Below are 40,717 nucleotides of genomic sequence, written 5' to 3'. Positions count from 1 at the left end.
TGGAGCAGCGCCGACTCCGGGACCGTGGCCTCCGGGTCGGTGATGCGTTCGTTGTTCAGGTAGGCGCCGCCCTCGGCGATCGTCCGGCGCGCCTCGCCGCCGCTCTTGACCAGCCCGGCGGTCTGGAGCAGCACCGTCACCGTCGGGAGCTCACCGCGTACCTCGGTGAGGCCGGCCTCGGACAGTGCGGCCCGCAGCGTGTCCGCCGAGAGTTCGTCCAGGGATCCTCGGCCGAAGAGCGCCTGGCTGGCCGCGACCGCCTGCCGGGCCTCCTCCTCGCCGTGCACCAGGGCGGTGATCTCCCAGGCCAGCTCGCGCTGCGCCAGGCGGGCCTGCGGCCGTTCGGCGGTGGCCTTCTCCAGCTCCTCGATCTCCTCGCGGGTCTTGAAGCTGAAGTAGCGCAGGTAGCTCGAGACGTCCCGGTCGTCCGCGTTGACCCAGAACTGGTAGAACGCGTACGGGGTGGTCATCGTCGGGTCGAGCCAGGTGGCGCCGCCCTCGCTCTTGCCGAACTTGGTGCCGTCCGCCTTCAGGACCAAGGGGGTGGTGAACGCGTGCACCGGGCCGGCGCCGCGCCGGCGGACGAAGTCGACGCCCGCCGTGATGTTGCCCCACTGGTCCGAGCCGCCGAACTGGAGCGAGCAGTCGTGGCGGCGGTGCAGCTCGTAGAAGTCGTTGGCCTGCAGGAGCTGGTAGCTGAACTCGGTGTAGCTGATGCCGGTCTCGAGGCGGTTCTTGACGACGTCGCGGGCCAGCATCTTGTTGATGGGGAAGTGCTTGCCGACGTCGCGGAGGAAGTCGATGACCGACAGCTCGCCGGTCCAGTCCAGGTTGTTGACGAGCGTGGCCGCGTTGGCGCCCTCGTAGGTGACGAACGGGGAGAGCTGGTCGCGGATGCGCAGCACCCAGCCGGCGGTCACCTCGCGGGGGTTCAGCACCCGCTCGGCGGACTTGCCGCCCGGGTCGCCGATCTGGCCGGTCGCGCCGCCGACCAGCAGCAGCGGCCGGTGCCCGGCCAGCTGGAGGCGGCGGGCGGTGACGACCTGCATCAGGTTGCCGACGTGCAGGGACGCCGCGGTCGGGTCGAACCCCACGTAGAACGTGATCGAGCCGCCGTCGAGGTGCTTGCGCAGCTCCTCGGGGTCGGTGGAGTCCTGGATCAGTCCGCGCCACTGCATGTCGTCAACGAGAGTCACCGCCGAATTGTCGCGCATCCGCAAGGCCCGGTCACACCGGGTTTCGGGATGCACCCTCCCCATGGGGCCGCCGGGCGGGGAGGATGGCGGCATGACGCGCCTCGAACAGGTCGATCTGTCGGCCCGGCTCCCGAAGAAGGACGCCCTGCTGCGGCTCGAGGCCGCGCAGCAGCGCCTCCTGCGACTCCGGCTGCTGCTGGGCGGCCAGCTCGGCGAGCACCGGATCGGGCCGCCGCTGTGCGTGCTGTTCGAGGGCTGGGACGCCTCCGGCAAGGGCGGCGCCATCAAGCGCCTGGTGGCGCCCCTGGATCCCCGGCATGTGCGGGTCTCCCAGTTCGCGGCGCCGACCTACGACGAGAAACGGCACCACTTCCTTCAGCGGTTCTGGCAGGTGCTGCCCGGCTGGGGCGGCATGACCGTCCTCGACCGCTCCTGGTACGGCCGGGTCCTGGTCGAGCGCGTCGAGGGTTTCGCCACCGAGGAGCAGTGGACCCGCGCCTACGACGAGATCGTCGAGTTCGAGCGCACCCTGAGCGCCGAGGGCATGATCCTCATCAAGTTCTGGATGCACGTCTCCCCCGAGGAGCAGCTGCGCCGCTTCCAGTCCCGGGCTACGGACCCGCTGCGCTCCTGGAAGCTCACCGACGAGGACTGGCGCAACCGCGACCGCCGCGACGACTACGCGGCCGCCATCGAGGACATGCTGACCAGGACGGACAAGAAGCGGGCGCGCTGGACGGTCGTCGCCGGTGACAGCAAGCCCTTCGCCCGGGTCGCCGTCGTCGAGCATGTCTGCCACACCCTCGAGGCCGAGCTCACCCGGCACGGGCACGACCCGCACGACGCCGACTGACGGGCCGGCGTCAGCCCTTCGGCCGGTAGGCCGGCAGTCCCAGGGTCTCCCGGATGCCGGCCTGCACCTGGTCGGACGCCGCCGTCGCGTCGATGTCGTGCACGACCTCCTTGCGGCGGAACAGCTCCAGCACCGGCCTGGTCTTTTCGTAGTAGTCGTGCAGCCGGGCCGCGAGGGCCTCCGGGGTGTCGTCCTCCCGGGTGATCAGCTCGGTTCCGCAGATGTCGCAGCGCCCCTCGACCTCCGGCCGGTCGGCGATCAGGTTGTAGTCCATGCCGCAGCCGGGGCAGAGCCGGCGGCTGAGCACCCGCCGGCGTACCTCGTCGTCCGGGAGCTCGAGGTGGATGACGCCGTCGATGTCGTAGCTCTCCATGAAGAACTCGGCCTGGCGGCCGTTGCGCGGGAAGCCGTCGATGACGAAGCCGAAGTTCCAGTCGTGCTGGTCGAGGCGGCCGCGGACGACGGACTCCACGAGGTCGTCGCTGACGAGTTCGCCCGCCTTCATCGCGCGGCGTACCTGGGCGCCGAGCTTGGTGTGGCTCTGCACGTGCCAGCGGAAGAGGTCGCCGACGCTGATGTGCACCAGGTCGAGGTCCGCGCAGAGCATCGTGCTCTGTGTGCCCTTGCCGCTGCCCTGCACTCCCATGATCACGTACTTGCGCATGGTGTCGACGTCCCTTCGTCAGGCCGCGGCGCCGACCCGCAGCCGGCCCGGCGACTCACCCTTGAGCGTTGCGGGGTCGATGCTCCACCCATCGGCGACCGTCAGCACGTCGTGTTCCGAGACGAGCACGGTGCTCTCCTCGTCCACGAAGGTCGCGGGCAGGCCCGCCGCGCGCTCGGCCGGGTCCGGATCGCCGTACCAGGACGTCACGTCGCCGGTCTGGCCGACGTAGCCGAACGTCCGCACGGGTTCGCCGTCGACGGCGCGCTGCCAGCGGTGCGTCTCGGTGACCCGGTGGGTGGCGAAGAACTGGACCTCGGTGTGCAGCCGCGCCGACAGGTCGACGACGTCGAGCGCCGTGTCCGGGCGCAGCAGGTAGCGCCCGACGGCCAGCACCCAGCGGGTGTCCCGGGCGCCGGGCAGCGGCGGTGTCACCGCGACCCGGTCGTCGGTCAGGTGTGCCAGGTCGATGCCGTCGCGCCAGCGGACCTCGCCGAGGTCCCGCAGGCCGAGGGCCTCGAGCACCTTGACGGGGTCGCCGTCGCGGACGGCGAGCCACGCCTGCTTGCCGCCGAAGGCGACCATGACGTCCGCGTCCATCAGGCCCAGCCGTGGTCGCGGCGCAGCACTGCCGCGACGCGGTCGAAGCGGGCCTGGTCGAGGACCGCGCCCTCGCGGCGGATGCCGTCCTCGTCGACCTCGAGGACCCGGTCGAGCCGCACCCAGCTGGGGCGCGACTCGCGGTCCCAGGCGCCGGGGCCCAGCCCCAGCCAGCCGCGCTGGCCGTCGCGCTCCGACTGGCTGGACAGCATCAGGCCGAGCAGCGTGCGGTCGTTGCGGCCGACCACCAGCACCGGACGGTCCTTGCCCCGGGTCGGGTCGTCCTCGTACTTCACCCAGGTCCACACGATCTCGCCCGGGTCGGCGTCGCCGTCGAGGTTCGGCGAGTACTCGAGGTGACGGCCGCGGGGCGCGGACGGCGGGGCGGGCCGCGGCGCGGGCGGGGTGGGTGCGCGGCGTCCCGCGACCCGGCGCAGCTTGCCGGCGAGGCCCTTGAGGAGTCTGGTCACCCGCGCACTGTATCGGTCCGGGCCCCGCTCCTTATGTCTTCGTGAGTCGATCCTTAAGCGCACCTGAGGTAACGCCCGCGCGCGGGCCGGAGCGCCCATAGTCGGTGCGCTGCCGGTACGGCAGACGTGCCGCACCCGCGGCCTTGCAGCCGCGATTCCCGAGGTGACCGAGCCGTGTCGATGTCCGCCGCCCGCCGAGCCCGGTTCACCTTGGTGGCGGGGGCCACCGCCGTGGTCATCGGAGTTGGCTTCACCGCGGTGGGGCTGAACCGGAACGCCTCCGCCGCCGCGAACCGCGCGGCGGCCGACACCGCGCTGCTCGCGGCCGAGCCGATCGGCGATCCGGGCACCGACCCGCTGGACGACGTCGCGCCGGCGGACCCGGGCACGCCGACGTCGAAGCCGCCGGCCCCGAAGGCCACCACCACCAGCCCGAAGCCCAAGCCGGCCAAGAGCAAGACCAGCGCGCCCACCCGGAAGAAGGCCGAGACCGCACCGGCGACCAGCGGCTCGATCATCGACCAGGTGCTCGCGCACATCAACGCGGCCCGCGCCGAGGAGGGCCTGCCGGCCTACCGCCTGGACTCGTCGCTGTCGAAGGCGTCCGCCCTGCACAACAAGCTGATGATCGACGGCTGCGGCCTGTCGCACCGGTGCTCCGGCGAGGGCGACATCGGCACCCGGTTCAGCGCGCAGGGCGTGGACTGGAGCTCGGCGGGCGAGAACATCGGCTTCGGCTCGGCGGGCGCCGACAACTCCGCCATCGTCCGGGCCGCCAACGGGCTGACCGACAGCATGCTGGCCGAGGTCCCGCCGGAGGACGGCCACCGCAAGAACCTGCTGAGCAAGAGCTTCAAGCGGATCGGCCTGAGCGTCGTGCGCGACGGCAAGGGCATCGTCTGGATGACTCAGGACTTCGTCGGATGACCGGCCCGGTCGGTCCCAGCGGGCCCGCGCGGCGCCGCCGCCTGCGCCGGCTCTTCCTCTTCGGGCCGACCCGCCCGTTCGGGCCGACCCGCCCCGGCGGCCGGTGCGGCCCGGTCCGGCGTACCCGGCCGACGGGCCCGGACCGCCCAGCGAGGTGACCCGGGGAGCGGGCGGCCGATCCGGGCGTGTTTCGCTGTGCCGATGACATCGTGGCTGGATCTGCCCGCCGCGGCCGTCGACGAGGCGGCCCGCCTGCTGCTCGGCTGGCTGCTCACCGCGAACGGGGTGACGGTGCGGCTCACCGAGGTCGAGGCGTACAGCGGGCTGGGCGCCGATCCCGCCAGCCACGCGCACCGGGGTGTCACCGACCGCAACGCGGTGATGTTCGGCCCGGCCGGGCGGCTCTACGTGTACCAGATCTACGGCATGCACCTCTGCGCGAACGTCGTGTGCGGCGAGGAGGGCGTCGCCGCGGCCGTCCTGCTCCGCGCCGGCGAGGTGGTCGACGGCCTGCCGCCGGCCCGGCAGCGGCGGCCCGCCGCGGTGCGGGACCGCGATCTCGCCGCCGGGCCGGCCAAGCTCATGCAGGTGCTCGCCCTCGACCGGACGGCGAACGCGACCTCGGTCGTCGACGGCAGCGGGCCCGCGACCCTGCGACCGCCGGCGACGCTGCCGGGCCGGGGCGACATCGCCGCCGGGCCGCGGGTCGGCGTCACCGCCGCGCACGACGTGCCGTGGCGGTTCTGGATAGCCGGGGATCCGACCGTCAGCGCCTACCGGCGACACGCTCCGCGAAAAAGCCGCAATCTACCCACATCGGGGCGTACCGGGGAATAACGTCCTGGTTGGTGATCTCACGTCGGATGTTGCTGCTGCTCGACCTCATGTGCGTGGTCGGCGTCGCCTGGGCGGCGGTGCTCATCGGCGGGCTGCTCGCCGGGGTACGACTGCTGCCGACCGGCGTCGCCGTCATCGTCACGGCGGTGCTCGTGCTGCCCGGGTTCACCGCGGGACTGATCACCAATCGGCGCGTCGTGCTCGGCCGCAAGCCGCAGAGCGGCTGGATCCGTTCGGTCTGGGCGCCGCCCGACCTGCCGCACTGGGGGCTGGTCCTGAGCGGGCTGGCCCTGCTCGCGTTCTGGGTCGCCGGGATGAGCGCGTTCATCCCGATGAACGAGACGGCGCCCGCGGACGCCGTCGCGGCCTATCAGCAACGGTTCGCGCTGGGGATGCTCGGCGGCGTCGGCGTCGGCGGGAGCACGCTCGCCGCCGCGTCGCTGCTGCGCGTGCGGCGTGGGGCGGGCGCCCGTTGAACCGGGTCCAAAGGGGAGCGGTGCACGGTCCGCGTATTGACAACTAGTGATATCTGCGTGCTTCTATAAGCCACGCTCTTGACATCGTTGTCACATTCGAAGGGACGGCAACCCCTATGCTCCGTACCCTCGCCGCGGCGGTCGTCCTCGCCGCCGCGGTCCTCTCGGTACCCCAGGCCGCCCAGGCGGCCGACCTCGACCTGGTCCAATACGTCAATCCGTTCATCGGCACCGACGACAGCAACTCGCCAAATCCGGTCGGCGGCGGCGCCGGCGGCAGCACCTTCCCCGGCGCGACCGTGCCGTTCGGCATGGTCCAGTTCAGCCCCGACACACCCACCGGCTCGCCGTCGGGCTACCGCGACCGCGACCGCACGATCGAGTCGTTCAGCCTCACCCACTTCAACGGCGCCGGCTGCCCGAACAACGAGGACATCCCGATCCTGCCGATCACCGGCAACCTCGGCTCCTCCCCCGGCTCGGCCTGGACCAGCTACGCGTCCGCGTACACCAAGTCCAACGAGAGCGCCGCGCCCGGCTACTACCGCAACCGGCTCGACAAGTACGGCGTCGACGCCGAGCTCAGCGCCACCAAGCGCACCGGCGCGATGAAGCTGACCTACCCCGCCAGCACCACCGCGCGGGTGCTCATCAACGCCAGCCGCTCCGCGACCGGCGACCGCGACGGCAACGTCACCATCTCCGGCAACCGGGTCTGGGGCGAGCACACCGCCGGCGGCTTCTGCGGCGGCAAGACGTTCAAGATGTACTACTCGATACTGTTCGACCGCACGCCGACCGGCTTCGGCACGTTCAAGGCCGGCACGGTCACCGCCGGTTCGTCGACCACCAGCGGCACCAGCACCGGCGCGTACGTCACGTTCGACACCACCTCGAACGCCGTCGTCAACGCCACGATCGGCATCTCGTTCGTCAGCGTGGCCAACGCGCAGAACAACGCCACCGCCGAGGCGGCGGCCTTCGCCACGGTACGCAGCAACGCCAGCGCCGCCTGGAACACGGCCCTGAACCGGATCCAGGTGACCGGCGGCGGCGCCACCGACCTCCAGAAGTTCTACACCGCGCTGTACCACGTGCTCCAGAACCCGAACCTGTCCAGCGACACCAACGGCGAGTACCGCGGCTTCGACAACGCCGTGCACACCGCCTCGCACCCGGTGTACCAGAACTACTCCGGCTGGGACATCTACCGGTCCTGGGCGGCCCTGGTCGCGCTGATAGCGCCGGACGTGACAAGCGACATCATGAAGTCGATGGTCCTGGATGGACAGCAGGGCGGCCTGCTGCCCAAGTGGTCGCACCAGACCGTCGAGGACTTCGTCATGCCCGGCGACCCCGGCCCGATCATCGTGGCCAGCGCGTACGCGTTCGGCGTACGCGGCTTCGACACCGCGGCGGCGCTGGAGCTGATGAAGAAGAGCGGCAGCGGCGGGTCGACGCAGGGCGTCGTGCTGCGCGGCAACCAGTCCGTCTACCAGACCAACCACTTCATCCCCGGCAACCCGTCGGAGACCCTGGAGTACGCGGCCTCGGACTTCGCCATCTCGCAGTTCGCCGGTGCGCTCGGCGACACCGCCGCCCGCGACACGTACGCGAGCCGCTCGCAGTACTGGCGCAGCCTGTTCAACGGCGAGTCGTCCTACCTGCACACCCGCGACGGCGGCGGCGCCTGGTCGGCGCCGCTCAACCCGGCGCAGGAGAGCCCGTACGTCGAGGGCAACGCCGCGCAGTACTCGTGGATGGTGCCGCACAACCTCGGCGCGCTGGTCACCCTGATGGGCGGGCCGACCACCGCGGCGCAGCGGCTCGACCACCACTTCACCGAGCTCAACGGCGGCCTGAGCCGCCCGTACTTCTACATCGGCAACGAGCCCGAGCACAACGTGCCGTGGACGTACAACGTCGCCCGCAAGCCGGCCGGCGCCAGCGACGCGGTGCGCCGGGTGATGGCCGAGTCGTTCACCACCGGCGCGGGCGGCCTGCCCGGCAACGACGACCTGGGCGCCACCTCCGCCTGGTACGTCTGGTCGGCGCTGGGCTTCTACCCGGTGACCCCGGGCGCGGACACCCTCGCGGTGCACGGCGGGCTCTTCCCGAGCGTGCTCATCCAGCGGGCACCCGGCGACATCACGATCACCGGCGGCAGCGCGGCGAACCGCTACGTGCAGTCGCTGTCGCTGGACGGCACCTCGACCAGCCGCAGCTACCTGCGCTACGGCGACATCGCGGACGGCGGGACCGTCGGCTTCACCATGGGCGGCAGCCCCTCGGCGTGGGGCACCGGCGCCTCCGACGTACCCCCGAGCTTCGCCGCGGGCGCCACTCAGCCGGCGGCGGAACCGGACCTCGGCCCGAACCTGGCCCTGGGTCGCACCGCGACCGGATCCACGGCCTGCGCGAGCGCGGAGAGCGCCGCGAAGGCGGTCGACGGCGTGCTCGCCGGCAACAGCAAGTGGTGCTCCGGCACCGCGCCGCGGCAGTTGCAGGTGGACCTCGGCTCGGCGCGGACGGTGTCGTCGTTCGTCGTCAAGCACGCCGCACTCGGCGGTGAGGTCACCAACTGGAACACCGGCGCGTACACGATCGCGACGAGCACGGACGGCACGACCTGGTCGAACGCGGTGACGGTCACCGCGTCCAAGAGCAGCCGGACGTACACCCCGATCGCCGCGCGCAGCGCGCGGTACGTGCGCTTCGAGACCAGCCAGCCGGCCAACGACACCAACGCGGCCGCCCGGATCTACGAACTGGAGGTGTACGGCGAGAGCAGCGCGCCGACCGACCTGGCCCTGAACCGCACGGCGACCGCGGACTCGTCCTGCGGGGCGAACGAGGGGCCGGCCAAGGCGTTCAACGGCAGCTGGCTGGGCGGCTGGAACGACAAGTGGTGCTCGCAGGGCGCGACCAAGTGGGTGCAGGCCGACCTGGGTACCCGGCAGCGCGTCGGCTCGGTGGTGATCCGGCACGCGGGCGCGGGCGGCGAGTTCCCGGCCTGGAACACCCGCGACTTCGACGTACAGACCTCGGACGACGGGTCCGCCTGGACGACGCGGTCGCAGGTGCGCGGCAACACGGCCGACTCGACCACCACCGCGGTGAACGTGGATGCCCGCTACGTCCGGATCGCGGTCGTCACGCCGGCCAACGACGGCAACACCGCGGCGCGCATCTACGAGGTGCTCGTCAACTAGAGACACCCGGGGGCGGGCGCCGGGTCCCGCGACTCCCGCCCCCGGGTCACCGGTCATGCCGGATTCGTCCGTAATGAACCGGTCGGTAGCCACGCCGTAGCCGTGTCTCAACCGTTATCAGGTTGGCCGGACCGCAAGGTCGGTCCGGCCACGACGGTTCGTTGACGCGACTGGAGGTCTCCCGTGACGACTGACAATCAGATAAGGGCTCGTGTCAAGGCGGTGCTCGGCGGCACGACCCCGGACGGCGCGACCTCGGAACACCCCGCCATCCCCGGCGGACCGACGCGCTCGGACAACGCGCTCCAGGTGCTGACGCTGGCCCAGCGCACGGCGGAGGAGCACATCGCCGCCGCCAACCGGCACGCGGAGAAGATCCGTACCGACGCGCAGGCCAACGCCGACCAGTCGGCCCGGGACGCGCAGGTACACGCGCACAACGTCCGCTGCGAGGCGGAGAAGGTGCTGACCGACGCACGCCAGACCGCCGAGCAGGCGGCCCGGGACGCCCGGATCCGCGCCGACGAGGCGCAGCGCAAGGCCGACCAGATCCTCGCCGAGGCGAACGCGCAGGCCGAGACGATCCTCGGCGACGCACAGGGGCACTCCGAGCAGCTCAAGTCGCAGGCGCAGCAGCGCTACGAGGACTCCGTCGGCAGCCTGATCGCCAAGCGGGAGTCCCTGCAGGTGCAGATCGAATCGCTGGAGCACTTCGATCGCGAGTACCGCCGGCGGCTCACCACGTTCATGCAGGGCCAGATGCGTGCGCTATGGGCCGACCAGCCGCAGGTCGGCGAGGAACTGACCGCGGAGACGGCGGAGCCCGGGCAACACCACTCCGAACAGGAGTAGCCGGCGGCGGCGCTGGGCGATCCTTCTCGATTCGCGTCCGGGCCTTCTCGTCTTGCGAAGGCCGATTCCTGGACTCGTTCCGAGCGGCGGCGGCAGGCTCCGTTCATGACACTGACCCGACGCGCACTGCTGCGCGGCACCGCGGCCGCGACCGGTCTTGGGCTGGTGGGCCTGGGTACGACGGGTTGCAGTGGCATCACTCCCGGGCGCGACGGCGGCGGATCCCTCGACTACTGGAACCTCTTCGGCGGCGGCGACGGCGTCCGGATGACCCAGATGCTCGACACCTTCCGCACCGCCAACCCCGGCATCGCGCTCAGCGCCGTCACCCTGGCCTGGGGAAACCCGTACTACACGAAGCTGTCGCTGGCGACCCTCGGCGACAAGCCGCCGGACGTGGCGATCTCGCACCTGACCAGGATGAAGACCCTGGTCGCCTCCGACCTGCTCGAGGAGCTGCGGCCCGAGGACCTCGGCCGGCACGGCATCACCGCGGACAAGTTCACCCCGCGTGCCTGGCAGGCCGGGCTCGTCGAGGGGCGGGCGTACGGGCTGCCGCTGGACACGCACCCGTTCGTCATGTTCTACAACACCGACATCTGCGCGAAGGCCGGGCTGCTCGACGCCGCGGGCGCGCTGACGCCGCTGGACACCCCGGACAAGTTCACCGACGCGATGCGCCGCGCCAAGGAGGCCTCCGGCGCGTACGGCGGCGTCGTGTCGATCAACGGTGACACGTCGACGCCGTGGCGCATCTTCCAGTCGCTCTACAGCCAGCTCGGCGGCGAGACCCTGGCCGACGAGGGCCGCCGCGTGGTCATCGACGACGCCAAGGCGACGCAGGTGCTGACCTTCCTTCAGTCGCTGACCGCGGACGGCCTCTTCCCCGCCGACATCGACTACCAGGGCGCCATCGCCACGTTCGCCAACGGCCAGGCCGGCTTCTACTTCCAGGGCGAGTGGGAGATCTCCACCTACCAGACCGCGAAGATGCCGTTCTCCATGACGCTCTTCCCCAACCTGTACGGCGGCGCGCGCTACGCCGTACAGGCGGACTCGCACACGCTCGTCATCCCCCGCCAGCCGGGGCGCGACCCGGAGCAGATCGACCGCGCGCTGCTGCTGATCCGCTCGATGCTCGACCAGAGCAAGACCTGGGCCGAGGGCGGGCACGTGCCGACCTGGCTGCCGTTCCGCGACAGCGCGGAATACCAGGCCATGACGCCGCAGTCGAACTACGCCTCGGCCGCCGACGGCGCGGTCTACGACCCGGACGGCTGGTACTCGGGCTCCGGCTCCAACTTCGAGATCGTCACCGGCTCCGCGATCGCCACCGTCCTGGGTGGTCAGCAGTCGCCGGCGGACGCGCTCGCGCAGATGCGCGGCCAGCTCGAGACCCTGTCCACTACCGCGTCGCCCATCTGAGGGGGTGCCTGGTGACCACCGAGACCGCCGTACGCCCTCCCGATGCCGCCGAGTCCGGAGCGCCGCCGGAGCGGCACCGCTGGACCGGACTGCCCGCGCTGGGCTTCCTGGCGCCGTTCATGATCCTCTACCTGGCCTTCATCATCGGCCCGACCCTGTACGGCCTGGTGATGAGCTTCTTCGACACCAGCCTGGTCAAGCCCGGCCTGTCGGGCTTCGCCGGCTTCGGCAACTACACCGAGGCGTTGCAGAGCAGCGACTTCTGGTCGTCGCTGTGGCACACCCTGTGGTTCACGATTCTGACCACCCCGCCGCTGATCATCCTCGCGTTCGCCTTCGCGCTGCTCGCCGACCGGGCCCGGTACGGCCGCTGGTTCTTCCGGCTGGCGTTCTTCGCGCCGTTCATCCTGCCGTCGGCGGTCGTGGCCCTGATCTGGATCTTCCTGTACACGCCCGGCCTCGGGCTGATCGAGACGGCGCTCGCCAAGGTCAGCATCACCTCGCCGAACTGGCTCGGCGACCCGGTCTGGGCCATGCCGTCGCTGGCCATGACCACCATCTGGTGGACGCTGGGCTTCAACTTCGTGCTCTACCTGGCCGGCCTCCAGGAGATCCCGCGCGAGCTGTACGAGGCCTCCTCGATCGACGGCGCCTCGGTGTGGCAGCAGATCCGCAAGATCACCATCCCGATGCTCGGGCGCACCACCACCCTGGTGGCCGTGCTCCAGGTGATCGCCTCGCTCAAGGTCTTCGACCAGATGTACATCATGACCTCCGGCGGCCCGAACTTCGCCACCCGCTCGATCCTGGAGTACGTCTACGACCAGGGCTTCACCAACTTCCGGGTCGGTTACGCGGCCGCCGTCTCGATGCTGTTCTTCCTGGTCGTGCTCGCGGTCTCGGCGGTCTGGTTCGCCCTGGTCCGGCGCCAGGAGAAGGAGGTGTGACCAGATGACCGACCTCGCCCAACGGGCCGAGTTCCGCGTCAAGCTCTTCAACCGCATCTGCATCGGGGTGCTGATCGCCTTCGCGCTGCTCTGGATCGTGCCGCTGGCCTGGGCGCTGGACACCGCGCTCAAGCCGAACGCCGAGACCACAAAGACCACCTGGGCCATCGCCGACCCGACCCTGGACGCCTTCTCCCGGGTGCTGCGCGACACCGACATCCTGACCTGGTTCGGCTCCAGCCTGTTCATCGCGACGCTGTCGGCCGCCGGCACCGTGCTGGTGGCGAGCCTGGCCGCGTACGCCCTGTCCCGGATGCGGTTCCGCTACCGCAACGTGGTCTTCTGGCTGGTGCTGGCCGGCATCATGATCCCCGGCCAGGTGCTCATCGTGCCGTGGTTCCGCCAGTTCGACGCGCTGGGGCTGCTGAACACCTGGTGGGCCGTCAGCCTGCCGCAGATACCCACCGCGATCGCCGTCTTCATCTTCAAGCAGTTCTTCGACGGCCTGCCCCGCGAACTCGAAGAGGTCGCCCGCATGGACGGCGCGAGCTACCTGCGCATCTACCGCCGGATCATCATGCCGCTGGCCCGCCCGGCCGTCGCCGCCGTCGCCATCTTCACGTTCGTGCAGTCCTGGAACGACCTGCTCTGGCCGCTGCTCGTGCTCAGCAACCCCGATATCATGACGATCCCGGTCGGCCTGGCGACCGTGCAGGGTTCGTTCGGCATCCGGTACGCGGACACGATGGCCTCGGCGATCCTCGGCGCGATACCGCTCGTCGCCGTGTTCCTGCTGTTCCAGCGCAATATCGTCGAAGGCATCGCCGGCAGCGGCCTGAAGGGGTGAGCGTGCTCGTCTCCACAATGACCATCGACCCGGCGTTCCGGATCGGCGAGGTCGACCCGCGGCTGTACGGCTCGTTCGTCGAGCACATGGGCCGCTGCGTCTACACCGGAATCCACGAGCCGGACCACCCGACCGCCGACGAGCACGGCTTCCGGCGCGACACCGCCGACCTGGTCCGCGAGCTCGGCACGCCGCTGGTGCGCTACCCCGGCGGCAACTTCGTCTCCGGGTACCGCTGGGAGGACGGCATCGGGCCGGTCGAGAACAGGCCGACCCGCCTGGACCTGGCGTGGCGCTCGCTGGAGACCAACCACGTCGGCGTCGACGAGTTCATGACCTGGGCGCGGACCGTCGGCGTCGAGCCGATGATGGCGGTGAACCTCGGCACCCGCGGCATCGACGCGGCCCGGTCCCTCGTCGAGTACTGCAACATCGCCTCGGGCACCTACTGGTCGGACCTGCGCGGCGGGTCGCCGTACGGGATAAAGACCTGGTGTCTGGGCAACGAGATGGACGGGCCCTGGCAGATCGGCCACAAGACCGCCGGCGAGTACGCCCGGCTGGCGCTCGAGACGGCGAAGGCGATGCGCCAGGTCGACCCGTCGATCGAGCTGGTCGCCTGCGGCAGCTCGGGCCGGCAGATGCCGACGTTCGGCAGCTGGGAGGCGACGGTACTCGGCGAGACCTACGACGCCGTCGACTACGTCTCCCTGCACGGCTACTACCAGCAGCACGACGACGACCGGGACAGCTTCCTGGCCTGTGCGACCGACATGGACGCGTTCATCGACGAGGTCGTCGCCACCGCCGACCACGTGCGCGCGGTCGGCCGGCACCGCAAGCGCCTGTACCTCTCGTTCGACGAGTGGAACGTCTGGTACCAGAGCCGCTTCGCCGGCGAGACCAACCTGGAGATCGAGCAGGCACCCCGCCTGATCGAGGACGTCTACTCGGTCACCGACGCGGTCGTGGTCGGCAACCTGCTGATCAGCCTGCTCCGGCACGCCGACCGGGTGAAGATCGGCTGCCAGGCCCAGCTCGTCAACGTCATCGCCACGATCATGACCGAGCCGGGCGGCCCGGCCTGGCGGCAGGCGAGCTTCCACCCGTACGCCCTGACGACCCGCTACGGCCGCGGCACGGTACTACGCCCGGCGATCACGGCACCGACACACGAGACCGCCCGCCACGGCGAGGTACCCCTGCTCGACGCGGTCGCGGTGCACTCGGACGCGGGCACGGTGCTGTTCGCGGTGAACCGCTCCCAGACCCAGCCGATGACCCTGGAGGTCGACCTGCGCGCCCTGCCGGCCCTGTCGACCGCGACCCACACCGTGATCGCCGACGACGACCCGGACGCGGTGAACACCGCGCAGCACCCGGACCGGGTGACCCCCCGCGACCTCGACGACCCGAAACTCGACGGCGGCCGCCTCCAGGTCACCCTCCCCGCCCTCTCCTGGAACATGATCCGCCTCAGCTGAGGCGGCCATGCCCCTCGCGTCAGGCCTGCGGGGGCTGCTGCGACGTGCCGGGTGCGTAGGCGGCGTGCAGCGCCGCCTGCTGTGCCTGCGCCTGCTGCTGGTTCGCCTGCCACGCCGTCTGCTGCTGCGCGGCGTGCTGCTGCGCGGCCCGCTCGTACGCGGCCTGCGCCTCGGCAGCGAAGGCGGGGTGCGCCTTCTTGAAGCCGATCGCGCTGCCGTCCTGGGCGACGTCGCCCTGCGGCAGCAGCCGGTAGCCACCGCGGGCCAGGAACCCGAAGCCGACGGCGCAGGCGACGATGGCGACGAGCAGCAGCCAGAGCCCGGTCTGACCCAGCTCGACACCCGCGAACGTGATCGCGATCAGCAGGACCAGCGGCAGGAGCAGGCCCCAGCCGATCAGCGTCCGCTGCTTGTGCAGCTGCCGGCACTGTGCGCAGAACGGCCAGGCCTCCGCCTTCACCTCCTTGCGCAGCACCATGACCGCGATGAGGAACGGCAGGGCGCCGCAGAGGAGCAGCGCATAGGTCCAGCCCGGCGGCTTGGAGATGAACCTGACCCGCTTGCGCAGGACGGCGGGCTCGCCGTGCCGGGAGCAGACGCCCGGCACACCGGCGCCGGACGTGACCAACGAGGAGAAGATGCCGATGCTCACGTGTGCCTCACAAGGGGTAATGCCGGGAAACGGGCCGGCGCGAGACCATAGCAGCTGAGGGTCGTTCGCGTGACCCGCCGGCACTAGAGTGCCGGTGTGCTTGACGCATCGTCTGTCGACTGGACCGCGTTTCCCGACATCTACGGGGAAACCGGAGAGGTTCTCCCGGCGCTGCGGGCGATCCGATCGGCGGACGCCGATACCCGGCGCGCGGCCTACGAGGACCTCGCCGGCCGCCTCGTCTCGCAGGGCTCGCGCAGCGCGCCGGCACGGTCGCGGCGCGCTTCCTGATCGACGTCGTCGCGGACGACGACGTCCCGGACCGCTTCGCGGCCTGCCAGGTACTCGCCCAGATCGCGATCGGCGACGAGGAGTTCTGGCTCACCGAGGTGGCCGACGTGGCCGCGATGCGCGCCGAGGTCGGGCGCAAGGCCGCGATGACCGTCGAGGAACTCGAACGGGAACAGTCGCAGTGGGTGGCGGCCGCCGACGACGAGGACGAGCGGAGCGCCCGAGAGACCCGGGCACTCTTCGCCGACGTCGAGGAGGACCGCGACCAGCTGGTCGTCGACCTGGCCGCGTACGACGCGGTGCGGGCCGGCGTGCCGGTCTACGCGGCGGCGCTGGCCGACCCGCACCCGGCGGTCCGCCTCTACGCCGCCCACCTGCTGGCCTGGTTCCCGGAGGAGAACACCCGGAGCATCCCGGCGCTGACCGCGGCCATCGCCGGCGATCCGAGCCCGATCGTCGCGGCGACCGCGTCCGTGGCGGCCGGCCTCTGCGCCGGGCGACCCGACGACGCCCTGACCGCCGCGCTCACCGGCCGGCTCGCCGCCGAGAACCGCGCGGAGCGCTGGTCGGCCGCCATCGGCCTGGCACGGGCGACGACCCGCCCGGACCGTGCCGCGCTCGAAGAGCTCTACGGTTGCCTGCTGGAGGCCGGCGCGCCGGTGCCGCACTGGCCGTTCCTCGACGGCGACATCTCGACAATGGCGGCGCTGACCGTGGCGCGGCTCGGCCCCGACACCGCCCCGGACCGGGTGGAGGTCCTGGCCCTTCGGCTGGCCGGCACCCGTCGCCGCAAGGACCGCTCCGGCCTCCTCGGCGCACTGCTCGACGCCGCCTTCCCCGGCGGCATCCCCCGCGACACCCCGGGCTCGGCACTGACACCGTCACAGCGGACCGCCGCACGCGCACTGGTCGACGCCCGAATCTGGCGCGACGGCGCGACGGCCGCCCAACTGCTGGCACAGTTCGGCCTACCCACCGATCGCCACGCGCTGAAGGCCTGGACCGCCTGAGGCCGACCCGAACGTGACTCGGGCCGGGCTGCGCCACCCGGCCCGAGAGAACACGGCCTCCTCAGGCGACCGCACCCACCAGCGATGCCGCCTTCGAGGCGCCGCGCTGGGTCGCGTCCGCGGTGTGGTCGTCGGGCTGTTCCTGGGCGGCGCGTTCGGCGGCGATCCGTGATTCGTAGCGGGCGATCTCGTGTGCGGTGTCCTGGGCGGTCCAGCCGAGTGGGCCGGCGATGAGCGGGCCGACGGCGTGTGCCGCGCGGACGCCGCGGTCGGGGGTCTCGAAGGAGATGCGGGTGCGGCGGGTGAGGACGTCGTCCAGGTGCCGGGCGCCCTCGTGGGTCACCGCGTAGACCACCTCGGCGCGCAGGTAGTCGGTGGCGCCGTCCAGTGGTGCGCCGAGCGACGGGTCGGCCTCGATCAGGGCAAGTACCTCGTCGACCAGGGTGCCGTAGCGGTGCAGCAGGTGCTCGATCCGGGAGACGTGCAGGCCGGTACGGCGGGCCAGCACGCCGCGGCGGTTCCAGGCCGCCGGGTAGCCGGACGCGCCGAGCAGCGGGACCTGTGCCGTGCACGAGGCCGGCACCCGCGTGGTGAGGTCGCGCGCCGCGGCGTCGACGGCGTCGCGGGCCATCACCCGGTACGTCGTGTACTTGCCGCCCGCGATGATGACCAGGCCGGGTGCCGGGGTGTCCACGGCGTGCTCGCGCGACAGCTTCGAGGTCAGCTCGGCGTCGGCCGACAGCAGCGGGCGCAGGCCGGCGTAGACGCCCTGCACGTCCGCGCGGGTCAGCGGGGTCACGAGCGCCTTGTTGACCTCCTCCAGCAGGTAGTCGACGTCGCGGCCGGACGCCGCCGGGTCCTCCTTGTCGAGGTCCCACGGGGTGTCGGTGGTGCCGATGATCCAGTGCCGCTCCCACGGGATGACGAAGAGCACGCTCGTCGCCGTACGCAGGATCATGCCGGTGGTGGCCGGGATGCGGTCGCGCGCCACGACCAGGTGGACGCCCTTGGACGCGGTGATGTGGAACTGCCCGCGCTGCGCCAGCAGCGCCTGGATGTCGTCGGTCCACACGCCGGTCGCGTTGATGACCGTGCGGGCCCGGATCTCCAGCTCGGCGCCGGACTCGGCGTCGCGGGCGCGGACCCCGACGACCCGGCGGCCCTCGCGGAGGAAGCCGATTACCTCGGTGCGGGACGCGACGTGCGCGCCGTGCGCCGCCGCGGTGCGGGCCAGGAAGAGGGTGTGCCGGGCGTCGTCGACCTGGGCGTCGTAGTAGCGGATCGCGCCGACCAGCGAATCGGGGCGCATCGCCGGGAAGGCGCGCAGGGCGGCGCCGCGGCTCAGGTGGCGGTGCCGGGGCAGGCCCGCGCCGAAGCCGCCCGAGATTCCCAGGGTGTCGTAGAGCAGCACGCCCGCGCCGGCGTAGAGCCGTTCCCAAGCGCGGTGCCGCAGCGGGTAGAGGAACGGGATCGGGCGCACGAGGTGCGGCGCCAGCCGCTGCACCAGGAGGCCGCGTTCGCGCAGCGCCTCGCGGACCAGGCCGAAGTCGAGCATCTCCAGGTAGCGCAGGCCGCCGTGGATCAGCTTGCTCGACCGGCTGGACGTGCCGCTGGCGAAGTCCCGGGCCTCCAGCAGGCCGACCGAGAGTCCGCGGGTGGCCGCGTCGAGCGCGCAACCCGCGCCGACCACGCCGCCGCCGACGACGAGCACGTCGAGCTCCTCGCCGGTCGACATCGCGGCCAGGGCCGCCTCGCGCGCCTGCGGCGCCATAACTGCCGTGTTCATGAAGTCCTCTTCTCGATACGTGTCAGCTGACGCTGACCCAGTTGAGGCTGCGGTCGACGGCGGCCTTCCACCGCGCGTACCCCTCGTCGCGCCGGTCCGGTGACCAGGCCGGCTGCCATCGCCGGTCCTCGCGCCAGTTGGCCCGTAGCTCCGATGTGGAGCGCCAGAGGCCGACCGCGAGGCCGGCGGCGTACGCCGCGCCAAGCGCGGTGGTCTCGGCGACGGCGGGCCGGCTGACCGGCACGCCGAGGATGTCCGCCTGTAGCTGCATGCAGAGCGCGTTCGCGGTGACGCCGCCGTCCACCTTGAGGCAGTCCGGTGACGTGCCGGCGTCGCGGGCCATCGCCTCGGCGACGTCGCGGGTCTGGTAGCAGATGGCCTCGAGCGCGGCCCGGGTGATGTGCGCGGCGGTGTGGTAGCGGGACAGCCCGACGATGGCCCCCCGCGCGTCGGAGCGCCAGTACGGCGCGAACAGCCCGGAGAAGGCCGGCACGAAGCAGACGCCCTCGCTGTCGTCGACGCGGGCGGCAAGGGTCTCGCTCTCGGCGGCGGAACCGATGATGCCGAGCTGGTCGCGCAGCCACTGCACGGCGGAGCCGGTCGCGGCGATCGAGCCCTCCAGGGCGAACACCGGCGGCTGGTCGCCGAAGCGGTAGCCGACGGTGGTGAGCAGCCCGTGCGTCGAGCGCACCGGCGTGGTGCCGGTGTTGAGCAGGACGAAGTTGCCGGTGCCGTAGGTGCATTTGGCCTCGCCGGGTGCGAAGCAGGTCTGGCCGAACAGGGCGGCCTGCTGGTCGCCGATCGCGGCGGCGATGGGTACCCCGGGCAGCACGGCGTCGGCGTGGCCGTACACCTCGGAGGAGGAGCGGATCTCGGGGAGCATGGCCCGGGGTATGTCGAAGAAGCCGAGTAGTTCGTCGTCCCATTGCAGGGTGGCGAGGTTCATCAGCATGGTCCGGCTGGCGTTGGTGACGTCGGTGAGGTGCCGGCCGGTGAGGTTCCACAGCAGCCAGCTGTCCATGGTGCCGAACAGCACCTCGCCGCGCTCCGCGCGTACCCGAAGATCCGGGTCCTTGTCGAGCAGCCACTGGACCTTCGCCGCGGAGAAGTAGGTGGCCGGCGGCAGGCCGGTGCGGTCCCGGATCACGTCGCCGCGGCCGTCGCGGTCGAGCTCGGCGACAATCCGGTCGGTGCGGGTGTCCTGCCAGACGATCACGTTGTGGCACGGCAGGCCGGTCGCGCGGTCCCACACCACGACGCTCTCGCGCTGGTTGGTGATCCCGACCGCGGCCAGGTCGCCGGGGGCCAGCCCGGTCTCGCCGAGCGCGACCGCGATGCACTTGCGGGTGTTCTCCCAGATCTCCAGCGCGTCGTGCTCGACCAGTCCGGCGCCGGGCAGCAGCTGCCGGTGCTCGATCTGGTGCCGGCCGATCTCGGTGCCGGCCCGGTCGAAGACCATGAACCGCGTGCTGGTGGTGCCCTGATCGATCGCGCCGACGAACTCCGCCACGTGTCCTCCCGGTTGCCGCCTACGTGCCGCGACGCTATGAAGCGGTCAGGGCGGGGTCAACGCGAAGCGTGCGACAATGTCGCACGTGCCGGGTCTGATCCAGTCCATCGAACGCTCGTCGGCCGTGCTCCGGCTGCTGGCGGCCGGTCCGGACCGGCTGAAAGTGAAGGAGATCGCGGACTCTCTCGGTCTCGCCAAGTCGACCGCGCAGAGCATCCTGCGTACGCTCGAACACATCGGTTTCGTCGAGCGCGATCCCCGGACCACCCGCTACCGGCTCGGCCGCGGCCTGCTCGAGCTCGGCTCCGGCGGGCTCGACGTCAACGAGCTGCGATCGCGGGCGCTCGACTGGGCGGACACGCTGGCCTCCCGCAGCGGCGAGGAGGTCCGCATCGGCGCGCTGCGCGACGGGAGCGTGATGGTGGTGCACCACGTGTTCCGGCCCGATGACTCCGCGCAGTCGATGGACACGGGCAGCCTGCTCCCCTCGCACGCGACCGCGCTGGGCAAGGTGCTGCTCGCCTACGACCCGGTGGCCGCGGACACCGTCGCCCGGGGCGCGCTGGACGCGTACACCCGGCGGACCGTCGGCTCGCCGCGGGACCTCGCGCGGTCGCTCGCCGAGATCCGGTCGCGCGGCTGGGGGCTCTCGGTCGAGGAGCGGGCGCCGGGCCGGGCCGGGATCGCGGCGCCGGTCCGGACCTCGGGCGGGCTGGTGGTCGGCGCCATCGGGATCTCCGGCGGCACCGAGCGGCTCTGCGACACCCGGGGCCGGCCCCGGCCCGCGCTGGTGGAGCACGTGTGCGACGCCGCCCGGGCGATCTCCCGCGACCTGGCCGGGCCGCGGCCTTGAGCGAGCGCTACGTCCTCGCCGTCGACCAGGGCACCACCTCCACCCGGTGCATCCTGTTCGACCGCCGCGCCACCGTGGTCTCCGTGGTCCGCAGCGAGCACCCGCAGTCGTACCCGAGGCCCGGCTGGGTCGAGCACGACGCGGCCCGGATCTGGCGCGACGTCCAGCGGCTGATCCCCCGGGCGCTGCGGGAGGCCGGCGCCGGACCGGAGCAGATCGCGGCGATCGGCATCGCCAACCAGCGCGAGACCACCGTGCTCTGGGACCGCGCCACCGGCACGCCGGTGGCGCCCGCGGTCGTCTGGCAGGACACCCGGACGGGCGAGCTGGTCGAGCGCCTCGGCCGGCGCGGGGACGCCGCGATCGTGCCGGAGCTCAGCGGCCTGCCCCTGGCGACCTACTTCTCCGCGACCCGCCTGCGCTGGCTGCTCGACAACGACCCGGATCTTCGGGTACGCGCGGAGCGCGGCGAGGTGCTGTTCGGCACCATGGACAGCTGGCTGCTGTGGAACCTCACCGGCCGGCACCTCACCGACGTCACCAACGCCAGCCGGACCATGCTGATGAACCTCGCCACCCTGCAATGGGACGACGAACTACTCGGCTTCTTCGACATACCCCGGGCCATGCTCCCCGAGATCCGCTCCTCCTCCGAGGTGTACGGCCACGCCGACGCCGTGCTGCCCGGGGTACCCATCGCCGCCGCGATCGGCGACCAGCAGGCCGCCCTGTTCGGCCAGACCTGCTTCGCACCCGGCGAGGCCAAATGCACCTACGGCACCGGGAGCTTCCTGCTGCTCAACACCGGCACGGAGCTGGTCCGCTCGACGCACGGGCTGGTCAGCACGGTCGCGTACCAGCTCGCCGGCGAGCCCGCGCACTACGCCCTCGAGGGCTCGATCGCGATCACCGGCTCGCTGGTCCAGTGGGTACGCGACGGCCTCGGGCTGATCGGCACCGCCTCGGAGATCGAGACGCTCGCCCGGACGGTCGACGACAACGGCGGCTGCTACATCGTGCCGGCGTTCTCCGGGCTGCTGGCGCCGTACTGGCGCAGCGAGGCCCGCGGCGTGATCGTGGGGCTGACCTCCTACATCACCAAGGGCCACCTGGCCCGGGCGGTCCTGGAGGCGACCGGCTGGCAGACCCGCGACGTGGTCGACGCGATGAACGCCGACTCCGGGCTGGCGCTCGCGGCGCTCAACGTCGACGGCGGGATGACCGCGGACAACCTGCTGATGCAGTTCGTCGCGGATGTCCTGGCGGTCCCGGTGGTCCGCCCGATGGTCGCCGAGACGGTGTCGCTGGGCGCCGCGTACGCGGCCGGCCTCGCCGTCGGCTACTGGTCCGACCTGCAGGACCTGCGCAACAACCGGCACCGGGCCGGGCAGTGGCTGCCCGCCATGGATCCGGGGCACCGCGCGAGCGAGTACGAGAACTGGCAGCGCGCCATCGAATGCGCGGTCGTCTGGAGCCGGCCCCGCCCGGGTGCCGGGCCGCCCTGATCCCCCCGGCCGCCGGGGTGGCGTCACTCGGCGACGAGCCCTCCGCGGGTGGTTTCCGGGTCGTCGCGTGGCGTGGGCCGGGTCAGTGCGAGGGTCGCGATGTATGCGACGACGACACCCACGATGATCAGCGGGGCCTCTCCGGGGCCACCGTGGGTCATCAACAGTGCGAGGACGATCGAAGCCAGCGGAAGTCTCAGCACCGAGACGACGGCGGCGCCGACGAGTACAGCGATCGCGGGTGCCTGCGTGACGCTGAGGAAATGCGAGGCCATGACGCCGCCGACCAGGCCGAGGAAGATGGCCGGGAAGGTCGGGCCGCCGCGGGCCGCGCCCATGGAGATCGCCCACGCCAGGGCCTTGCAGCCGAGCAGCAGGGCGAACAGGCCCAGGGTCAGGGAGTCCTGCTGCTCCAGAACGTCCGCCATCGCCTCTTCGCCCGAGAACAGTACGGCTCCGGCACCCCTGCCACTGAGCTGGGCGAACAGGATGGCCAGCGCTCCCACGAGCAGGGCGGCCGCCGGGAAGAAGAGGAACGGCCGCACCGCGACGACACGCCTGGTCACCCGCGCGAGCCGGAACACCAGGAAGACGACGACCGCCGCGGCCAGCGCGAGCGGGATCGTCCACAGCAGGTCGACGAAGGTCGGCACCGCGTAGGTCGGCAGGTGAAGCGGCGGCATCGAGAACGCGTCGGTGCTCAGCCCTCTCAGCGAACCGAGCCCGACGAACAGCAGCGAACCGACGCCGGCGGCGATCAGGCCGGGCAGCAGGATCAGCGTCAGGGTGGCGCCGGCGAGCCCGGCGGCCTCCAGGACGATCACCGCGCCGATGACCGGAGAGCCGAAGACGGTGGCCAGCGCCGCGAAGCTCGCCGCCGCCCCGAGCACCTGGGTGGCCTGGTCGGGGACCTGTCCGCGGGACAACCGGATGAGGAACACCGCAACCCCTCCGGCAAGGGCCATGAGCGGCGACTCCGGTCCGAGCACCAGGCCGAGGCCGAGGGTGGCCAGCGCCGCGGCGGCGACGCCCGGCAGCTCGTCAGGGGCCGTGAGCGTGCCCGTCGTCAGCCCGTTCGACGGCTCATGACCTCCGCGACCGGGCAGCCTCGTCACGGCGAAGGCGATGACCAGCCCCGCGACCAGGAGCACCGGCAGCGGCCACCACCACGGCGCCTGGTCGAAACCGAGAACCTCGGGGAGCCCGACGTACACCCATTCCTGCGTCAGGTTGACGACCTCGAGGAACACCCAGGAAACGAACGACACGACGAGGCCGATGACCGCCGCGGCGACCAGGAGCCGCCGATACTGCCTGCTGCGCATCAGTTCGACCGGGTCCATCCGGTCGGCCCGCGCACCGTACGACTCGTTCTCGGCGGTCATCGAGCCCCCTCTACGACCACGCGTCTGCGGTCTCACCCTACAATCCGGACTCGCCCGGCCGGGTGTCTCACGAAAGCCTGTCCTAGCTGGCGCGTTCGCCGGCGGCGGCGCGCCAGCCCTGTTCGGCCGAGAGGGTGCGGGCCGTGCGGACCAGGTCGAGCGTGAAGCGGGAGGGGTCCTGCGCGCGCCAGAGGATCGACCAGGGGTAACGCGGCACCGATGGGCCCAGCGGGCGCCACGTCAGCTCGGGGCCGGAGGAGACGCCGCCGTTGGACGCCGGGGTGCAGAGCACGCAGCGGCCCTGCGTCACCAGGTCCGCGGCCGCGCGCAGCGTCTGCACGCTGCCGGTGAACAGGGTCGGGAAGAAGCCCGCGGAGCGGCACACCTCGGCGACGAAGGCGTTGAACTCGGGCGCCTGCTCCTCGTCGGCGAGCAGCAGCGTCTCGCCGCGCAGCGCGGCCACCGGCACGTGCGCCAGCCCGGCGTACGGGTGCCCGGCCGGGACCAGGACGCCGAGCGAGTCGAGGCGGAAGATCTCGGCGGCGATGTCCGGCGCGGCGCCGGACAGCCGCCCGACGCCGACGTCGAGGCGGCCGTCGGCGAGCAGGCGGCACTGTTCGGGCACGCCCGCCAGCACCTGGTGGATCTCCAGCTCCGGGTGGCGGGCCTGTATCGCGCGCAGCACCGGGCGCACGGCGTCGTACCCCTCGTCCAGGACGCCGACGCGCAGGCTGGGCGCGGCCGGCGCCATGCCCTGCGCGAGCACCGCGGCGCGGTCGACGTGCTCGAGGATCTGCCGCGCCTCGATCAGGAAGCGCGCACCGGCCGCGGTCAGCGCGACGTGGCGGGTGGTGCGGTCGACGAGCAGGACGCCGACGGCCCGCTCGAGGCGCTGCACCTGGGCGCTGAGCGCGGACGGGACGATGTGCTCGCGGGCGGCGGCGCGGCCGAAGTGCAGCTCCTCGGCGAGGGTGACGAGGTAGCGCAGCTGGCGCAGCTCGATGCGGGCCCCGCCGACGGCGTCGGGCAGCGCCCGGATCGCGGCCCGCGATGGCCGTCGCCCGGCCGGCGCCGGCTGTCGAGGCAGACCGCTCACGCCGTCACCTCCGCTTCGCTCCGGCGCCGGCGTGAGTCAGACACTGAGCGCTCATGCCGTCATCTCCGATTTGACCGACCCCCGCATACATAGATAGGTATCTCGCAGTGTTATCGCTAACATTCACGTCGTCAAGGCGCAACGCCCCCGTAACACGAAATCCGCGCATCGGCTGTTAGCGGTCACATCGGCGCGCCGGATCGCCCCGAAAACGAAAGGGACGACCCTCCGTTTCACTGCGTGGGACGGTGGCGGGGGAAACTCCACAAAGTCGCCTAAGTTAGTAGACAAAGCAGGGATTCTCGCCGACACTCGTCCGATGGATCTCACCCTGGCGCTCGCCGGACTCGGCGTCGGCATCGTGGTCGGCCTCACCGGCATGGGCGGCGGCGCCCTGATGACCCCGATCCTGGTGCTGGTCTTCGGGGTACCCCCGATCGCGGCGGTCTCCAGCGACCTCGCGGCCAGCGCCGTGATGAAGCCGTTCGGCGGCTGGGTGCACGCCCGCCGCGGCACGGTGAACTGGCGCCTCGTCGGCTGGCTCTGCGCCGGCAGCGTCCCGAGCGCGTTCCTCGGCGTGCTGCTGCTGCGCCTGCTCGGCGACGACGCGGCCGTCCAGCACACGATCAAGGTGTCGCTCGGCGTCGCGCTGCTGCTCGCCGCGGCCGGCCTGCTGCTCAAGGTCTGGGTGAGCCGCCGGCAGGGTGGCGGCGACGGCCCGCCGGAGCCGATCCGGGTCCGGCCCGTGCCGACGCTGCTGCTCGGCGCCGTCGGGGGCGTGATCGTCGGCATGACCTCGGTGGGCTCCGGGTCCCTGATCATCGTGGCGCTGCTGGCGCTCTACCCGAAGCTGCGCGCCAACGACCTGGTCGGCACCGACCTGATCCAGGCGATCCCGCTGGTCGTCTCGGCGGCGCTGGGCCACGCCCTCTTCGGCGACCTCAAGCTCGACATCGCGGCCGCGGTCCTGCTCGGCTCGATCCCGGGCGTGCTGATCGGCGCCCGCATCTCCTCGCGCGCACCGGGCGGCATCGTCCGCGCGGCACTGGTGATCGTGCTGCTGGCCAGCGCCCTGAAGCTGCTCGATGTGCCGACCCCGGTGGTCGGCGCCGCCTCCGCCGCGGCCGTGCTGGTCGCGGTCGGCCTGGCGGTCTTCCGCCGCGTCACCGCCGGCCGGGACGCCCGGGTCGTCGCCGAGTCACCCGGCGACGACGACCGCGAGAAGGCCATGGCGGCGGGCTGACCGCCCGCCGCCACCGGCAACGTCAGCGGGGTACGACCCGCTCGATGGACCACTCGCGCCAGAAGTCGAGCCGGTCCGAGGCCGACTGAAGCTGGTCCGCCACCGGGCCCGGGCCGGTCGAGCCCGCCGTCGTGCGGGCCGCCAGCGCCGAGCGGACGCTGAGCACCTCGCGGACCGACGGGTCCAGGTGCTCGCTCACCGTCTTCAGGTCGTCGTCCGAGACGTCCTCCAGCTCGCACTCGCGGGCCGCGCAGAGCGCCACCAGGCGGCCGGTGATCTCGTGGGCGTCGCGGAACGGCACGTGCTTGCGGACCAGCCAGTCCGCCACCTCCGTGGCCAGCGAGAAGCCGACCGGTGCCGCCGCGGCGAGCTTGTCGACGCGTACCGTCATCGTCGAGATCATGCCCGCCAGGGCGGGCAGCAGCAGCTGGAGCGTGTCGACCGCGTCGAAGACCGGCTCCTTGTCCTCCTGCATGTCGCGGTCGTAGGTCAGCGGCAGGCCCTTGAGCATGGTCAGCACCGCGACCAGGCCGCCGATCAGCCGGCCGGCCTTGCCCCGGGCCAGCTCCGCGATGTCCGCGTTCTTCTTCTGCGGCATGATCGACGAGCCGGTGGCGAACGCGTCGTCCAGGATCACCCAGCTGAACTCCTGCGAGGTCCAGAGCACCACCTCCTCGCCGAGGCGGGACAGGTGCACGCCGATCAGGCCGGTGATGAAGAGGAACTCGGCGACGAAGTCGCGGTCCGAGACCGCGTCCATCGAGTTCTGCGCCGGGGCCTTGAAGCCCAGCTCCTTCGCCACCGCGCCCGGGTCGAGCGGCAGCGACGAGCCCGCGAGGGCGCCCGAGCCGAGCGGGGAGATCGCCGTGCGGTCGTCCCAGTCGCGCAGCCGGTCCAGGTCGCGCAGCAGCGGCTGCACGTGCGCGAGCAGCCAGTGGCCGAAGCTCACCGGCTGGGCGTGCTGGAGGTGGGTCATGCCCGGCGCGGGCGTGTCGACGTGCCGGCCCGCCTGCTCCATCAGCGCGTCCGCCAGCTCGACCACCGCGGCCGCCACGCCGCGGGCGTGGTCGCGCAGGTACATGCGCAGGTCGGTGGCGACCTGGTCGTTGCGGGAGCGGCCCGCGCGCAGCTTGCCGCCGAGCGCGCCGAGGCGCTCCAGCAGGCCGCGCTCCAGCGCGGTGTGCACGTCCTCGTCCTCGACGGTGGGGCGGAACTCCCCCGCCGCGCACGCCGACTCGAGATCGTCGAGCGCGGCCAGCATCTGGCCCAGCTCCGCGGCGTCCAGCAGGCCGGCGCCGGCCAGCACCCGGGCGTGTGCCCGGGAAGCGGCCAGGTCGTACGGGGCCAGGCGCCAGTCGAAGTGGACGCTCACGCTCAGACGGGCCAGGGCGTCCGCCGGTCCGCCGGCGAAACGGCCACCCCACAGCCTGGTCGGACCTTCGGTCTCCGGCACGTGCTCACTCCTCAAGATCAGTGTTACTCGGTCGGGATGACCTTACCGACGGACGGTAATGTCGCCCGCATGACGCTTGACCTGCACGATGATGTCGTCGCCCTCACCCGCGCGCTCTGTGACATCCCCTCGGTGAGCGGGGATGAGGCCCCGATCGCGGACGCCGTCGAGGCCTCGTTGCGCAAGCTCGGCCACCTCGAGGTGTTGCGCGACGGCGACGCCGTCGTCGCACGGACCCAGCTCGGGCGGGCCCGGCGGATCGTGCTCGCCGGCCACCTCGACACCGTGCCGATCAAGGACAACCTGCCGACCTGGACCACGGGCGCCGGCGCGGACGAGATCCTGCACGGCCGCGGCACCGTCGACATGAAGGGCGGCGTCGCCGCCCAGCTGCGCATCGCCGCGACCGTCCCCGAGCCCCGCAACGACCTCACGTTCGTGTTCTACGACAACGAGGAGGTCGCCTCGGTGCGCAACGGCCTCGGCCGCCTGGTGCGCAACCACCCCGACTGGCTGGCCGGCGACTTCGCCATCCTCGGCGAGCCGTCCAACGGCACGGTCGAGGGCGGCTGCCAGGGCACGATGCGGGTGCGCATCACGCTGGCCGGCAAGGCCGCGCACGCCGCCCGGTCCTGGCGCGGCGTCAACGCCGTGCACGCCGCCGGCGACGTGCTCGCCATCCTCAACCGGTACGAGCCGCGCACCGTCATGGTCGACGGCCTCGAGTACCGCGAGGGCCTCAACGCCGTCAACATCGCCGGCGGCATCGCCGGCAACGTGATCCCGGACGAGTGCGTCGTCGACATCAACCACCGCTTCGCGCCCGACCGGGACATCCCCGCCGCGCTCGCGCACCTGCGGGAGGTGTTCGCCGGCTACGAGCTCGAGGTGCGCGACCAGGCGTCCGGCGCCCGCCCCGGCCTGGACCAGCCTGCGGCGGCCGAGTTCCTGGCCGCAGTGGGCCGCCCGCCCGCGCCGAAGTTCGGCTGGACGGACGTGGCCCGCTTCGCCGACCTGGGCATCCCGGCCGTCAACTACGGGCCGGGCGACCCGCTGCTCGCGCACACCGACGAGGAGCACCTGCCGACCGCGGACCTCCGCGAGTGCGAGCGGGTGCTCGCCGCCTGGCTGCGCTGACACGGCAACAGGCCTACGGCTTCTGCTCGCCCAGGCCGGCGTTCTCGGCGATGGCGCCCGGGATCGCGTACATGTGCGCGAAGGCCCGGGCCTGCTCGCCGGTCCACAGCGACGAGCCGTAGCCGTAGACCACGCCCTGCCGGGTCGACGCGTCGAGCAGGCTGTGCGGGCTGCGACTGCCCAGGGGGATGACGTTGCCCTTCTGGAGCCGTACCCGCACCTCGCCGGTGACCCGGGCCTGGCTGGAGTCCAGGAACGCCCGCAGGTCGTCCAGGATCGGGTCGTAGTAGACCGCCTCGTGCAGTAGGTCGCCGTACGTGGTGCCCAGGGTGGCCTTGGTCGCCTGCTGGCGGTTGCTCAGGACCAGGCGCTCCAGCTCGCGGTGCGCGGCGATCAGCGTGAGCATGCCGGGCGCCTCGAAGCCGACCCGGGCCAGGTTGCCGACCATGGTGGAGCCCATGTGGATGCCGCGGCCGACGCCGTGCTCGGCGGCGAGCGCGTTGAGCGAGCGCAGGATCGCGTAGTTGGGCGCGCCCGGGCCGGTGCCCTCGATCGGGGTGCCGTCGAGCGTGGCAGCGGAGATCACCTCGCCGCGCTCGAAGCCGAGGATCAGCTCGACGCCGTCCTCCGGCGCGTCCTTGATCGCCTTGGTGCTCTCCCACGCGTCCTCGGGCAGGTAGTCCCAGGAGCCGTAGGTCTCCTTACCGCCGATGGAGGTGCCGATCAGGCCCTCGTTGATCGAGTACGTGGTGACCTTGTCGCTGGTCTCGAAGCCGTGCTGCTTGAGGAAGTCCCGCTCGTACTCGCGGGTCAGCCGGTCGTCGCGGATCGGGGTGATGATCTCCATCTGCGGCGCGAGTGCGCGGATCACCGAGTCGTAGCGCACGTGGTCGGCGCCGGCGCCGGTGGAGCCGTGCGCGATCGCGTCCGCGCCGTTCTCCAGGGCGCACTGGACGACCTTCTCCGCCTGCACCAGGCGCTCCGCGCCGACGCAGGACGGGTAGCCGCCGTTGCGCAGGTAGTTCGCCTTGATCGCGTACGTGACGACGCGCGAGTACAGCTCCGCGCGGGCGTCGATGACGAAGTGCCGGGCCGCGCCGAGCTCCTCCGCGCGGGCACGGACGACGTCGCCCTCGCCGCTGTGCAGGCCGCCGGTGTCGATGTTGGCGGTGAGCACCTCCCAGCCCTGCTCGCGCAGCCAGACCAGGGCGTACGAGGTGTCGAGGCCACCGGAGAAGGCGAGGACGATCTTGCGCTTGCTCATCAGAACTTCCTTATCAGGACGCGGGGATCTCGAGGATGGGCACGTACGTGGTCCCGTCCTTGACGAGGTGGCCGGGTGCGAGCACGTAGTACGTGGCCTGCCGGGCCTCGATGGCCTTCTGCATGGCGCGCTGCCGGTCGTAGTCGAACGGGTCGAGCAGGAACGTCGGCGCAGGCGTCGGCGCGGTGGCCGGCGCGGTGAAGTCGTTCTCGTAGACGAACGAGCCCGGCGAGGTGTGGAACGGCACGGTGGCCACCATGATGCGCAGCCGGCCGAAGCGGGTGTGCACCCGCAGCGCGCTGTTGTCGTACTGGGTGACGCCGTCGAGCTTCTCCGCCTGGTACGCCGAGAGGGCGAGCGCCTTGAGCGCGCGGCCCAGGCCGACGTTGGTCATCACCGACCACAGTGACCAGCCGACCCAGGTGCCCGGCGCCGCGCTCGGCGCCGCGCAGTAGCCGCCGATCGGGATCGGGCCGTTGTAGTCGCTCTGCTTCGCCCTCTCGAAGACCGCCCGCAGGTGGCGCTTCGCGTCCTCGTCGAACGCGCTGGTCTCGAGGATCTCGGTGAACGAGGACTGCGGCAGGGCGGCGATGACCGCGGCCGAGGGCATCAGGATCAGGTCGACCATCACCCACTGCGGCATCGGGATGCCCCGGTCGCCGAACGCGATGCCGTTGATCACGTTGAACAGGTTGAGGAACTCGCCGGTGTCCCAGCCCTTGTCGGCCGTGTCGGTGAAGTCCAGCCAGGTGAGCTTGTGGCCGTACGGCGCCTCGTTGAGGAACGGGCGCAGCGACTCGTTGGACGCCAGATAGAACTCGAGGCCGTGTCCGAGCAGCTTCTGCATGTTGTCGGCGAAGCCGGGAAAGTGTGCCTCGACGGCGGGCGGGGAGATCCTGGTCACGGTTGGCTACCTTCGTGCGGGTCGGCACGGCTCCAGGCCGTGAGTTTCTCGGCGAGCGCGGCGCCCGGCCCGTCGCCGGAGTCGCGCGCCACCACGAGGATGGTGTCGTCGCCGGCGATGGTGCCGACGACGTCCGGCAGGCCCGAGCGGTCGAGCGCGCTGGCCAGGAACTGCGCGGCGCCGGGCGGCACCCGCAGCACCACGAGGTTGCCGCTGACGTCGACCGAGTTGAGCAGCTCGCGCAGCAGCCGGACGAGCCGGGCCGGCGCCTGCTCGACCGGGCGCAGCGCGGGCAGCCCGTCCTCGGGGATGACGTAGACCCCGCCGACCTTGACGGCCCGCAGCTCCTCGAGGTCGCGCGACAGCGTCGCCTGGGTGGCCTGCACGCCGTCGAGACCCAGCAGCTCGGCGAGCTCGGTCTGCGAACGGACGGCCTTGTCCCTGATCAGGTTGACGATGCGCGCGTGCCGCGCGGCACGGGTACCCGGCCCGGTCATTATGCGGCGGCCAGCAGCCAGGCGAGCAGCGCCTTCTGCGCGTGCAGGCGGTTCTCGGCCTGGTCGAAGACCGCGCTCTGCGCGCCGTCCATCACCTCGTCGGTGATCTCCTCGCCCCGGTGGGCGGGCAGGCAGTGCAGCACGATCGCGTCGGGCGCGGCGGCGGCCACCAGCTCCTTGTTGACCTGGTACGGCCGGAACGGCGTCAGCCGGTCGATGCCGTCGTCCTCCATGCCCATCGAGGTCCACGCGTCGGTGGCGAGCACGTGCGCGCCGGAGGCGGCCTCGCGCGGGTCCCGCAGCACCCGCACCGAGCCGCCGGTGACCCGGGCGATCTCGGTGGCCCGCGCCACGACCGCCGGGTCCGGGTCGAAGCCCTCCGGGCCGGCGACCCGCACCCGCATGCCCGCCGTCGCCCCCGCCAGCAGGTACGAGTGGGCCATGTTGTTCGCGGCGTCGCCGACGTAGGCGAGCGTGCGGCCGGCCGTCGCGCCGAACCGCTCGCGGATCGTCTGCAGGTCGGCCAGCAGCTGGCAGGGGTGGAAGCCGTCGGTCAGCGCGTTGACCACCGGCACCCGCACGTCCGAGGCGAGCTCGGCCAGCCGCTCGTCGCCGGAGGTACGGAAGACGATGGCGGACACGTACCGGGAGACGACCCGGCCCGCGTCCAGCAGCGACTCGCCGCGGCCGAAGTGGGTGGCCTGGGTGTCCACGACGATCGCGTGGCCGCCCAGCTCGGCGATGCCGGCCTCGAACGACAGCCGGGTGCGCAGGCTGACCTTGTCGAAGAAGACCGCCACAGACCGCGGCCCGTCGAGCGGCCGGTGCGCGAACCGGTCGGCCTTCATCGCCGCGGCGAGGTCGAGCACCTCGGCCTGCTCGGCCGGTGACAGGTCGTCGTCGCGCAGGAAGTGCCGGGTCATGAGAGCGCCTCCCCGAGCGCGGTCACGAACGACTCGGCCTGCGCCGTGGTCAGGATCAGCGGCGGCGCGAGCCGGATGACGTCCGGCTGGACCGGGTTGACCAGGAACCCGGCGTCCAGCAGCGACTCCGCGACCTGTGCCGACACCGGCTCGTCGAGGACGATGCCGAGCAGCAGGCCCGCGCCGCGTACGCCGGCGATCCTCGGGTTGCCGAGCCCCTCGACGCCGCGCCGGATCAGCTCGCCGACCCGCTTGACGTGGTCGAGCAGGCCCTCGCCCGCGATGGTCCGGATCACCGCGAGGCCGGCCGCGCAGCTGATCGGGTTGCCGCCGAACGTGGTGCCGTGCGAGCCCGGCCCGAACAGGTCCGCGGCCGCGCCGAACGCGATGCACGCGCCGATCGGCAGCCCGCCGCCGAGGCCCTTGGCCAGGGTCACGACGTCGGGCTCGACGCCCTCGCTCTGGTGGTGGAACCAGTGCCCGGTGCGGCCGATGCCGGTCTGCACCTCGTCGAGCACCAGCAGCGCGCCGGCGGCCGTGCAGATCTCCCGCGCCGCGGCGAGGTAACCGGGCGGCGGCACGAGCACGCCCATCTCGCCCTGGATCGGCTCGAGGATGACCATGGCGGTCTCGCCCGTCACGGCGGCCCGCAGCGCCTCGCTGTCGCCGTACGGGACATGGGTGACGTCGCCGGGCAGCGGCCGGAAGGGTTCCCGCTTGCCCGGCTGGCCCGTCAGGGCCAGGGCGCCCATCGTGCGGCCGTGGAATGCGCCCTCGGCCGCCACCACGTGGGTCCGGCCGGTGAGCCGGGACAGTTTGAACGCGGCCTCGTTCGCCTCGGCGCCCGAGTTGCCGAAGATGACCCGGCCGGGGCGCCCGGCGAGGACGAGCAGCAGCTCGGCCAGGGCCAGCGGCGGCTCGGCGATGTAGAGGTTCGAGACGTGGCCCAGCGTCGCTACCTGCTGGGAGACGGCGGCGACGACGGCCGGGTGCGAGTGGCCGAGCGCGTTGACGGCGATGCCGCCGAGCATGTCGACGTACTCCTTGCCGTCCTCGCCGACCACGACGGCCCCGGAGCCGGCGATCAGGCCGAGCGCCGGCGTCCCGTAGTTGTTCATCATGCTCTGCGACCAGCGGTCCGTGAAGGTCGTCATGAGGGAACCACCATCGTCCCGAATCCTTCCGAGGTGAAAACTTCGAGCAGCGTCGAGTGCGGTACCCGGCCGTCGACCACGTGCGCGGCGGGCACGCCGCCCTGCACGGCGCGCAGGCACGCCTCCATCTTGGGCACCATTCCGGACTGGAGGCTGGGCAGCAGCTTCTCCAGGGTGTCGGTGTCGATCTGCGAGGTGAGCGTGGTGGTGTCGGGCCAGTTCGTGTAGAGGCCGGGCACGTCGGTGAGCACGACCAGCTTGCGGGCGCCGAGCGCGACGGCCAGGGCGGCCGCGGCGGTGTCGGCGTTGACGTTGTGCACGACCCCGTCGGCGTCCGGCGCGACGCTGGCGACGACCGGGATGCGCCCGGCCGCGATCAGGTCGTCGACGGCCGAGGTGTCGACGTGCGCGACGTCGCCGACCTGGCCGATGTCGACCGGTTCGCCGTCGACGACGGCGTGCCGGCGCACGGCGGTGAAGAGCCGGGCGTCCTCGCCGGAGAGCCCGATCGCGAACGGGCCGTGCTCGTTGATCAGCCCGACCAGCTCCCGGCCGACCTGGCCCACCAGGACCATCCGCACGACGTCCATCGCCTCGGGCGTAGTGACCCGCAGGCCGCCGCGGAACTCGCTCTCGATGCCGAGCCGGCCCAGCATCGACGAGATCTGCGGCCCGCCGCCGTGCACGACGACCGGCCTGATCCCGGCATAGCGCAGGAAGACCATGTCGGCGGCGAAGGCGCGCTGCAACTCCGGGTCGATCATCGCGTTGCCGCCGTACTTGATGACGACGGTGCTGCCGTGGAACCGCTCGAGCCACGGCAGCGCCTCGATCAGCGTGGCGGCCTTCTCGTTCGGGGTCACGACGAGTACGCCGAGTTCTCGTGCACGTAGGCGTGCGACAGGTCGGTGGTCCAGATGGTCGCGGCCATCTCGCCCTCGTGCAGGTGCACGGTGATGGTGACGTCCCGGCCCGCCAGGTCCACCTTGGACCGGTCCTCGGCCGCCGCGCCGCCGCGGCACACCCACACGCCGTTGACGGCGACGTCGACGCGGTCCGGGCTGAACGCCGCCTGCGTGGTGCCGACCGCGGCGAGGATCCGGCCCCAGTTCGGGTCGTTGCCGAACAGCGCCGTCTTGACCAGGTTGTTGCGGGCCACGGTGCGGCCGACCTCGACAGCGTCGCGCTCGCTCTCGGCGCCGAGCACCTCGATGGCGATGTGCTTGGTGGCGCCCTCGGCGTCGGCGATGAGCTGCTGGGCCAGGTCGTGGCAGACCGCGGTGACCGCCTCGGTCAGCTCCTCCTGCGTGGGCTGCCGGTCGGAGGCGCCGCTGGCAAGCAGCAGCACGGTGTCGTTCGTGGACATGCAGCCGTCGGCGTCGATCCGGTCGAAGCTGAGCCGGGTGGCCTCGCGCAGCGCCGTGTCCAGCGACTCGGAGCCGGCCACCGCGTCGGTGGTGAGCACGACGAGCATCGTGGCCAGGGCCGGCGCGAGCATGCCCGCGCCCTTGGCCATCCCGCCGATCGACCAGCCGTCGCCGTGGAACACCGCGTTCTTGGGCACCGTGTCGGTGGTCATGATCGCGTTCGCGGCGGCCGCGCCGCCGTCGGCGTCGAGCGCCTTGGCGGCGGCGTTCACCCCCGGCAGCAGCTTGTCCATCGGCAGCAGCTCGCCGATCAGGCCGGTCGAGCAGACCGCGATGTCACCGGGGCCGACGAGCAGCGGCTTGGCGCCGCCGCGCAGCACGGTGGCGGTGTGCTCGGCGGTCGCGTGGGTGTCCCGGAAGCCCTGCGTACCGGTGCAGGCGTTGGCGCCGCCCGAGTTGAGCACGACGGCACGCACCACGCCGCCCTTGAGGACCTGCTGGCTCCACATGACGGGCGCGGCCTTGACCCGGTTGGCGGTGAAGACACCGGCGACGGTGGCGTCGGGCCCGTCGTTGACGACGAGCGCGACGTCGGGCGCGCCGTCGCTCTTGAGCCCGGCGGCGACGCCGCTGGCCCGGAAACCCTTGGGGGTGGTGACGGTCATGGCGCGACTCCGAATACCGAGAGGCCCGTCGTCTCCGGCAGGCCGAGCATGAGGTTGGCGCACTGCACGGCCTGGCCGGCGGCGCCCTTGCCGAGGTTGTCCAGCGCGCTGACGACGACGATCCGGCCGGAGTCGACGTCGAGGGTGGCCTGCAGGTGGCAGGCGTTGGAGCCGGCGGTGGCGGCGGTGCGCGGCCAGACGCCGGCCGGCAGGACGTGCACGAACGGCTCGTCCGCGTAGGCGGCGGCCAGCACCTCGCGGGGGTCGGCGTCGCCGAGCGGCCTCGCGGTGACCGTCGCGAGGATGCCGCGGGGCATCGGCGCGAGCACCGGGGTCATCGACAGCGAGGTGGCGCCGCTGGCCTGCTTGATCTCGGGAACGTGCTGGTGCGCGCCGACCTTGTAGGGCGACAGGCCGCCCATGACCTCGCTGGCGAGCAGGTTCACCTTCGCCGACCGGCCCGCGCCGGACGTGCCGGACGCGGCGACGACCACGACGTCGGCCGGGTCGGCGGCGCCCGCGGCGATCAGCGGCGCCAGGGCGAGGGTGATCGTGGCCGCATAGCAGCCGGTGCTCGCCACCCGGTCGCTCGCGGCGATCGCGGCCCGCTGCCCCGGCAGCTCCGGCAGGCCGTAGGTCCAGGTGCCGGCGTGCGTGCCGCCGTAGTAGCGGTCCCACGCGGCGGCGTCCCGCAGCCGGAAGTCGGCGCCAAGGTCGACGATCTTCACCCCGCCGGGCAGCTGGGCGGCCACGGCCGCCGACTGCCCGTGCGGCAGGGCGAGAAAGACCAGATCGGCGTCGGTCAGGGCGGCGCCGGTGCCGCCGAGGACCAGGTCAAGGCCCGCGAGCTGCGGGTGTACGGCGGACACGGGCTTACCCGCGCTGCTGTGCGCGGTGGCGGCGACGAGGTCGAGCTCGGGATGCCCGGCGATCAGGCGCAGCAACTCGCCCCCGGCATACCCGCTCGCCCCGGCGACGGCGACCCTGATTCCCATACTTACCTCCGCATGACTATGCAGGGAACCGTATCAACGCGCATAGCCATGCGGCAAGTTCATATATTTATGCAGTCACCCGATCGTGGCCCGCGCCGGACGGCCGGCACCGGTACGCACAAATTCGCTCCTGTTCGATCCGGTTCCGGTACTGATTGACCAAAGATCCGACCCCGGCGGACCCCGGTACCGGTTCCGGCTTGTGCGACACTTCCGAACGCTTACCGATGTGTTGCGCAACAAGACCGTGTGTCGCGCGGTCGATCCGGAGGAGACTCGTGGCCGCTGACGACCCGTACCGTGATCCCAGCCTGTCCGTTGAGCAGCGCGTCGACGATCTCCTGGGCCGCATGAACCTGGCCGAGAAGGTCGGGCAGATGCTCCAGCTCGACGCGCGGCAGGATCTCAAGGACTCGGTCAGCACCCGGCTGGCGGGCTCGATCCTGCACGCCTCACCCCGGCGCATGCTCGAGGCCGTCGACCTGGCCGCCGGCACCCGGCTCGGCATCCCGCTGATCACCGCCGAGGACTGCATACACGGGCACGGCTTCTGGCCCGGCGCCACCGTCTTCCCCACCCAGCTCGCGATGGCCGCGAGCTGGGACGCGGAGCTGGTCGAGCGGGTCGCCCGGGTCACCGCCGTCGAGGTCTCCGCGACCGGCATCCACTGGACCTTCTCCCCCGTGCTGTGCATCGCGCGCGACCTGCGCTGGGGCCGCCTGGACGAGACGTTCGGCGAGGACCCGTTCCTGATCGGCGAGCTCGGCGCCGCGATGGTCCGCGGCTACCAGGGCCGCGGCCTCGACGACCCGACCGCGATCCTGGCCTCGGCCAAGCACTTCGCCGGCTACTCCGAGACCCAGGGCGGGCGCGACGCCAGCGAGGCCGACCTGAGCCCCCGCAAGCTGCGCTCCTGGTTCCTGCCGCCGTTCGAGCGGGTCGCCCGCGAGGGCTGCCGCACGTTCATGCTCGGCTACCAGTCGATGGACGGCGTGCCGATCACCCTGAACCGGTGGCTGCTGCACGACGTCCTCAAGCGGGAGTGGGGCTTCACCGGCACCCTGGTCACCGACTGGGACAACGTCGGCCGGATGGTCTGGGAGCAGCGAGTCTGCGCCGACCTGGTCGACGCCGCGGCGCAGGCGGTGCGCGCCGGCAACGACCTGGTGATGACCACACCGGGCTTCTTCGAGGGCGCGCAGACCGCCGTCGAACGGGGCCTGATCGCCGAGGAGGAGATCGACGCCGCGGTCCGGCGGATCCTGCGGCTCAAGTTCGAGCTCGGGCTCTTCGAGAACCCGCGGGCGCCCGACGCCGCCCGGCAGGCCGCCGTCATCGGGCACGCCGACCACGCCGCGCTCAACCTCGAGGTGGCCCGCCGCTCGCTGGTGCTGCTCACCAACGACGGCACGCTGCCGCTGGCCGGCGGCCTGGCGCCGGGCGACGACGGCCGGGCGGCCTGGGCCGGCGCCGCGAAGACGGTCGCGGTCATCGGCCCGAACGCCGACGCGCCGCAGTCACAGCTCGGCGACTGGGCCGGCGCGTCCGGCCAGGTCGACTGGATGCCCGACGGCCAGCCCCGCGAGCTGATCGAGACCGTGCTGGACGGCTTCCGGGCCGTCGCGCCGGCCGGCTGGAGCATCACCACCGCGCTCGGCGCCGAGATCGAGCGCCTGGTGCCCGACCCGGCCGGCGCCGCCTACCCGGACGGGCAGCCCCGGCCGCCGATCTCCGAGCCGGCCACCGCCGACCCGGCGCTGATCGCCGAGGCCGTCGCGGTCGCCCGCGCCGCCGACTACGCGGTCGTTGTCGTCGGCGACACCGTCGCGCTGACCGGCGAGAGCAAGTCCACCGCGACGCTGGAGCTACAGGGCGGCCAGATCGCGCTGCTCGACGCGCTCGCCGAGACGGGCACCCCGGTCGTGCTGGTGCTGCTGAACTCCAAGCCGGCCGCGCTGCCGCCGTCCGCGCTCGGCGCCGCCGCGATCGTGCAGGCCTTCAACCCGGGCATGCGCGGCGGCCGGGCCCTTGCCGAGCTGCTGCTCGGCCTGATCGAGCCGACCGGCCGGATGCCGGTCTCGGCCGCCCGGCACGTCGGCCAGCAGCCGGTCTACTACAACCAGGTACGCGGCCAGCACGGCACCCGCTACGCGGACCTCACCCAGGACCCGCTCTTCGCGTTCGGCCAGGGCCTGAGCTACACCACCATCGAGTACGCGGACCTGCGCATCGCCGAGCCCGACGTGAGCACGACCGGCGTCGTGCGGGCGAGCGTACGGCTGACCAACACCGGCACCCGCCCGGCGCTGGAGACCGTGCAGGCGTACGTCAGCGACCTGGTCACCAGCGTCACCTGGGCGGACCGGGAGCTGAAGGCGTACCGGCAGGTGCTGGTGCCGCCCGGCGAGAGCGTGATTGTGCCGATCGAGGTGCCGGCCGCCGACTGCTCCCTGGTCACCGCGGACGCACGCCGGGTCGTGGAGCCCGGCGACTTCGACCTGCTGGTCGGCCCGGACTCGCGACCGCAGAGCCTGATCCGCGCCCGCTTCCGGATCGGCTGACGCGGGGCATACTGCTCAGCAGGCTCGGCGGAGGAGGATCGGCATGGCCCGGATCGCGGTCACCGGCGGGAGCGGCAAGCTGGGGCGCGCCGTGGTCGACGACCTGGTCGCGCACGGCGACGAGGTGGTCAACCTGGACGTCGCCGCGCCGCGGCCGGCGCTGCGCATCGACCTGACCGACTACGGGCAGACCGTCGAGGCGCTCACCCGCATCGACGACCGGTACGACCGGATCGACGCCGTCGTGCACCTGGCCGCGATCCCCGCGCCCGGGCTCATCCCCAACGCGGCGACGTTCCACCACAACATCACCGCCACCTACAACGTCTTCTCGGCGGCGCGGCTCGCCGGGATCACCAACATCGTGTGGGCGTCCAGCGAGACCGTGCTCGGCCTGCCGTTCGCCACGCCGCCGCCGTACATCCCGGTCGACGAGGCGTACCCGGGCCGGCCGGAGTCGACGTACTCGCTGGTCAAGCACCTCGAGGAGCAGATGGCCGCGCAGTTCTGCCGGTGGGACCCCGAGCTCAAGATGATCGGCCTGCGGTTCTCCAACGTCATGGACCCGCAGGACTACGCCGAGTTCCCGTCGTTCGACGCGGATCCGCGCGCCCGGAGCTGGAACCTGTGGGGTTACATCGACGCGCGCGACGGCGCGCAGGCCGTCCGCCGGGCGCTGGCGCACGAGGCGCGCGGCATGGACGTCTTCGTGATCGCCAACGCCGACACGGTGATGAGCCGGTCCAGTGCGTCGCTGGCGGCCGAGGTCTTCCCCGGCGTACCGGTGACCAAGGAGCTCGGGGAGCACGAGACGCTGCTCTCGATCGACAAGGCCCGCCGGGTCCTGGGTTACGAGCCCGAGCACACCTGGCGGGTTGACGCGGCCTGACAGGGTTACCCACATGCTCAGGATCAGAACGTGGCTCCGACGTGCCGTTATGGCGGGCGCACTCGGCGTCGCCGCGGCGGTGCTCGCCATGGCGACCGGCGACCTGTGGGTGCGCGCCGAGGCGTCCGGCCACGTGCACGGCGTGGCGGACGTCCCGGCCGCGCCGGTCGCGCTCGTGCTCGGCGCCGAGGTCTACCCCGACGGCAACCCGTCGCCGTTCCTCGCCGCCCGGCTGGAGATCGCCCGGCAGCTGCTGGCCGCGGGCAAGGTACAGGCGATCCTCGTCTCCGGCGACCACATGGACTGGAGCTACAACGAGCCCGGCGCGATGTTCCGGTGGCTGATCGACCGCGGCGTGCCGAGCCAACGGGTGGTGCTGGACCACGCCGGCTTCGACACCTACGACTCGTGCGCCCGGGCCAAGCAGGTCTTCGGGGTCGACTCGGCGATCGTGGTGACGCAGAGCTACCACATCGACCGCGCGGTGGCCCTGTGCCGGCGCCTCGGCCTCGACGCCAGCGGCGTCGGCGACGACACCGTGCGGATCTACACCGCGCCGTGGCGCAGCTGCGTCGTCCGCGAGCGCGGCGCGGTGGTCAAGGCCCTGTTCGACGTGGTCTCGGGCCGCGACCCGGTCTTCCTCGGCCCGCTCGAGCCGGGCGTCGGCGCCGCGCTCGCGAGCGGCTGAGGTTCGGTTTCCCGCACCACCGGCGCCGGGCCTGCCGGGCTGACCGCGGCGCCCGCGCCGACCACGCTGGCGGCATGGAACCAGTGCTGGAACTCATCG

At 72.2% G+C, this 40,717-nt stretch carries 38 protein-coding genes (2 of these 38 cut by a window edge); 20 read left to right on the top strand and 18 right to left on the bottom strand.

Going from position 1 to position 40,717, the window contains the following annotated elements:
* Positions 1-1,178, bottom strand: partial view of a tyrosine--tRNA ligase gene (gene tyrS, locus BJ971_RS09535; RefSeq protein ID WP_239087345.1) — the 5' portion only. It extends 64 nt beyond the left edge of the window; 1,178 of the gene's 1,242 nt are visible here — the first part of the coding sequence; the start codon lies at positions 1,176-1,178; its stop codon lies off the left edge, out of view.
* Positions 1,179-1,287: 109 nt separating this feature from the next.
* Here tyrS and BJ971_RS09530 point away from each other — a divergent pair, with 109 nt between their 5' ends.
* Positions 1,288-2,049: a polyphosphate kinase 2 family protein gene (locus BJ971_RS09530; RefSeq protein ID WP_184991711.1), complete on the top strand. Its 762-nt coding sequence runs from the start codon at positions 1,288-1,290 to the stop codon at positions 2,047-2,049.
* 10 nt (positions 2,050-2,059) lie between these two features.
* On the opposite strand, the gene BJ971_RS09525 is transcribed toward BJ971_RS09530, so the two are convergent.
* The 3 genes from BJ971_RS09525 to BJ971_RS09515 are packed head-to-tail and all read right to left on the bottom strand — an operon-like array spanning position 2,060 to position 3,783.
* Positions 2,060-2,713, bottom strand: coding sequence for an adenylate kinase family protein (locus tag BJ971_RS09525; RefSeq protein ID WP_184991709.1), 654 nt, complete (start codon positions 2,711-2,713; stop codon positions 2,060-2,062).
* An 18-nt stretch (positions 2,714-2,731) separates the two neighbouring features.
* Complete coding sequence (locus tag BJ971_RS09520; protein ID WP_184991707.1) at positions 2,732-3,313, bottom strand: hypothetical protein; 582 nt, start codon at positions 3,311-3,313, stop codon at positions 2,732-2,734.
* The gene (locus tag BJ971_RS09515; RefSeq protein WP_184991705.1) at positions 3,313-3,783 is read right to left on the bottom strand and encodes a type II toxin-antitoxin system PemK/MazF family toxin; all 471 of its coding nucleotides are present in this window, start codon (positions 3,781-3,783) and stop codon (positions 3,313-3,315) included. The genes BJ971_RS09520 and BJ971_RS09515 overlap by 1 nt, the downstream gene beginning before the upstream one ends.
* Before the next feature lie 180 nt (positions 3,784-3,963).
* Between BJ971_RS09515 and BJ971_RS09510 the strand changes: the two genes are divergently transcribed.
* From BJ971_RS09510 to arfA, 9 genes are all read left to right on the top strand, one after another.
* Positions 3,964-4,710: a CAP domain-containing protein gene (locus BJ971_RS09510; protein WP_221479273.1), complete on the top strand. Its 747-nt coding sequence runs from the start codon at positions 3,964-3,966 to the stop codon at positions 4,708-4,710.
* Between the two features lie 201 nt (positions 4,711-4,911).
* Entirely contained in the window at positions 4,912-5,547 is a 636-nt protein-coding gene (locus tag BJ971_RS09505; RefSeq protein WP_184991701.1) for a DNA-3-methyladenine glycosylase, read from the top strand.
* An 11-nt stretch (positions 5,548-5,558) separates the two neighbouring features.
* The gene (locus BJ971_RS09500) at positions 5,559-6,023 is read left to right on the top strand and encodes a hypothetical protein (protein WP_184991699.1); all 465 of its coding nucleotides are present in this window, start codon (positions 5,559-5,561) and stop codon (positions 6,021-6,023) included.
* 116 nt (positions 6,024-6,139) lie between these two features.
* Positions 6,140-9,235: a GH92 family glycosyl hydrolase gene (locus BJ971_RS09495; RefSeq protein WP_184991697.1), complete on the top strand. Its 3,096-nt coding sequence runs from the start codon at positions 6,140-6,142 to the stop codon at positions 9,233-9,235.
* Positions 9,236-9,418: 183 nt separating this feature from the next.
* Positions 9,419-10,087 (top strand): V-type ATP synthase subunit E family protein, encoded by a 669-nt coding sequence (locus BJ971_RS09490; protein ID WP_184991695.1) that lies wholly within the window; start codon positions 9,419-9,421, stop codon positions 10,085-10,087.
* A gap of 105 nt (positions 10,088-10,192) precedes the next feature.
* The gene (locus tag BJ971_RS09485) at positions 10,193-11,512 is read left to right on the top strand and encodes an extracellular solute-binding protein (protein ID WP_184991693.1); all 1,320 of its coding nucleotides are present in this window, start codon (positions 10,193-10,195) and stop codon (positions 11,510-11,512) included.
* Positions 11,513-11,523: 11 nt separating this feature from the next.
* Complete coding sequence (locus tag BJ971_RS09480) at positions 11,524-12,459, top strand: carbohydrate ABC transporter permease (protein ID WP_239087341.1); 936 nt, start codon at positions 11,524-11,526, stop codon at positions 12,457-12,459.
* 4 nt (positions 12,460-12,463) lie between these two features.
* Positions 12,464-13,306, top strand: coding sequence for a carbohydrate ABC transporter permease (locus BJ971_RS09475; protein WP_184991691.1), 843 nt, complete (start codon positions 12,464-12,466; stop codon positions 13,304-13,306).
* A 2-nt stretch (positions 13,307-13,308) separates the two neighbouring features.
* Positions 13,309-14,790 carry an arabinosylfuranosidase ArfA gene (arfA, locus tag BJ971_RS09470; RefSeq protein WP_203709211.1) on the top strand — a complete coding sequence of 494 codons (1,482 nt, stop codon included), beginning with the start codon at positions 13,309-13,311 and terminating at the stop codon, positions 14,788-14,790.
* Positions 14,791-14,809: 19 nt separating this feature from the next.
* Here the strand turns inward: arfA and BJ971_RS09465 are convergent, their stop codons facing one another.
* Entirely contained in the window at positions 14,810-15,442 is a 633-nt protein-coding gene (locus BJ971_RS09465) for a hypothetical protein (protein WP_184991689.1), read from the bottom strand.
* Between the two features lie 96 nt (positions 15,443-15,538).
* Between BJ971_RS09465 and BJ971_RS09460 the strand changes: the two genes are divergently transcribed.
* Positions 15,539-15,733 (top strand): hypothetical protein, encoded by a 195-nt coding sequence (locus tag BJ971_RS09460; protein WP_184991687.1) that lies wholly within the window; start codon positions 15,539-15,541, stop codon positions 15,731-15,733.
* Between the two features lie 107 nt (positions 15,734-15,840).
* Positions 15,841-16,743 (top strand): HEAT repeat domain-containing protein, encoded by a 903-nt coding sequence (locus BJ971_RS09455; RefSeq protein WP_184991685.1) that lies wholly within the window; start codon positions 15,841-15,843, stop codon positions 16,741-16,743.
* A gap of 61 nt (positions 16,744-16,804) precedes the next feature.
* Here the strand turns inward: BJ971_RS09455 and BJ971_RS09450 are convergent, their stop codons facing one another.
* Positions 16,805-18,529, bottom strand: a complete 1,725-nt coding sequence (locus BJ971_RS09450; RefSeq protein ID WP_184991683.1) for a glycerol-3-phosphate dehydrogenase/oxidase — start codon at positions 18,527-18,529, stop codon at positions 16,805-16,807.
* Between the two features lie 22 nt (positions 18,530-18,551).
* Positions 18,552-20,039, bottom strand: coding sequence for a glycerol kinase GlpK (glpK, locus tag BJ971_RS09445; RefSeq protein WP_184991681.1), 1,488 nt, complete (start codon positions 20,037-20,039; stop codon positions 18,552-18,554).
* 85 nt (positions 20,040-20,124) lie between these two features.
* Between glpK (BJ971_RS09445) and BJ971_RS09440 the strand changes: the two genes are divergently transcribed.
* Positions 20,125-20,892, top strand: a complete 768-nt coding sequence (locus BJ971_RS09440; protein WP_184991679.1) for an IclR family transcriptional regulator — start codon at positions 20,125-20,127, stop codon at positions 20,890-20,892.
* Positions 20,889-22,397, top strand: a complete 1,509-nt coding sequence (gene glpK / locus BJ971_RS09435) for a glycerol kinase GlpK (RefSeq protein WP_184991677.1) — start codon at positions 20,889-20,891, stop codon at positions 22,395-22,397. The genes BJ971_RS09440 and glpK (BJ971_RS09435) overlap by 4 nt, the downstream gene beginning before the upstream one ends.
* A 23-nt stretch (positions 22,398-22,420) precedes the next feature.
* Here the strand turns inward: glpK (BJ971_RS09435) and BJ971_RS09430 are convergent, their stop codons facing one another.
* Together BJ971_RS09430 and BJ971_RS09425 are read right to left on the bottom strand one after the other, a co-directional pair.
* A complete protein-coding gene (locus tag BJ971_RS09430) occupies positions 22,421-23,782 on the bottom strand; it encodes a chloride channel protein (RefSeq protein ID WP_184991675.1) in 1,362 nt (453 codons plus the stop codon).
* Between the two features lie 82 nt (positions 23,783-23,864).
* The gene (locus BJ971_RS09425) at positions 23,865-24,878 is read right to left on the bottom strand and encodes a LysR family transcriptional regulator (RefSeq protein ID WP_184991673.1); all 1,014 of its coding nucleotides are present in this window, start codon (positions 24,876-24,878) and stop codon (positions 23,865-23,867) included.
* Between the two features lie 319 nt (positions 24,879-25,197).
* Here BJ971_RS09425 and BJ971_RS09420 point away from each other — a divergent pair, with 319 nt between their 5' ends.
* Positions 25,198-26,121 carry a sulfite exporter TauE/SafE family protein gene (locus BJ971_RS09420; protein ID WP_184991671.1) on the top strand — a complete coding sequence of 308 codons (924 nt, stop codon included), beginning with the start codon at positions 25,198-25,200 and terminating at the stop codon, positions 26,119-26,121.
* Positions 26,122-26,143: 22 nt separating this feature from the next.
* Here the strand turns inward: BJ971_RS09420 and argH are convergent, their stop codons facing one another.
* Complete coding sequence (gene argH / locus BJ971_RS09415) at positions 26,144-27,574, bottom strand: argininosuccinate lyase (RefSeq protein WP_239087340.1); 1,431 nt, start codon at positions 27,572-27,574, stop codon at positions 26,144-26,146.
* A gap of 69 nt (positions 27,575-27,643) precedes the next feature.
* Between argH and dapE the strand changes: the two genes are divergently transcribed.
* The gene (gene dapE, locus BJ971_RS09410; protein WP_184991669.1) at positions 27,644-28,711 is read left to right on the top strand and encodes a succinyl-diaminopimelate desuccinylase; all 1,068 of its coding nucleotides are present in this window, start codon (positions 27,644-27,646) and stop codon (positions 28,709-28,711) included.
* Between the two features lie 13 nt (positions 28,712-28,724).
* Here the strand turns inward: dapE and argG are convergent, their stop codons facing one another.
* From argG to argC, 8 genes are read right to left on the bottom strand one after another with little or no spacing between them, the layout of a single operon-like run.
* Positions 28,725-29,975, bottom strand: a complete 1,251-nt coding sequence (argG, locus tag BJ971_RS09405; protein WP_184991667.1) for an argininosuccinate synthase — start codon at positions 29,973-29,975, stop codon at positions 28,725-28,727.
* A 13-nt stretch (positions 29,976-29,988) separates the two neighbouring features.
* On the bottom strand, positions 29,989-30,879 hold the full coding sequence (locus BJ971_RS09400; protein ID WP_239087339.1) for a hypothetical protein: 891 nt from the start codon (positions 30,877-30,879) through the stop codon (positions 29,989-29,991).
* Complete coding sequence (gene argR, locus BJ971_RS09395; protein WP_184991665.1) at positions 30,876-31,376, bottom strand: arginine repressor; 501 nt, start codon at positions 31,374-31,376, stop codon at positions 30,876-30,878. Before argR ends, BJ971_RS09400 begins: the two co-directional genes overlap by 4 nt.
* A complete protein-coding gene (gene argF / locus BJ971_RS09390) occupies positions 31,376-32,299 on the bottom strand; it encodes an ornithine carbamoyltransferase (RefSeq protein WP_184991663.1) in 924 nt (307 codons plus the stop codon). Before argF ends, argR begins: the two co-directional genes overlap by 1 nt.
* Entirely contained in the window at positions 32,296-33,453 is a 1,158-nt protein-coding gene (locus tag BJ971_RS09385) for an acetylornithine transaminase (RefSeq protein ID WP_184991661.1), read from the bottom strand. The genes argF and BJ971_RS09385 overlap by 4 nt, the downstream gene beginning before the upstream one ends.
* Positions 33,450-34,316 (bottom strand): acetylglutamate kinase, encoded by an 867-nt coding sequence (argB, locus tag BJ971_RS09380; protein WP_184991659.1) that lies wholly within the window; start codon positions 34,314-34,316, stop codon positions 33,450-33,452. Before argB ends, BJ971_RS09385 begins: the two co-directional genes overlap by 4 nt.
* Positions 34,313-35,485 carry a bifunctional glutamate N-acetyltransferase/amino-acid acetyltransferase ArgJ gene (gene argJ, locus BJ971_RS09375; protein ID WP_184991657.1) on the bottom strand — a complete coding sequence of 391 codons (1,173 nt, stop codon included), beginning with the start codon at positions 35,483-35,485 and terminating at the stop codon, positions 34,313-34,315. Before argJ ends, argB begins: the two co-directional genes overlap by 4 nt.
* The gene (argC, locus tag BJ971_RS09370) at positions 35,482-36,480 is read right to left on the bottom strand and encodes an N-acetyl-gamma-glutamyl-phosphate reductase (protein WP_184991655.1); all 999 of its coding nucleotides are present in this window, start codon (positions 36,478-36,480) and stop codon (positions 35,482-35,484) included. Before argC ends, argJ begins: the two co-directional genes overlap by 4 nt.
* Positions 36,481-36,758: 278 nt before the next feature.
* On the opposite strand from argC, the gene BJ971_RS09365 reads away from it, so the two are divergent.
* From BJ971_RS09365 to BJ971_RS09350, 4 genes are all read left to right on the top strand, one after another.
* Positions 36,759-39,041 (top strand): exo-beta-d-1,3/1,6-glucosidase, encoded by a 2,283-nt coding sequence (locus BJ971_RS09365; RefSeq protein ID WP_203709210.1) that lies wholly within the window; start codon positions 36,759-36,761, stop codon positions 39,039-39,041.
* A gap of 43 nt (positions 39,042-39,084) precedes the next feature.
* Positions 39,085-39,930 carry an NAD-dependent epimerase/dehydratase family protein gene (locus BJ971_RS09360; protein WP_184991651.1) on the top strand — a complete coding sequence of 282 codons (846 nt, stop codon included), beginning with the start codon at positions 39,085-39,087 and terminating at the stop codon, positions 39,928-39,930.
* Positions 39,931-39,979: 49 nt separating this feature from the next.
* Positions 39,980-40,618: a SanA/YdcF family protein gene (locus BJ971_RS09355; protein WP_307837367.1), complete on the top strand. Its 639-nt coding sequence runs from the start codon at positions 39,980-39,982 to the stop codon at positions 40,616-40,618.
* A 74-nt stretch (positions 40,619-40,692) separates the two neighbouring features.
* Positions 40,693-40,717, top strand: the 5' portion of a protein-coding gene (locus tag BJ971_RS09350; RefSeq protein ID WP_184991647.1) for an ABC transporter ATP-binding protein. It continues 698 nt past the right edge of the window; 25 of the gene's 723 nt are visible here — the first part of the coding sequence; the start codon lies at positions 40,693-40,695; the stop codon falls past the right edge of the window.

This window comes from Amorphoplanes digitatis, assembly GCF_014205335.1.
Classification (GTDB): domain Bacteria; phylum Actinomycetota; class Actinomycetes; order Mycobacteriales; family Micromonosporaceae; genus Actinoplanes; species Actinoplanes digitatus.
This window is presented reverse-complemented; position numbering and strand designations above follow the sequence as displayed.

Coding starts and splice junctions, on each gene's coding strand:
- BJ971_RS09530 (WP_184991711.1), top strand. CDS start 1,288: ATGACGCGCCTCGAACAGGTCGATCTGTCGGCCCGGCTCCCGAAGAAG.
- BJ971_RS09525 (WP_184991709.1), bottom strand. CDS start 2,713: ATGCGCAAGTACGTGATCATGGGAGTGCAGGGCAGCGGCAAGGGCACA.
- BJ971_RS09520 (WP_184991707.1), bottom strand. CDS start 3,313: ATGGACGCGGACGTCATGGTCGCCTTCGGCGGCAAGCAGGCGTGGCTC.
- BJ971_RS09510 (WP_221479273.1), top strand. CDS start 3,964: ATGTCCGCCGCCCGCCGAGCCCGGTTCACCTTGGTGGCGGGGGCCACC.
- BJ971_RS09505 (WP_184991701.1), top strand. CDS start 4,912: ATGACATCGTGGCTGGATCTGCCCGCCGCGGCCGTCGACGAGGCGGCC.
- BJ971_RS09495 (WP_184991697.1), top strand. CDS start 6,140: ATGCTCCGTACCCTCGCCGCGGCGGTCGTCCTCGCCGCCGCGGTCCTC.
- BJ971_RS09485 (WP_184991693.1), top strand. CDS start 10,193: ATGACACTGACCCGACGCGCACTGCTGCGCGGCACCGCGGCCGCGACC.
- BJ971_RS09475 (WP_184991691.1), top strand. CDS start 12,464: ATGACCGACCTCGCCCAACGGGCCGAGTTCCGCGTCAAGCTCTTCAAC.
- BJ971_RS09450 (WP_184991683.1), bottom strand. CDS start 18,529: ATGAACACGGCAGTTATGGCGCCGCAGGCGCGCGAGGCGGCCCTGGCC.
- BJ971_RS09430 (WP_184991675.1), bottom strand. CDS start 23,782: ATGACCGCCGAGAACGAGTCGTACGGTGCGCGGGCCGACCGGATGGAC.
- BJ971_RS09420 (WP_184991671.1), top strand. CDS start 25,198: ATGGATCTCACCCTGGCGCTCGCCGGACTCGGCGTCGGCATCGTGGTC.
- dapE (WP_184991669.1), top strand. CDS start 27,644: ATGACGCTTGACCTGCACGATGATGTCGTCGCCCTCACCCGCGCGCTC.
- argG (WP_184991667.1), bottom strand. CDS start 29,975: ATGAGCAAGCGCAAGATCGTCCTCGCCTTCTCCGGTGGCCTCGACACC.
- argR (WP_184991665.1), bottom strand. CDS start 31,376: ATGACCGGGCCGGGTACCCGTGCCGCGCGGCACGCGCGCATCGTCAAC.
- argF (WP_184991663.1), bottom strand. CDS start 32,299: ATGACCCGGCACTTCCTGCGCGACGACGACCTGTCACCGGCCGAGCAG.
- BJ971_RS09385 (WP_184991661.1), bottom strand. CDS start 33,453: ATGACGACCTTCACGGACCGCTGGTCGCAGAGCATGATGAACAACTAC.
- argJ (WP_184991657.1), bottom strand. CDS start 35,485: ATGACCGTCACCACCCCCAAGGGTTTCCGGGCCAGCGGCGTCGCCGCC.
- argC (WP_184991655.1), bottom strand. CDS start 36,480: ATGGGAATCAGGGTCGCCGTCGCCGGGGCGAGCGGGTATGCCGGGGGC.
- BJ971_RS09360 (WP_184991651.1), top strand. CDS start 39,085: ATGGCCCGGATCGCGGTCACCGGCGGGAGCGGCAAGCTGGGGCGCGCC.
- BJ971_RS09355 (WP_307837367.1), top strand. CDS start 39,980: ATGGCGGGCGCACTCGGCGTCGCCGCGGCGGTGCTCGCCATGGCGACC.